This is a genomic window from Salegentibacter sp. Hel_I_6, from assembly GCF_000745315.1.
GTDB lineage: Bacteria > Bacteroidota > Bacteroidia > Flavobacteriales > Flavobacteriaceae > Salegentibacter.
Map to the genome: position 1 here is coordinate 634384 of NZ_JQNQ01000001.1, position 57671 is coordinate 692054.

The following is a 57671-nucleotide window of genomic DNA, read 5'->3' on the forward strand; positions in this document are numbered from 1 at the left end:
GAATGAATCCAGAAACTACTTTAGAAACACTTGTTCCGGATTTCCAGGGAAATGAGCGCAATATAGATCGTATTGTAGAAGTAATGCCAGAAGTTGTTTCTCATAATATGGAAACAGTTAGAAGGTTAACCCGCGAGGTTAGAATTCAGGCGAAATACGATCGTAGTCTTGAAGTGCTTCGCTACCTGAAGCAACAAGGCGTAAATAGAACTAAATCTGGAATTATGCTTGGCCTTGGCGAACAAGAAGATGAAGTGATCCAAACCCTGCACGATCTTAGAAGCGTAGATGTGGATGTGGTGACAATTGGTCAATACTTACAGCCTAGTAAAAAACACCTGCCGGTAAAGCAATTTATTACACCAGATCAGTTTAAGAAATATGAAGCTATTGGCCTGGATCTTGGATTTCGCCACGTAGAAAGTAGCGCACTGGTTCGTTCTTCATATAAAGCTCACAAACATATCGACTAAGTTTTTTCCTGAATTAAATGAGTAAAAGCATCAATATTGCCATAAACGGTTTTGGCCGTATTGGGCGTAGCCTTTTCAGGCTTTTAATCGAAAATAAAAGCATCAACGTAGTCGCTATTAACGACCTCGCCGATGCCAAAACTCTTGCGCATTTACTAAAATACGATAGTATTCACGGTGTTTCCCCTGCTGAAATTTCTTCAGAGGGAAATAATATTATAGTTAACGGAAATTCAATCCCGTTATTAAACGCTTCGCATCCCCGCGAAATTAACTGGAATGAGTATGATGTTGATACCGTAGTAGAATCTACCGGGAAATTTAAGACCTCAAAAGATCTTCAACACCATATTACCAATGGCGCAAAAAAAGTGATTTTATCTGTTCCGCCAGAAGATGAAGAAATAAAAATGGTAGTTTTAGGGGTGAATGGGCACATTCTGGATGGTAATGAAAAAATAATTTCAAACGCCAGCTGTACCACCAATAATGCAGCTCCAATGTTGAAGTTAATTCATGAAAATTTTACTGTAGAACAAGCATATATTACTACAATACATTCTTATACTTCAGACCAAAGTTTGCATGATAAACCTCATCGCGACCTGAGAAGAAGCCGAGCGGCCGCTCAATCCATAATTCCCACCACAACAGGAGCGGCAAAAGCCTTAACGGGAATTTTCCCAGATATTAGCGATGTTATTGGTGGCTGTGGAATTAGAGTTCCCGTTCCTAATGGCTCACTTACCGATATGACTTTGAACGTAAAAAAAGAAACGAGCATAGAAGAAATTAACGCCCTTTTTAAACAGGCTTCAGAAAATTCTTTAAAAGGCATTCTTAGCTATACCGAAGATCCTATTGTTTCTATAGACATAAATAACAACCCACATTCCTGCATTTTTGATTCGCAAATGACTTCTGTAATTAGTGGTAAATTAGTTAAAATTATTGGGTGGTATGATAATGAAATCGGTTATTCAAGTCGTCTTATCGATTTAATTTCAATGGTTAATGATAAATAACTATATTTATCTTTACTAAGCGTTTAGCTGAATTTCCCGAATGAAGAACTTTACCTTAATAATTATTTTCGCATTTTACTGCAATCTATCCTATGCAATTCAGGAAGATAGATCGGAAAAAATGGAAGTAACCGATGAGAAAATTCAGCAGTTACTTAATGACGCTGAAGTTTCGGTAAATATGCTTGATTTTGACAATGCAATTGAGCAATTAAATTCATCCTTACAACTTTCAAAATCAATTAACGATAAGCATTTTATAGCCTTATCAAGCAGCATCCTGGCAAAGCTTTATTATTTAAAACACGATTACGATAAAGCGATTACCGAATTAAACAGGGCCATCTCGGTACAACGAGAAATTAATGATGAAAAAGGTTTAGCCTATAGTTATGTAAATTTCGCCAAGATATTCATCGCGAAAAAAGATAGAAGAAGGGCCGACCGTTATCTTAATCTTGCAGAAGAACTATATTCTAAACTGGATAACGAGGAATACCTTGGTATCGTTGCTCTAAACCGTGCTATTATAATTATAAACACTCAAGATGAAGTTAGCCCAGCTTTGCGTCAATTAGAAAAAGCAAAGGTTCAACTAGCCGACTCTGAGAATCTTTACGAGGTTTCCCGGCTCTACTTTTACTCGGCCAGAGCTTATATGAAGATAGAAAATTATGAGTTAGCAGAAGAAAACTCAAAAAAAGTTCTTGAGATAGCTCGTGCCCAAAATTTTGGAGGTATGATTATGAGTGCCGATAAAATGCTTAGTAGAATATATGAGGCAACCGGCGACTATAAAACTTCTTTAGCATACCTTCAAAGAAGCTATGCACGTAGTGATTCTATAATCGCGATGAACAAAGAAATGCTAGCTGAACAAGCTAGTGCAAAATATGGTGTAGATGCTTTACAGAGTAGCTTAAACGAATTAAGTTTGCAAAATGCAGAACAGGAGCGAAATCTTAAAGTAAACAAACTCACCACAATCCTTAGTGTGGCACTAATTACCATTTTATCTCTTCTAACGCTTTCTCTTTACAAAAACAATAATTTAAGGGCTCGTGCTAATGAATTACTACAGAAGAAAAACACTGAATTAACCAAGGCTAAAGAGAATGCTGAAAAGGCTTCTCTAGCCAAAGCGCAATTCCTCTCTACAATTACTCACGAGTTAAGAACTCCTTTATATGCGGTAACAGGTCTCACACATTTATTATTGGAAGAAAGCCCAACCGAAAATCAAAAAGAACATCTTAATTCACTTAAATTTTCAGGAGAATATTTACTTTCTCTCATTAATAACATCCTGGATTTAAATAAACTTGAAGCCAATAAAGTAGAGATCATGGAAGCCTCTTTTGATCTCAGAAAACGAATTTCAGATGTACTCGTTGCTCTAAAAAATTCAGCTGACGAAAAAAATATTAAAATTCACTTTAATTTTGACGATTCTATTCCCAAAGAATTAAAAGGCGATCCTCTTAAAATCTCCCAGATTCTTATCAACTTAATTGGAAATTCCATAAAATTCACTGAAGACGGGGACATCTGGATAAATGTTTCTAAAAATAGCAGAGAAGGTAACTCCGTTTTATTAGATTTTGAAATCAAAGACAATGGTGAAGGTATTACCAAAGAAAAACAAAAAGCCATTTTTGAAAACTTCACTCAGGGTTCCACACAAATAAACCGCAAGTTTGGAGGTACAGGGCTGGGCCTTTCCATCGTCAAAAACTTACTTAGTTTGTTGGGCAGTGAAATTATTCTAGAAAGTGAATTGGGTAAAGGATCTACATTCGCTTTTCAGTTAAGATTTGAAGCAAAAGAGACGGAAAATAAACTTAACAACAGTCCACAAAAAGAACCCCTACCGGTTGAAGATAAATTAGAAGGAAAAAACATTCTTATAGTTGAGGATAATAAGATAAACCAAATGATTACCAGAAAGATCCTTGAAAAAAATGGAGCATTGTGTGAAGTTGCCGATAATGGCACAATCGCTATAGAAAAAACAAAGGAAAAGGAGTATGACTTAATTCTAATGGATATTCACATGCCCGGAATAAGCGGTATTGAAGCCACAAAAGAAATTAGAACATTTAATGAGGAGATTCCAATTATTGCCCTTACCGCAGTTACCTTAGATGAAAACCTGGATGAATTTTTCCTTAATGGTTTTAGTGAAATTATTCCCAAGCCATATAAAACGGAAGAATTTTTCCTAAAAATTAACAGGCAATTAGCACTTAAAGAAAGCACTGTTTAGGGATTTGGCATACGCTTTGTAAATCCTAAGCTAATTGAATTATATATAGAAAAAACATATATAGTTTGAATTAGCCAAAATAAAAATGAGGTGAAAATCACCTCATTTTTTATGCACGTATTTTAAGATCTCCTGCTTGAAATCAGCTTCATTTTTTAAAAACGCAGTGGTAACAGGAAGATAATATAATTGGTCATCCTTAAAGTTTTTCTCAAGTCTTACGTAATCTTTTTCGGTGGTTAAAAGCAGTGGCTCCTTTTTTAAATCGGCTATTTCAGATTCAGTAAAATTATGATGATCTTTAAAGCTAAGATGCTTAAAACCAAAGGTCTTTTCTTCCAAATAGCTTACTAGTGGTTTGGGGTTGGCGATGCCAGTAACCAGGGTAAATTTTTTATTCTTTAAACTACTTAATTTAACTTTCTTTCCTTCAGAAATTATTTCTTCAGCATAATCAATAAAACTAAAATAAAGCTTTTGATAATTATGTAACCTAAGTTTACGTCTAATTACTTCCATTTCAGGCTTTGTTAGTTTTGGCGGACATTTAGTGACAACTATTATTTGAGCCCTGTCGGCTCCAGATGTTGGCTCACGTAAATTTCCCGTGGGAAGCATAAAATCGTTGATATATAGATCTCCATAAGCTGTCAGTAAAATATTGAGCCCCGCCCTAACTTTTCTATGCTGAAAAGCATCATCAAGCAAAATAATTTCGGGTTTTTCCTGCTTGAGCATTTCAATTCCGTGTTGTCTATTAACATCTACGGCAATTATCGCCTGTTTAAACTTTCGCTTAAATTGTAGTGGTTCATCTCCAACCTCCTTTGCAGTTTCATTTCCGCTTAGACGAATATACCCCGTACTACTACGCTTATACCCCCTACTTAATGTAGCTACTTTAAAATCTGCCAATAAAAACTTTAATAGAAATTCAATCATTGGCGATTTCCCCGTGCCCCCGGCATTGAGGTTTCCCACGCATATTATTGGAATATTATAAGCTTTAGATTTCAATACCCTGGCGTTATAAAGTAAATTCCTGCTCCAGGTAACTAAACCATACAATAAAGCAAAAGGAACAAGCATTTTTCTTAAAATCTTCATACAGGGCGACCTATAATAATTATATTTGAAGTTGGGCTTAATTAAAATTACCACGAAATTAATAAAAAGCAACCTGCTAAGATTATAAAAACCGAAAAACAAAATGCTTGTAAACGAAGTTATTGATATTATTGAAGAATTCGCTCCCCCGGCTTACGCTGAAGATTTTGATAATATAGGTCTTCTAGTTGGTGACAGGAATTCAACTGTTACGGGAGCACTTATTACTTTAGATACCCTGGAAACTGTGGTAGATGAAGCTATTGAGAAAAAATGTAACCTTATTATTAGTTTCCATCCTATTATCTTTTCAGGTTTAAAAAAACTAACCGGAAAAGACTACGTAGAAAAAACAGTAATAAAAGCTATTAAAAACGATATTGCTATTTATGCAATTCACACCGCCTTAGACAATCAATATAAAGGAGTAAATGATATGATTTGCGAAAAGATAGGTCTTAAAAACAGGCAAATCTTAATTCCGCGAAAAGACAGCATAAAAAAACTCACTACATTCGTACCTAATTTACAGGCCGATAGTGTGAGAAAAGCCCTCTTTGCTGCGGGTGCCGGTAGCATTGGAAATTATGATAACTGTAGTTTTAACCTAAAGGGAGAAGGTAGTTTTAAGCCCAATTCAGAAGCAAATCCTGTAGTTGGGAAACTAGGAGAAGTTCACCTGGAAAAGGAAACTCAAATAGGACTTACTTACCCTTCCCATTTAGAGAAAAAAGTGCTTCAGGCACTTTTTAATTCCCATCCATACGAAGAAGTAGCTTACGAAGTGAGACCTTTAGAAAACAAAAACCAGCATTTAGGAATGGGTATGGTTGGAGAATTAAGTGACGTAGAAGATGAAAAAAGCTTTTTAAAACGTATAAAAACGATCTTTAAATGTGGGTGTATTAGGCATTCTGAATTTCGTGGGAAACCCATAAAAAAAGTAGCAGTATTGGGCGGTAGCGGAAGTTTTGCCATTGGTAATGCGAAAGCCGCCGGAGCCGATATCTACCTCACTGCAGACCTAAAATACCACGACTTTTATAAAGCCAATAATAACTTTGTCTTAGCTGATATTGGACATTATGAAAGTGAGCAGTACACAAAAGAATTATTACATTCTTATCTTACAAAAAAAATTAGTAATTTTGCACTTATTTTAACAGAGACAAATACCAATCCTATCAAGTATATATAACTATGGCAAAAAAGACCGATGTAACTGTAGAAGACAAGTTAAGAGCGTTGTACGACCTTCAACTGGTTGATTCCAGAATTGACGAAATAAGGAACGTACGGGGTGAGCTTCCCCTGGAAGTAGAAGATTTGGAGGATGAAGTAGCCGGCTTAAGCAAACGTTTGGATAAAATGGATGCCGATATTGAAGTAATTGAAAACGATATTAAGAGCAAGAAAAATCTTATTGATGAGTCTAAAACGACCATGAAGAAGTATGCTGAACAGCAAAAAAATGTTCGAAACAATCGTGAATTTAATGCACTTACCAAAGAGGTAGAATTCCAGGAATTGGAGATAGAACTTGCCGAAAAGCATATTAAAGAGTATCGCGCTCAAATTGAGCAGAAAAAAGAAGTTATAGAGCAAACAAAAGAACGTCTTGAAGAAAGGAAAAAACACCTGGAACACAAAAAAGGCGAACTTAATGAAATCCTTGCTGAAACCGAGAAAGAAGAACAGGCTCTTATCAAGAAATCTTCAGAATATGAGAAAAATATCGAAGAACGTCTTGTTATTGCGTATAGAAGAATTAGAAGTAACGTTAAAAACGGACTTGCAATTGTACCCGTAGAACGTGGCGCTTCAGGAGGTTCTTACTTTACTATTCCACCACAGGTAATTATGGAAATTGCTGGTAGAAAAAAGATCATTACCGATGAGCACAGCGGTAGAATCCTTGTTGACGAAGAACTGGCTAAAGAAGAGCAGGAAAAAATGCAAAATCTTTTCGCTAAGGTATAATTAGTGAATTCTTGAATACATCAAAAACCGTCTAAAAATGATTTTTAGACGGTTTTTTATTTTAAGCTATTTCAAAGAAAAGCCATTTTATTTAGGTAATTTTCTTTCTCCAATAACTAAATCTCAAGAAAATTAGTCGTGACATTCCAAAGCACAAGCTTCAATTTGAGTAAACCAGCCTTTCCCGTTAGTTAAAGCTACGGTAGGTACTCCATTTGTATTTGAACAAACCTGGGATGCAGCTCTGCATTGTCTTACGCTCTCTTGCTGAGAAAGTTCTATCATAGCTCCAATTACGTTAGAAGGTTCTTCTAACATAGGATCTCCATGCCATTTGTTTGAAGATGTATTAGCTTTGCCAGGCTTATATAATACTGAAGAAAGCGTCTGGCCTGTACTAAATTCGAGGTCAAATTTAAAAAAGCCACTTTTTAATTCTTCAAAATTTGAAAATACTAAATACTCTTCTGTTTCGGGGTTAGTAATGGTTAGACCTTCAATAGCATGCTTATCGGTTTCAGAAAACTGATAGGATAATTCGTTTAAAAACTTAAAATGGAAATCCCTATCATTTTCTAAGAATTTCGCAGTTTCACCGGTTTTCTTAAAAACATAGGTAGCCGATTCAACTTTAAGAACACCATCATTCTCTAACGCAAGCTCCTGCTCAAGTTCTGATGCGTTTACTAAAGCTTCCTCTGATTCTGAACTGCAAGATTGAAGCATAAGGCCTAAAAAAAGCGCACTTGTAAGTAATTTTATTTTATTTTTCATTTCGATTTGGTTGATTTACGTACCTATTTTTCGATTTCAGGTAAACTAATTTGTTTTCGGTTACTATCTTGTTTAATGTCGTTTTTCACTTCCACATATCCGACTTAGGAGGGTGAGTCCTTCTATCACCTCGTTATTATTAAGCATTAAAGTATAAATATAATTTTTTGTTAATTTAAATAATAATCTCAAATAAAAGATGATGATATTCAAAAAATTGCTTTTCACTTAAAATTCAAATTTTATAAATCTTTTTAATTAAAAAATTTTAGAAAATATTCATTAACAAGCTTTTCACATTATTAATTTAATTTAGGCCTACCTTTATTCCTCCTAATCAATCCTTATAAATATGAAATTTTATGCAAGTCTACTTTGCCTGATTTTAGTTTTGGCTTCCTGTAAAAACGAAGACAAAAAGCAGGATGAGAAAACCAACAATGAAACTGAACAGAACGAAAATCAGAAGACTTCAAGAGTTAATACAAAGAAAAATAATTCTGAAATTGATTATAACGAAAATGAAGAGAGTTCAATAGATTCACCAGATAAAAAATCAAATAATAGTTCAGGATCGTCAAAAGCAGCTGTTTCAGGAGAAACCTATGTGAAAATTGATGAAAAAGATGCTAATTGTAATTGCTATTGCCTGGAACTTAATATGAATAATAATACAGAGTTATGTCTTTCTGAAGATGAAATATACATCACTGCCAGGTATTCTAAATCTGGGAATAATATCAATATGTATTATGCAAACCCATCATCCAAAAATACAAATGAAGAGCTTCCCTGGGAAGATTTTGATACCAATACACCAATAGCTGTATTAAGCCCGACCGATAACGGAAATTTGGAATTAGATTGGAAAGGCTTCTCCATAAATGGAGAGCTTGCTGTAGATTACGCCATTTATGGCAAAAAAACGCTTGAAGGAACCTATAAAAAACAATAATTGCATGAAACGATTTTTTTTACCAACTTTTATATTCTTACTTATTTCCTGCGGAAATAACGCCCAGCAAAAAACCGTGACTAAACCTGAAATCGCTAATGCCGATCCCGTTGAAGTACCGGCAGAAAACGGTTTTGAAAAAGCCTATTTTGCCAGTGGATGCTTTTGGTGCGTAGAAGCCATTTACGAAAGTGTAAAAGGTGTACAGGAATCTATTTCTGGCTATGCAGGAGGGCATACAAAAAACCCCACTTATGAATCCAGTAACACCGGAAAAACAGGCCACGCTGAAGCCGTAGAAATAATCTACGATCCAGAAATAGTTAGTTTTGAAACCCTTGTAGAAGTTTATTATGGCTCACAAAATGCCACCCAGGTTAATGGCCAGGGCCCAGATATTGGTTCGCAATATCGTTCTATAATATTTTACCAAAACGAAAAGCAAAAAGAAGTAATTAACAAGGTGAAAAGCGAAGTAGCCAAAAATTATGAAAAACCGCTCGCTGCGGAAATTCTGCCTTTTCAAAAATTTTGGGTAGCCGAAGGTTATCATCAAAATTATGAAAGAAATAACCCAAACAACCCTTATATCCAAAACGTTTCTATTCCCAGACTAAATCGCTTTAAAGAAAAGTTCCCGGAACTTCTTAAAGAAGAGTCCCACTAATTTTCACAAATTCAATCTGAATAAGTATTCTATAATTGACATATTCGGCTTTATTTAATAAGGCCGAATATGTATTTTTACAGCGGAATTTATTCTTATAAAGGTGGAAATGATTGAAGGAAAGTCAACCATTCTCCTCTTATTTGAAAGCGGATATAAAATCCCTAATATAATAAACTACCTCGGAGCAAGCTCAGAAGGCATTCGTAGAAATAATATTTTTAATTTCGAGGCAAGCCTCATGGCATTAAATCTCGATTATCGAGTAAAACAATAAATACAATGAGCATAACTATAGAAAATATTCTCTTAATTGGCTCTCTTTTGTTGTTTATAAGTATTCTTGCCGGAAAAACTTCATACCGTTTTGGAGTACCTACTTTGGTACTTTTTCTTACTGTAGGTATTCTTTCAGGCTCTGAAGGAATTGGCGGTATTTATTTTAACGATCCTCAACTCGCTCAATTTATAGGAATTGTCGCGCTTAATTTTATTTTATTTTCCGGGGGCCTGGACACCAGCTGGAAAACCATAAAACCGGTGATGTGGCAGGGAATTTCCCTTTCCATTCTTGGCGTCCTGTTCACAGCAGTAAGCGTGGGGGTTTTTGTATGGTATATTACAGATTTCACAATTTATGAAGGCTTATTACTTGGCGCTATTGTGTCTTCTACAGATGCAGCGGCGGTTTTTTCTATTTTGCGATCTAAAAACCTTGCATTAAAATCAAATTTAAGGCCCACCCTCGAGCTGGAAAGTGGTAGTAACGACCCTATGGCCTACTTTCTTACTATTGCCTTTTTAGGCCTGGTAGTAAATCAGGATAAAAGTATTTACAGCATAATCCCCTTATTTTTTCAGCAAATTCTAATTGGTGCTGCGCTTGGATTTATCTTCGGAAAATTAAGCCGACTTGTAATTAATAGAATAAAATTAGATTTTGAAGGATTATATCCCGTACTGGCAATCGCACTAATGTTTATTGTTTTTTCTGCAACAGATGCTATGGGAGGAAATGGATTTTTAGCTGTTTACCTTAGTGGAGTTTATCTTGGTAACCACGATATTATTCACAAGAAAACTATCATGCGCATGTTTGATGGGCTAGCCTGGTTAATGCAAATTGTATTATTCCTTACCCTGGGCTTGCTTGTCTATCCGTCGCATATAGTTCCGGTAATTGGAGTTGGTATATTTATTTCTGTATTTCTTATTTTTATCGCAAGACCCTTAGGCGTTTTTTTAAGTTTAAGTTTCTTTAAAATGAAAATGCGTCGGCGTTGGTACGTTTCCTGGGTTGGACTTCGTGGTGCCGTTCCTATTGTTTTTGCTACCTATCCCCTACTCGCCGGTATTGAAAAGGCAGATATGATTTTCAATATCGTATTTTTTGTTTCTCTAACATCGGTGCTTATTCAGGGTACCACATTATCTGTAGTAGCAAAATGGCTACACGTAGCTTTGCCGATGAAAGCAAAACAGAAATCACCGGTGGATGCTTTTATGGCCGATGGAGCTAAATCTTTCTTAAGGGAAATCAATATTCCAGAGCATAATCATTCTGTAGGAAAAAGAATTGTTGAACTTCATTTTCCCAAAAAAGCTATTATTGCTATGATTTCACGAGACGATCAATTCATTACTCCTAATGGCAATACTGTAATTGAAGCCAATGATATGCTGGTCGTTTTAACCGAAGATCACAATACGATGGAGGGTGTATACGAATCTCTTAATATAGCGCCGGAATTAGAAGAAATATCAGACTGAAAAAATAGGTTTTTTATCCAATAATTTTAAGATCATATTTTCAACTTCGGCAGAATCCCATTTTTTCTCAATTTCCTGAATTTCCATTACCTCATCCATAATTTTTCGCTGATAATCTCCAATTGCCAAAGCTTCAGCATAAGGCTTATCTGAAAACGTAACCCTCGAGTAAAGAGGCACCCAGGTTTCAGGATGTTTATTAGAGAACCAATTCTCTATTTTCTTCCTTAGTAAAAAATCAGGATCGGCAGTTTTACTGCTCATTTCTACAAAATTGCGGTAACTAAGTTCGGCGATAGCATCAGCATTTGGTTTCCGGGCTTTTTGATATTCCTCAAAAATTCGTTCCCAATCGTCTCCGTGCTTTTTCATTTTCTGACTTAAAACCAAAATATCTTCAAAACCGGCATTCATTCCCTGACCATAAAATGGCACAATAGCATGCGCTGAATCCCCAACCAAAGTAACTTTTTCCCAATAAGACCAGGGAAAACATTTAATGGTTACCATGCTACTGGTTGGGTTTCTAAAGAAATCCCGCTTTAGGTTTTCAATCTCGTGGTTTATATCGGGAAAATGCTTTTCAAAAAATGCGGTTGCCTGAGTCTCTGTCTTTATACTTTCAAAAGAATTTTCCCCTTCAAAAGGCATAAATAAGGTGCAGGTAAAACTGCCGTCTAAATTTGGCATTGCAATAAGCATAAATTCTCCTCGCGGCCAAATATGAAAAGAGGCGTTATCCAGCTTATGGCTGCCATCTTCATTAGGAGCAATACTCAATTCTTTATAACCCACATCAATAAAATCTTGTGAGTAATTAAATCGGCTTTGTCTTTGCATTTTATGCCGAACACGGGAAAAAGCACCATCTGCTCCAAAAATAAGGTCAAATTGATATTCTTTCCACTCCCCTTTTTCACTTTCGCCGGTATATAATTTGGCTTCAGCCATATCAATATCCCAAACTTTTTCTTCAAATCTAAACTTAGCGCCGGCATCTTCTGCCAGGGTGATCATTTTTCGATTTAAAACTCCGCGGGAAATAGAATAAATTGCTTCCTCTTCCTTTCCGTATTTTTGGAAATAAAGCGGTTTATCATTTACGTGCATCGCCCTTTTATCTAAAGGTAGTGCCAGTTTTTTTATCTCTTTCTCAATGCCTACCGCCCTTAAAGATTTCCAGCCACGATTAGACATGGCCAGGTTTATGGAACGGCCAGAAAATTCAACTTTTCTTACATCTTTTCTCCGATCAAAAACCTCAACCTCATGTCCTGCTTTTCGAAGATATATAGCGAGTAAAGATCCAACCAATCCTGAGCCTACAATGGCGATTTTCTTTGGTGTTTGCATAAAGGGATTACCGTTCATTCTCTAAAAAAGATAAAGTTAACTTTTAGAAAATGTATTTTAAGTTACGAAAATACTTATTTCTACTGACTTTAGCCATTCTTACCGGGCTTAAGGAAAACCTATTTACCATTTAATTAACAGCCTTTGCGAATTGCTTACTTTAAATTTATTATTAAAACAACTTAAATTATGGATGAGAATCAAGAGCTCTTAAAATCGGTAACTATTGGTGATTTGGAGTTAAAAAACCGGGTGATTATGGCACCGATGACGCGTAATCGCGCTGATAATAAAGAAAATACTCCAACTGAATTACATGCTGAATATTATGCGCAACGTTCCAGTGCCGGACTTATAATTTCTGAAGGTTCACAAATTTCTGAAGCTGCGGTAGGTTATATTAATACCCCAGGAATCCATACCGAAAATCAGGTTCAAGGCTGGCAAAAAGTTACCACTGCAGTTCACGAAAATGACGGTAAAATTTTTTTACAATTATGGCATTGTGGTCGCATCTCTCATCCTAAATTTCACTCAGGGGAGAAACCTCTGGCTCCAAGTGCTGTAAACCCCAATACCCAGGCTTACACACCAGATGGTTTTGAGGATACAGTAGAACCACAGGCTATGAGTCTTGCTGATATTAAGCAAACAGTGCTCGATTTTAAACACGCTGCCGAAAATGCTAAGAATGCAGGTTTTGACGGGGTTGAGATACATTCATCTAATGGCTATCTTATTCATCAATTTTTCAATAAAAAAGCCAATGTTAGAACCGATGATTATGGTGGAAGTATCCCAAACCGAGCACGTTTCTTTTTTGATGTATTGGAAGCAGTAAGTGAGGTATGGCCCGAAAACAGGATTGGCATAAGATTAAATCCTTCTCTAAATGATGCCTTTGGAATAAAGGCCACAGAAGAAACCATTCCTACTTTTGATTATGTAGTAGAAAAATTAAATGCTTATGATCTTTCTTATTTACACCTATCGGAGCCATTTACAGATATAAGTAAAATTGATTATCTACAACCAAACATCGCAAAACACTACCGCCCTATTTATAAAGGGAAGCTAATAATAAATGCAGGATTTGATCAGGAGTCTGGGAATAAAGTTATTGCGGAAGGCAATGCAGATATGGTTTCCTTTGCGAAATTATTTATTTCTAATCCAGATCTTCCCGAACGTTTTGCATTGAATGCACCTATTGCCGAATGGGATGAGGACACGTTCTACACCCCGGGTGCTAAAGGATATACCGATTATTCAAAATATGAACCAGCGAAGTCGGAATCCTGAAATTCATAATTTTAGATTAAAAGTCCTTAAAACAGGGTTAATTGAAATAGCGCTTTTGTAGGAATAAAGTAAATTTATTCATAAACAAAAAAACAGAAAAAATGGACGAGTCGAAAATTGAACAAATGAGGTCTACATTAAATAAACTGGAAGACATTAAAAATAGCCAGGAAAGCATTATTGATAAAATAAATCACGTGATTACCGATCTATTTGAGCATCCAGACAAAGAACTGGAAAAAGCTATGAATGATGCGCACCAAAAATCTTCTGATAATGTTGATGCGGTACGTGAAGCTATGGAAGAATATGAAATGAGAATCAATAAACTGGAAAATCAGGGCTAATCAATTTATAAAGAAAAGCTAAGGCTTAAGGTCTTAAGGTGACTAAAACATAAATTTGTCAAAGAAGGAATTTATCTTCAGCCAGACAATTTTAGTTTTAGTCACCTTTTTTTATTTAATTCTATGGAACATATTACTTCAGCAGCAATCTCAGAAATGGAAAAAATTTTCCGTTTAAATCTTATTAATAGTGTTACTGGTTATAAATCGGCTAACTTAATCGCCACAAAATCGGCAGAAAAAGGTGCCAACGTTGCGGTTTTTAGCTCGGTTACCCATTTAGGGAGTAATCCTGCCCTTCTTGGTTTTATAACCCGGCCTACCAAAGATGTTCCCAGAAACACCTATAAGAATATTAAAGAGAATAATTATTTTACGGTGAATCATATTCAAAAGGATATGATTGAAAGCGCGCATCAAACCGCAGCAAAATATGGCGAGGAGATTTCCGAATTTCAAAAAACAGGCTTGGAAGAAGAATATCTTGATAACTTTTTTGCGCCTTATGTAAAACAATCTACTGTAAAACTGGGTTGTAAATTTGTAAATGAATATTACATCAAAGAAAACGATACGGTGATGGTAATTGGGGCTATTGAACATATTTATTTTGATGAAAGTATACAAACTCCAGATGGATGGTTGCGATTGGATGATGCAGAAACTGTCGCTATAAACGGATTAGATGGTTATTCACTTCCCACATTACTGGACAGGTTTCATTACGCCAGACCTGGACAGGAAATAAAATCGTTTTTTAAAAAAGAAGATTAATTGATGAAAACGGTAAAGAAATCTAATTTGCCGGAAAAAATATGTCCTGTTTGCCAAAAGCCCTTTAAGTGGCGCAAGAAATGGGAAAAGAATTGGCCAACAGTAATTTATTGTAGTGAAAAATGCAGAAGAAATAAATAATGAATACAGGGTTAGTTTGGTTTCAAAACAATTTACGCAGTAAAGATAATTTACCATTATCTCAAGCCTTCAAAGAACATGAACAGGTAATTGCCATTTATTTTTTTGATCCCCGGCAATTTAAAGTTACCGAATTTGGCTTTAGAAAGACCGGTAAATTTCGTGCTAAATTCTTACTTGAAACCATTGCTGAACTAAAAGAAAATCTCGCTGAATTAAATATTCCGCTATTCATTTACCACGATACACCGGAAAGAAAACTTCCAAAATTTCTTCAGGAAAATAACATTTCAAGCATTTATCTTCAGAAAGAATGGACCAGTGAGGAACAAAATTTACTGGAGAATGTAAAAAAGGAAATTCCAGAAAATATTCAGTTTAATTCTTACTACGATCAGTTTTTATTTCATCCAGAAGATATTCCATATCCGAGTTACCACGAAGTTCCAAAAGTTTTTACAGAATTTAGAAAAAAGTGCGAAGCCAAAGTTGTAATTAGAAACTGCACGCCAGCTCCGGAAGCTTTAAAACAAAAAAACTTCGATTTAAAAAACGAAACTAAAATTCCTGGACTAAAAGAACTGGGATTTGAAGATTTTACGCAAGATGAAAGAACCGCTTTTCCTTTTAAAGGTGGAGAAGATCAGGCGCAAAAAAGAATTCAGCAATATTTTTGGGAAACTAAAAAGCTTGCTGAATACAAAAAAACTCGCAACGGATTAATTGGTAAAAGTTATAGTTCAAAGCTTTCAGCCTGGCTGGCTAATGGGAGTATTTCAGCAAAACAAGTTTATTGGGAAGTCAAAAATTTTGAAAAAGAGATCACTAAAAATGAAGACACCTATTGGCTAATTTTTGAATTAATCTGGCGGGATTATTTTAAATTCATTTCTTTAAAACACGGTGATAAAATATTTAAAATTGGTGGGATTTTAGAAAAAAACCTTGAATGGAATATTAGTAAAAAAGCGCTGGAGCAGTGGATTTCTGGTGAAACTAAAGAGCCCTTTGTTAATGCTAATATGAAAGAAATTGCCGCTACCGGGTTTATGAGTAATCGGGGACGCCAAAATGTGGGAAGTTACTGGGCCAAAGAATTAAAACAGGATTGGCGGGTTGGAGCCGCATATTTTGAAAGTTTGCTAATAGATTACGATGTGCATAGTAACTGGGGAAACTGGATGTATAACAGCGGTGTTGGGAACGACCCGCGAGATAGAAAATTCAATATAAAACGCCAGGCTGAACGCTACGATCCAGACCAAAAATTCCAGGAATTATGGCTGAAAGATTAAGAACCTTGAGATTGATCCTGGGAGACCAGCTTAATCACCATCACAAGTGGTTTAAGGAAGAACAGGATAATATAAGCTACGTATTTATGGAAATGCGTCAGGAAACCGACTATGTAATGCATCACATTCAAAAAGTAGTTGGTTTTTTTAGCGCGATGCGCAATTTTGCCAAACATTTAATAGAGCGTGAACACGAAGTGATTTATCTTAAGATAAACGATAAAAAAAACGAACAAACCTTACCCGAAAATCTGAAACAGTTAATTTCAGAGTATAAAATTGAAAAGTTTGAATATCAACTTCCCGATGAATTTCGCCTTGATCTTCAACTAAAAGATTTTTGCAAAGAATTATCTATAGAAACTGAGGCTTACGATACAGAGCATTTTCTTACTTCCAGAGAAGACCTTAGCAATTTTTATAAAGGAAAAAAGCAAATGACCATGGAATATTTTTACCGCGATATGCGTAAAAAATATGATGTCCTAATGGTGAATACAAAAGATCCAGAAGGTGGAAAATGGAATTTTGATAAATCTAATCGTAAAAAATGGACCGGTAAACCGGAAATTCCCCACGAACGGGGATTTAGAAAAGACGTTTCAAAATTACTCGAGGAAATAGATGAAGCTGGTATTAAAACTTTTGGAAATATTGAGGCCGAAAAATTCAACTGGTCAACCAGCCGGGAGGATTCGCTTTCGGTTTTAAATTATTTCTGTAAGAATCTACTTGTTCATTTTGGTGATTTTCAGGATGCTCTACATACAGAAGAGGCCTACTTATTTCATTCCAGATTGTCTTTTGCGCTCAACACAAAGATGTTGCATCCAAAAGAGGTAATAGATTCCGTAATTAGTCATTGGAGGGAAAACAAAGATGAAATAGACATTTCCCAGGTAGAAGGTTTTGTTCGCCAAATATTAGGTTGGCGAGAATATATGCGCGGAATTTACTGGAAAGAAATGCCCGGTTATAAACAAAGCAACAAACTGGATAATCAAAACCAATTACCCGATTTCTACTGGACCGCTAATACAAAAATGAACTGCCTGAAGCATAGTATTCAGCAAAGCCTGGATAATGCTTATGCGCATCACATTCAGCGTTTAATGATTACGGGAAATTATGCGCTGCTCACCCAAACTCACCCAGATGAAGTTGATGCCTGGTATCTTGGTATCTATATAGACGCTATTGAATGGGTAGAAATCACCAATACCCGTGGAATGAGTCAATTTGCCGATGGTGGTATTGTCGCTACCAAACCTTATGTTTCTAGTGGTTCGTACATTAATAGAATGAGCAACTATTGTAAAGGTTGTCATTATGATGTAAAGAAAAAGACTGGTGAGAATGCCTGTCCGTTTAATAGTTTATACTGGAATTTTTTAGATGACAAACGGGAGTTTTTTCAAAATAACCGAAGAATGTCTATGATGCTCAATATGCTAGAAAAGAGGCCTCAGGATGAATTAGTCAAGATTAAAGAACGTGCTAATACCATAATTCAGAATCCTCAAAATTTTTAACATTCGAGTTAAACACTAGTTAAAACCTATTATTCCAAATCACTTATTCTATAAATTCGTCTAGTAAAAAGGGAAATTCTCCCTGATAAAGTTTAGAAGACTGTAAAACAATTTGTTAGTTCTTTAGACTTTAGTAAAACAGGAATTTATTTATTAACTTGTATAAACAATTAACCAAAGTAGCTTTGCTACTAAAAACCAACCAGTATGAGAGATTTAGTATGGCTTATTGTAGTATTATTAGTAATAGGATGGCTTATTGGCTATTTTGCATTCCCAGATTTAGGAAGCATTATCCACATTTTAATTGTAGTAGCTGTAATCCTAATTTTGTATAAATTATTAACCGGACGTCGTCTGTAATTAATAATTTAAGCGAATCTTCTAAACCCTTTGAATTTCTCAAAGGGTTTTTTATTTTCATAAAGTTTTACCTTCGAATTAAAAATATACACTATGTGGAATCTCAATAACAAATTTGCATTAATAACCGGTGGCACTAAAGGAATTGGAAAAGCTACTGCTCTTGAATTTTTAGAACTGGGAGCAGAAGTTCTTTTCACTTCAAGAACCCAGGAGGATATAGAATCGTTGCTAAATGAACTAGAAAAGTCTGGAAAAAAAGTTCACGGTCTCGTTGCCGATACAGCGGTTGCTAAAGACCGACAAAAAATCCATGATTTTATTAAAAATCAATGGGGAAAACTGGACGTTCTGGTAAATAATGCCGGGATAAATATCAGAAAAAAAGCGAATGATTATTCTGAAGAAGAGTTTAGAAAAGTCCTGGAAATTAATCTTACTTCACCTTTTGAGCTAAGCCGAAAACTACACTCCCTTCTTTCAAAAAGTAAAAATTCAAAAATTATAAATATAGCTTCTTCGGCTGCGATGCAGGATGTTGGTACCGGCACCCCCTATGCGATGTCTAAAGCAGGTTTACTTCAGCAAACTAGAAGTCTTGCTGTAGAATGGGCAAAAGATGGAATCCGCGTTAATTCGGTTTCTCCCTGGTTTACAGTTACACCACTTACCAAAGGGCTTTTAAGTGAAAGCGATAGAATGGATCCCATTATTAAAAGAACACCTTTAAAACGCGTTGCTGAAGCTAGTGAAATGGCTTCTATAATTGCTTTCCTGGCGATGGATAAATCTTCCTATATTACCGGGCAGAATATTGTGGCCGATGGTGGAATGAGCATTACTGCGATATAGAGAGAGTTTTTGTATCTTTAAAGAAAACCAAAAGAATGAAAAAACTACTACTTTTTACTTTTCTATTTTCAGTATTAATTAGCTGCAAAAATAACGAAACCAAAATCGGAGAAAAAGTTGAGACTGAAGACGCTAAAAGCATAGAGCAACAAATTGCGGAAGCACACGGCTTAAATAACTTTGATGAAGTTGAAGAAATCCAGTTTACCTTTAATGTAAAGGTTCAAGATTCAGTAAGAACCAGCCGCTCGTGGACCTGGAAACCACAAACCGATGAAATTAGACTTACCGAAGGCGATATTAGTCGAAACTACACAAAAACAGATAGTATTGCTGAAAGTGATAAAGATATAGACCAGAAATTTATCAATGATTCCTACTGGTTGCTATTTCCTTACCAAATGGTTTGGAGCGATGCTAAAATTTCAGAAGAAAAAACCGGCACTGCCCCAATTAGTAAGGAAGAAATGAATTATCTGGAGGTTTCTTATAAAGATGAAGGCGGATACACTCCAGGGGATACTTATGTGGTTTATTATGATGACGATCTTTTACTTAAAGAATGGATCTATAAATCGGCAGATGGCAATCGTGAAATGCCAACCACCTGGGAAGATTTTGAAGATTTTCAAGGACTAAAAATTGCCAGATCCCATAAATCTCCCGACGGAAGTTTTGAATTGTTCTTTAGTGATATTGAGGTAAAATAATTTTAAAATCAGTCGTTAGGCTTTAGTCCTTAGACCTTAGAACCATAGAACCATAGAAAACTACTGTCTAGAAACTGAGGCCTATCGCCTATTTTAAAACCCATTGATAATTTTACTGGCTCCTTCTGCAGGCTCCCAATCAGAATTTGGCTCAAAATAACTCCATAATAAAGCTGAAATTTTTCGCTGCAATTCCCAGGCTTCATTATTATCATCCCACGAATCGTCTTCAATATTTTTGGTCGCGATGTAGCACACATAATCCCCGGAAGCTGCGTTAACCATAAAAAGTTCAGATCGGGATTTATTGACCATTCCCTGTTTTGCAGCAGCCTGCACATAAGGTGGTATTTGAGACAGCGCATATTCCTGGTAAAAAGAGTTTCCTAACAATCTATACATTTCATCACTGGCTGCGGCACTTATTAATTCACGTTTTCTTATTTTCTCTAAAATAATTGCCATTTCTCGCGGTGTGGTTTGTCCCCAACCGTATTTCTCCCAGTCCTTTTCACGGCCCTCGGTTCGGGAATTTACCCGGGTGTGTTCCAGATCAAGTTCAGCTAATAGTTCATTGATTGCTTCTCCTCCACCGGCCAATTCCTGGTTCCAGAGCGAGGTAACATTATCGCTATAACTTATCATCAAAGCCACCAGCGTTCTAACATCGGTTTTGGCGCTGTCTTTATAGAATTGCATCAAGCCTGAACCACCATAAATACGATCTTCAGAATAAACCAGCGTATCATTATATTTTAACTCTCCTTTGTCAATTTTATCAAAAATCTTCAGCAAAATGGGTACTTTAACGATACTCGCCGTTGGGAAAATAGTATCAGCATTTATGGCCGCCTCTTTCCCGGTTTTGAGATTTTTTACATAAACCCCAACATCACCATTAAAAGTTTGAGTTAGCTGCTCCAATTTCTGTTGAAGCTCGATATCGGTTTCCACATCTTGCGCAAGATTTATAGAAATGCAAAAGAGCCCGATAAAAATACTAAGTCCAATTTTTTTCATTTTATTTAGTTTATAATGACAATTTTCAAACTTTTACAATCTATAATCTCTTCTCTTTTTTCTCTCTTCTTAATTCTCTATTCAAGAATACCTTTCTTAAGAATCTGTCCAAATTGATACATATCTTCAAAGGAACAGTAAAACGGTGCTGGAGCAAGTCGAATTACATTAGGCTCACGCCAGTCGGTAATCACACCGTTCTTCATTAAATAATTAAATAATTCCCGGCCTTCTCCGTGTAAAAATACTGAAAGCTGTGTCCCGCGCTCTTCCTGATTCTGCGGAGTAATAATTTCAAAAGTGCTATCAACCTCCTTATCAATTTCGTGTAAAACAAACTCCAGGTAAGCAACAATCTTATTCCGTTTCTCTATCAATGCCGGCATTCCAACCTCCTCAAACATTTCCAGCGAAGCTAAATAAGGCGCAAGGGCTAAAATTGGGGCGTTAGAGATTTGCCATGCATCAGCTCCACTCTCGGGTTGAAATTCGGGCTCCATTAAAAATCGTCGTTCTTTATTGTGTCCCCACCAGCCTTCAAAACGAGGAATATCTTTTTGATTGTGATATTTCTCATTAATAAAACATCCGGAAGCATTCCCGGGGCCGCTGTTCATATATTTATAACTGCACCAGGCAGCAAAATCCACCTTCCATTCGCTAAGTTTAAGCTCAATATTTCCAGCGGCGTGGGCTAGATCCCAACCTACAAAAGCGCCAACTTCGTGACCTGCTTTCGTGATTTTTTCCATTTCTAAAACCTGTCCGGTATAATAATTAACACCCCCAATTAGTACCAAAGCAACCTCATCACCTACTTCTTTAATCTTTGCAACAACATCTTCGGTTATAAAATTATTTTCACCTTCCCGCCTTTTAATTTGAACTATGGCGTCATCTGGATCGTATCCATGAAACCGAACCTGGCTCGAAATCATATACTGGTCGCTGGGAAAAGCTTTTTCTTCACAAATAATTTTATAGCGCTTTCCTTCTGGTCTATAAAAAGAAACCATAAGTAAATGAAGGTTTACGGTTAGTGTATTCATTACCGTAACCTCAGCGGGTTTAGCGCCAACAACTTTAGCCAGTTTTTCTGAAAAACGCTCGTGATAATCCCACCAGGGTTTTTCAGCCTGAAAATGACCCTCTACGGCAAGATTCGCCCAATCGGTCATTATTTCGTCTACATATTTTTTAGCTGATTTTGGTTGAAGGCCTAGTGAATTTCCGGTGAAATAAATTACATTTTTTCCTTCGTGCTGCGGAAAAATAAATTGATCTCTGTAAGTTGATAATTTATCTTCGGCATCGAGTTTTCTGGCAAATTCCAGGGTATTTTTAAACTGCATGTGTGGCTGTATTTTAAATCCTGAAGATTCTAAATACTAACTTTTGAGTAAACCTCCTTGTAGTATTTAAATCTCCATTATTGAGTAAAAATACAATTTAAAAAATAGTTATAAGCTATTCTAAAAGCTTGGTTTTGCTGGAAAAGAGGAATATTAATTCAAGCTTCGGAAAGAATAATTTCTCTAAATTTGAATAAAAATAAAAGCCAATGCATTTTCTACCTGAAGCGATAGATGACTATATTTTAGAACATTCAGCTAAAGAACCAGAATTTTTAGCAAAACTTAACCGGGAAACCAATCATAAAGTATTGCAACCTCGAATGTTGAGCGGAAATTACCAGGGAAGAATCCTGAGTATTATTTCTAAGTTAATCGCTCCAAAAAGTATTTTGGAAATTGGCACTTACACTGGCTACTCGGCTTTATGCCTGGCGGAAGGTTTACCAAAAGATGGTATGCTGCATACCATAGATATCAATGAAGAATTACACGATTTTCAGCAAAAATATTTTCAGGCTTCAGAATTCAAAAATAAGATTAGGCAATATATTGGAGACGCGAGAGAGATAATTCCAAAGATAGATTCAAAACTCGATCTGGTATTTATTGATGCCGACAAACCTAATTATCCTGCTTATTTTGAATTGATCATTGATAAAATGAATAGTGGCGGACTTATATTATCTGATAATGTATTATGGAGCGGAAAAGTTGTTGAGACGTTAAAGGCAGAAGATGAGTCTACAAGGGCACTATTAGAATACAACAAAATGCTGGCAGAAGACGAGCGTCTGGAAACTGTTATTTTGCCTATTCGAGACGGATTAACTTTAAGCAGGGTTATATAAAGCGTTTTCCTGAACGTTGATAAAACAGAAAGAAGATAATGGCAAAAATAATTCCAACTGCCGCGCCAACCAATACATCACCGGGATAGTGAACACCCACATAAATTCTACTTAACATAAATAACAGCGGCCAGATAAGCACCACCCAAATCCAGGGGTATTTATCTTTCATTGAAAGTATAAAAAATAAGGCCGCAGCGGCAGAAACGGCAGAGTGCCCAGAGAAAAAACTATAGTTATCCGGGGTTTGTAGAATCCTAATAATATCGGCAATTTCAGGTTGGTTATTCGGCCTTAGTCTTAAAAAAAAGTTTTTAGTAAGATTGGTGAAACCATAGGTAGAAAGAGCCGTGGCAAGAATAAATAGACTAGTAAATAGTGCTTTTTTCCAATGGAAAGCTATAAAATAAAGAATGAAGAAAGTAATATAAAGTGGGATCCAGTTTTGTATAGTAGTTACCGTGATCCAGAAATTGTCGTAAGATTCAATTCCCAGTCCGTTAAGGTAAACAAACAGCTCACGGTCCCATTGTTTTAGCTGCTCTAACATAAAAAGTAATTAAAATCTACGTTTTACTGAGCCGGTAATTTCATCAATATCCTCCTTCACTTTATCAATTTCACCTTTAACATCCTTAGATATATCGGTGTTTATGCCTTGTTTGTCGGCACTTTTCTGAATTTCGGTCTTGATATCATTAGAGGCATTGCGAAGCATTTTCATGCCTTTTCCCATTCCACGGGCGATATCTGGAATCTTATCGGCACCAAAGACCATTACCAGAATAAATAAGATAAAGGCAATTTCGGCACCACTAATAAAAAGGGGTATGATGTTCATAGCAAAACAAATATAGCCACAAATTTAAGCATAAAAAAAACCGACTCGTTAAAGTCGGCTTAATTTATTTTAGTTTCCGAGACTTTCTTTAAATTCTTCGAACTTACTGGTAGTTTCTTCTTTTGGCCAGGTATTATTGCTTACATCTATATCTGCTGTTTCCAGGTTTGGATCTACAACCATTTTGGTGATCTCCTTATTGGTAGCAATGGTTTTACTAGCCACCTCATCATTCATTCTCCAAAGCTGAACAGGATACCTTTTCATTTCGGTAGAACCATCTGCATAAGTGAATTCTACGATTAAAGGCATTGGAATACCTCCCGGCTTTTCAAAAGTGACCTGATAGAAATATTTTGGATCTTTTAGTTTTGCTCTTTCCTCTTCTGAGAAATTATCCATAACATATTCTTTTAGAGTAGGCGAATTCTCTAAAGCAGATTTTCCTTTTAAGTTTTCATCAAATTCTTCGCTTTCTTCTTCCACAACGTAAACTGCCTCTACCTCTTCAGGATCTGCGCCATAACGTTCCAAAAATTCTTTTCCTTCTTTGGTCGCGTTATCGGTAATGTAGAGTTTTTTAACTTCTTTAATTCCCATATCTACATTCTCTGTAGTATAGAACCAACCCCTCCAAAACCAATCTAGATCTACCGCTGATGCATCTTCCATTGTTCTAAAGAAATCTTCTGGTGTTGGGTGTTTAAACATCCAACGCTGTGCAAAAGTTTTGTAGGCGTGATCAAAAAGTTCTTTTCCCATTACCGTTTCACGCAAGATATTAAGCGCAGTTGCGGGCTTTCCGTAAGCATTATTTCCTAACTGGTAAACGTTTTCAGGATTAGACATGATTGGCGCAATATATTTTTGATTTCCTCTCATATAAGGAACAATCTTCGCCGGAATTCCCCTTCTTGAAGGATAGACCTCCTCGGGAGCAATAGCTTCCGGATATTCTTTGCCAAACTCCTGCTCTGCCAAAAATTGACTAAAGGTGTTTAAACCTTCGTCCATCCATCCCCATTGGCGCTCATCTGTATTTACGATCATTGGGAAGAAATTGTGCCCAATTTCGTGAATAATCACACTTATCATCCCAAATTTCACTCGATCTGAATACGTTCCATCTTCATCGGGACGGCCATAATTCCAGCAAATCATAGGGTATTCCATACCCTGGTTCCTGGCGTGAACAGATACTGCTTTTGGATAAGGATATTGAAATGTTTGTTTAGAATAAGATTTTAAAGTACTGGCCACGGCTTTTGTAGACCATTCTTCCCAAAGCGGATTCCCTTCCTTAGGATATAGCGAAATTGCCATTACATCTTTCCCCTGGACATCGGTAGCCATCATATCAAGAATAAATTTTCTTGAAGTAGAGAATCCAAAATCCCTAACCATTTCGGCTTTATATTTCCAGGTTTTAGTTTTGTTGGAAAAAGATTTTTCAGCTTCTTCTGCTTCTGCCTGGGTTCTAACTATTACGGGTTTATCATAGGATTTTTTCGCCTGTTCGTAGCGGCTCATCATTTCTTTAGTGTAAACTTCTTTGCGGTTTTGAAGTTCCCCGGTAGCTTCCATTATATGATCTGCAGGTACAGTGATATTCACTTCATAGTCCCCAAAAGGAAGGGCAAACTCACCACTACCCCAAAATTGCATATTTTGCCATCCTTCAACATCATTATAAACTGCCATTCTAGGAAAGAATTGCGCTATTACGTAAGTGTTATTTCCATCTTTAGGAAAATACTCATAACCGCTACGTGCTCTATCTGTTATATGGTTATTTATATTATACCACCACTTCATATCAAACTCAAAAGATTCTCCGGGAGCCAAAGGTTCTTCCAAATCTATTCTCAACATCGTTTGATTGATAGTATAATTTAATTTCTTTCCATTATGTTTTAGATCAACAATATTAAAACCGCCATCAAAATTTTCTTTCATGTGCTGTTCTACAAAACGTTCTGGTGTGGCTACAGGGCTCATGCCACTTGGATTTCGCTCTAAAGCAGGTGCATCCTTCTTTCTTACATTCTGGTCTAATTGCACCCACAAATATTCTAATTCATCTGGAGAATTATTATAATAAGTAACTTCAGCTTCCCCATCTAAACGGGTATTTTTATCGTCTAATACGATGTCCATTTTATAATCGGCCTGATTTTGATAATAGGCTTCACCGGGTGCGCCGGCACCCGTACGATATTGATTTGGAGTGGCGAAGTATTGATAAAGTTGTCTAAACTTATTATTATTTTCGTGACCCTCTTGCTTTGGCTGCTGTTCTTGGGTTTCTGAATCCTGTGCCTGAGCACCACCTATAAAAAGCATCACTAAAAAGAAACTTATGTATTGTAAATTTTTCATCAATTGAGGTTTGATTTAAAGATTGCTAAAAATAGCTAATTTTTGTAGGTTTTATTTAAAATTTAAGGAAAAGAAAGGTTTTCAGTTTCTTGCTGGCGCATTAGCAATAGACTCTTGGTCTTACCATTCACTTTCACATGCACCACGTTTTTCTGATCGTCAAAAAGATCGGTTAAAATACCATTGGTGACTTCTATATTGTTAAATGAACTTACATTTTCTACTTCAATGTAAAGTATGAGCTGGTCGGCGTCATATTCTTTTCCTAAATAATTTAGTTGAAGTTCTATTCCATTTGTATTCAACCTTAATTTTTGCGCCAGGTATTTCGTAATATTCTCTAGAACCGGTCCTTCTTCATCTCCTTCTGAAAGTTGAAGATCCTCACTATAACGTTCATTTAAAACATTCTGAAAATCGTCTATAAAAACGCGGGTAATAATTTGCAAACTTTGTTTCTCATTATTGTATTCAATCTCGGTAACACTCAAATAAAATTCGTGATCCCCAGATTTAAATGCAGAAAGCAAAAAGAAGCTTGCAAGGATTAGGCTAATTTTTTTCATCGATTTTTTTCTATGCAGGAGCAAATATTAATCCAAAGCGCTAGAGGCTTTAAATTCTAATGCTTTGGATTTAAAAAACTCGTATAATTCCAGCGGATCATCTAGCAAAATTTCCAAATCATAATTTTCAGCACAATAATAAGCAAAATTCATTATTTCGTTTTGGGGTATTTTAAAGTCTTCGGTGAAAGTTTCTTCAGAAATTAAATAAACTGCTTTTTCAACGTTTACTTTGAATTCATATTTTTCCCTCCTTTTCTTTAGCAGTGCCGTCCTGCCGCTAATCCCGTTTATAATTGGGTCTAAAGGCATAGTACCGGTTAATATACCCAAAACGCTAAGCCTACTTCCACCAGGACCTGTCGTAGCTGTATATAATTGTCTTTCTACCTGTGATGGTGGAGGTTTTCTGCGCATTGGTGCATTTAAATCGAATTTATTAAAGATTTTGATCCCTGAAATATCATTTGCTAAATTTCCAGATAATTTATGAAGTTTCACTTCGTCTAATTCTGTAAGATCTTCTGAGAGTTTAATCTTAAAATTGATTTCTTCAAGTACTTTTTCATCTACAATCAAAGTTTTGTTTTTATATTGAACCGAGGAAAACAAAAGAGAATCTCCTGGGTTTACTTCTACTGAAAAATAACCAGAAAGTTCACTCACACTTCCTTTTTTGCTGGTAACATTGATAATATGAATAGAGGACTTAAGTGGCTCTTCAGTAAGAATTTGACCGGTTAAGATCTTCTTTTCTTGAGAAAAAATCGAACCGCTTATTAGAAAAATTGCTAATAGTAAAAATTTAATTTTTAAAAAATTCATTATATTCCACTATCGTTTTCTTGAGAAAATTTAATAAAATCAAGGGATCGTTCTGATTAACCAATTCTTCAAAATTCGATTTTAGGCTACAATAGTAGAGAAAATCAAAAATTTTATTTTCTTTTAGAAAAAGAGTTTCTGTAAAAAATTCAACAGGTATTTGGTCCTTTGCTTTATTAACTAATTTCTTAAGTTTATTATTCTCTATCGCCTTTTTCAGCAGTTTATTTTCACCTGAAATAGCCCCGTAAATCATTCCTACAGGATTACTATTTAAAGCTGAAAATTTTCGCTCTTCAATACTTAGCGGTTTTCTATCTGAGAAAGTATATCCTAAAGCAGAAGGATCATAAGTTTTAATCTCATTAATATCCTTAGATAAATTACCGGATAAATTATGCAAACGCACTTCCTCAAGTTCATTTATATCTGGCAGCAAAATTACTTCTACTATACCTTCCTCATAAATATTATTGCTAATCTGTATTTCTTTTTTCTCAAATTGTATCGAAGAAAATAGCAGAAGGTCACCGGGCTGCACTTCTACTGAAAAATAACCAGAAAGTTCACTAAGTGTGCCTTTTTCCCGGGTAATATTTATAATATGTATTGGAGAAATAAGCGATTCTTCAGTAGTAATTTGACCAGTCAAAATCTTTTTCTCTTGCGAAAATATAGAACCGGTGATTAGAAAAACCGCAAATAGAAGTATAATTTTAACCTTCGATAAACTCATTATATTCCATTATCGTTTCTTTCAGGAGCTCAATTAGAATTAATGGATCGTTTTGATTAATTAATTCTTTAAAATTTGGCTTTTTGGAGCAGTAATAAAGAAAATCCATTATTTTATTTTCTTCTAAGTGAAGTTCTTCTGTATAAAATTCATTTGCAACAAGGTTCTTGGCTTTATAAACCAACGTGGTTAACTTATTATTTTCAATAGCTTTTTCGTACATTTTTTTTTGCCCAGAAATGATTCCGTAAAGTGCTCCTACGGGATCATCAGGCCTTGTAAGTGCAAACAGTTTTCGCTCTTCAACAGTTAAAGGTTCTTTATCGGAAAGGGCGAAACCTATTATTCGAGCATCCCAGGTTTTTATACCATCAATATCTTTCGCCAGATCGCCACTTAATTGATGTAGTTTTACCTCATCTAACTCAGTAAGATCCTTGTTCATTTCAATTTCTAAATATCCCTCTGCTATAATTTCTGAAGTAACTTTTATTTCTTTTTTCTGAAATTGTACCGAAGAGAATAATAGCAAATCACCTTCACTAACTTCTACAGCAAATTCCCCAGATTTTTCTGTCACTGTGCCTTTTTCGGCTGAAATATTTATGATATGAATGGGAGCCTCAATAGAATCGGCCTTAATTTTTCCTTTTAAGATGTTGCTTTCCTGAGCAAATAAATTGGTTGAAATTAGGAAAAGAAAAATAAGGAAAAAGCTATTTCTCATCTAATCTTCAATAAGTTTTAGATATGCTTTACTCTTTCTTTCTAAATAAACAACTAAATCTAAAGAGCGATTATCCTGGAGTAGTTGTTCCTGAAAACCATCATCAAAAATATAGGTCAGGAAATTCATGATGTGCTTAGAATCGATTTTAAGATGATTGTTGAAGAAATAATCGTCAAATTTACTTCGAACTCTTCGAACAAATTCAAGCTGGTTAGCTTTCGGATTTTCAATCTTTTTTCCGCCTATATTTCCAAAATTCCTATTCCCTGTAATTAAACTTCCTATAGATTTGAAATTTAGACCGTTTTTCATTGTTCTTCCTGCCTGGGTATTATCAAAAGCGGCGTTTGGTGTACCTCGCGGTGGAATATAATTAATTGGTGGGGGAGCAATATTCAAAACCGGCGTATCAAAAACTTTAATACCAGCGATGTCTTCTTCCAAATCCCCGCTAAAATTATGAACCCTAACCTGCTCCAGTTCTGTTAACGCGGGCAGTAACTTGATGCTTAGGGTTTTTTCACCAAGCATTTGGCGTGTTATCTTGATTTCTCTACGCTGAAATTGTACCGAAGAAATTAATAAAATATCATTTTCTGCCACTGCTAATTTAAAATTCCCGTTTTTATCACTTACGCTACCTTTTTCCTGGGTTAAGTTGATGATATGTATGGGAGCTTGAATACTATCAGCTTCAATTTTACCTGAGATTTCTCGATTCTGGGCGCTTGCAATTAAGCCAAATAAAAATAATAGGACAGATAAGTAGTACTTCATCAATTATTTTCGGTTAAGTCAAATTTATTCGATAATCGAGATTTAAATGCTTTCAGGTTTTACTCAAAATTATTTTTTAATTACCCTCGTAAATTTGTATTAAGATAGTTTACTCCTGGAAACTCTTGTATTCTTCACTTTTCTCAATTAAAAACTCAATTAGATTTAATTCGCTGCCTTCTGCAAGCAAATCATCATCTAAACCATGATCGGTAACGTAATAAATGAAGTCATTTATTCTATCCCTTTCAATATCTAGATAAGCCCTAAAAAAATCATCATCGTATAAATCCCGTAATTTCTCATCTAATTCTTGTTTTGTAAACGGATTATTTTTAACCTCGGCGCCAACCAGTAATTTGAAAATATTTACAAAGTTCAGTCCGTTCACTAACCTGGTTTCACTTGCAGCTAAGGCATCATTCCTGCCTGCTCCCATTAGAGCATCGGGTTGTCTTCGCACTTCCATGTCTTTTAAATCGGCTGCAGAATATCTGGGCACATCGGGATCTTTAACAGTAATCCTGGCTACATCTACTCTTATATCTCCAGAAAGCTCGTTATCTGACAGAAGCACTTCAGGCAATTCAGTCACCGTTTCCGTCAAAAATACATTCATCTCTCCAGTATTTATCACTCCTTCTTCTACCACCACCCGGAACTCCTCAAACTGTATGGCAGAAAATACAATAGTATCATTAAGTCTTACCTGCAATTTAAATTCTCCATTAGGATTTGCAATAGTTCCTCGAGCAGTATTCTGATTAAAAATTGTTAACCCTTCAGGAGAATCTTCTTCAGGAACAATAATTTTACCATTTACCAACATTCTTTCTGTTTCCTGGGCAAATAAAATTCCGCTGAATAGAATAAAAGCAATGAATAGTTTCTTCTTTAACATATTAGTAGTTTTCTTTTAATTAAAGTAACAATTCTTAGGGCTTTTATTTAGTAAAGCAGCTTGTAAACTTTTGTTAAAACCCCTAATTGCAGTAATTTTAATGCAATTAATATTATACTCGTATTAGAAAAATAGAAATAGAGATGAGCAAAGCATTATTGGCAAGTACTTCAACTTTACACGGAGAAGAGTATTTAGAATATCTAATACCGCACTTAAAAACTTTTTTTAAGGAAGCTGAGGAAATCATATTTATCCCTTTCGCCCGTCCTGGCGGAATTTCGCATGATAATTACACTAAAAAGGCTGCTGATGCCTTCCAAAAAGCCGACTTAAAGCTGCGTGGAATTCACGAATTTGATAATATGGAAGAAGCCATAACTTCAGCTAAGGGAATTTTTACCGGCGGCGGTAATACTTTTTTACTGGTTTCAGAATTATATAGAAATAAACTGATGCAAGCCCTAAGGGAAAGTATTCAAAATGGCGCGGCATATATGGGAACAAGCGCAGGAACCAATATTGCCGGGCTAACTATGCAAACCACGAACGATATGCCAATTGTGTATCCGCCGAGTTTTAAAACCCTTGGGATTGTTCCCTTTAATATTAATCCTCATTATTTAGATCCCGACACTAATTCTACCCACAAAGGTGAAACCCGGGAAACGCGTATTAAAGAATTTCATACCATTAATACCCAACCGGTAGTAGGCTTAAGGGAAGGCAGCTGGTTGTTGGTTTTAGATAATAAAATTGAGTTAAAAGGTAAGTTAAGCGCTCGCATTTTCAAGACAGAAAAATTACCTTTCGAGATAGAAACTAATAGTGATCTAAGCGAACTAAATTAACATATGGACTACCAAAAGATATTAAATACAATTAATGACGAATTGAGTTACCGGGATGTAACAGGAAAAGTAGCTTCTTATATTCCTGAACTTGCTAAAGTAGATCCAAGAAAATTTGGAATGCATGTTTATTGCGGCGATCGTCAACATTTTAATTTTGGAGATAGTGAAGAACTTTTTTCTATTCAAAGTATCTCTAAAGTTTTTAGCCTTTCTATGGCAATGAGAATTATGGGAGAAGATCTTTGGGATCGCGTAGACGTGGAGCCCTCTGGTGATCCCTTTAATTCATTAAGTCAGTTAGAATATGAAAGTGGAATTCCACGGAATCCTTTTATAAATGCCGGCGCCCTGGTTATTTCAGATATCCTGGTAGACCAGCTAGAAGATCCTAAACAGGAATTACTGAATTTTGTAAGACAAATTACAGAGGATAATAGTATAAATTTTGATCCAAAAATCGCGGCTTCAGAACGTTCTACCGGTTATAGAAATGTTGCTTTGGTAAATTATATGAAAGCTCTGGGAAACATTAAATGCGAAGTAGAACCTATTGTAGATTTCTATTTTCATCTATGCTCCCTTGCCATGAGCTGCAAACAATTATCGCAAGCGTTTATGATTTTCGCGAACAAAGGAAAAATATTAAGTACTGACGAAGAAATCTTGACTCCTACTACTGTAAAAAGGATAAATTCTCTAATGCAAACCTGTGGCTTTTATGATGAAGCCGGGGAATTTAGCTTTGAAGTAGGACTACCAGGAAAAAGTGGAGTTGGTGGTGGTATTGTAGCCATTCATCCAGATCAATATTCTGTGGCAGTTTGGAGTCCTATTTTAAATGAAAAAGGAAATTCTGAATTAGGAATGAAAGCTTTAGAAAGGCTTACAACGTTAACCGGTCTTTCTGTTTTTTAAATAACGAAACTCCAGGAAACATTTATAAATAGTCTGAAGAAAAATGCTAAAAAAGTAAAGCTCAGAAAGAATAGCTAACAGAACTTCTTTTTAAACCCACGAAATGAAAAATAAAAAAAATGCTTCCTGCCAACGCAGAAAGCATTTTTTTATAATTGAACACTGTAATAATTCTTAAAGCGCAGCTACGTGCTTTACAAGTTGCGATTTTAAGTTCGCAGCTTTATTGTCGTGTATAATGTTTTTCTTCGCCAATTTATCTACCATAGAGATAACAGAAGGCAATAGAGCTTCAGCTTCTTTCTTCTCAGACTCCTTCAACTTCTTAATTGCGTTTCTGGTAGTTTTATGCTGGTAGCGGTTTCTAAGACGTTTGGTCTCATTGCTACGAATCCTCTTCAATGCTGACTTGTGATTTGCCATTACAAAATTGCTTTAATTATTTTTTAAAAGTAGTCCGTAGGGGAATCGAACCCCTGTTACCAGGATGAAAACCTGGCGTCCTAACCCCTAGACGAACGGACCATTAATTATTATTTCAAATGCCTTTTCAGGACTTTAAAAACACAACATTAAACTCTGTGTTTTGTTGTAGTCCGTAGGGGAATCGAACCCCTGTTACCAGGATGAAAACCTGGCGTCCTAACCCCTAGACGAACGGACCATTTTTTGTTTCAATGCGGATGCAAAAATACAACTATTTTTGAATGCCGCAAGAGTTCCACAAAAAAATTTAAAAAATTAATATGCCTTTGCAAAAAGTACTCTTTGCACAGAAGGTTTACCAGTAAGCACACAGCTTCCCGCCTCTTTATCGGAATTAAATGGTATACAGCGAATTGTGGCTTTGGTAAGCCCTTTAATCTTGTTTTCTGTCTCCGTAGTTCCATCCCAATGTGCCGAAATAAATCCGCCTTTATTTTTTAAAACTTTTTTAAATTCATCAAAAGAATCTACTTCTGTAATATGCTCGTTTCTAAAATTATTAGCTTTTTCAAACAAAGCTTCCTGAATTTCTACCATTAGATGCTTCACCTTCTCCACTACTTCAGTTTGGTTTACAAACTCTTTAGTGAGTGTATCTCTTCTGGCTAGCTCTACGCTTCCTTTTTCTAAATCTTTTGGGCCAATAGCTAATCTAATTGGTACACCTTGCAATTCATACTGCGCAAACTTCCATCCAGGCTTTTGCGTATCTCTATCATCATACTTAACCGAGATACCGGCTTCTTTAAGATCATCAGCAAGATTGTTTGCTACTTTAGAGATTTCTTCTAATTGTTCTTCTCCTTTATATATAGGAACAATCACAACTTGTGTAGGCGCTAAGTTTGGAGGAAGCACAAGGCCGTTATCATCGCTATGCGTCATTATTAGGGCTCCCATTAAACGGGTAGAAACACCCCAGGAAGTCGCCCAAACGTTTTCTAATTTCCCTTCCTTAGAAGTGAATTTTACATCAAAAGCTTTTGCGAAATTTTGACCTAAAAAGTGAGAAGTCCCTGCCTGTAAAGCTTTCCCGTCCTGCATCATCGCTTCAATACAATAAGTTTCTACAGCACCTGCAAAGCGTTCAGCTTCTGTTTTACTCCCTTTTATAACCGGCATTGCCATAAATTTTTCGGCAAATTCAGCATAAATATTATTCATTAATTCGGTTTCTTCGAGTGCTTCCTGTTTGGTAGCGTGTGCAGTATGGCCTTCCTGCCAAAGGAACTCTGATGTTCTTAAAAACAAACGGGTTCGCATTTCCCAACGCACCACATTAGCCCATTGATTTATTTTAATAGGAAGATCTCTATACGATTGGATCCAGTTCTTGTAGGTATTCCAAATTATTGCTTCAGAAGTTGGCCTAACCACCAGTTCTTCCTCTAATTTAGCATCAGGATCTACGATTAGTTTAGATTTATCGTTGGGATCTGTCTTTAACCTGTAATGAGTAACTACCGCACATTCTTTGGCAAAACCTTCAGCATTTTTCTCTTCGGCTTCAAAAAGATGTTTGGGTACAAAAAGTGGGAAATAAGCGTTTTGATGTCCCGTTTCCTTGAACATCTTATCTAACTGGGCCTGCATTTTTTCCCAGATGGCAAATCCGTAAGGTTTAATCACCATACAGCCCCTCACTGCAGAATTTTCAGCTAAATCGGCTTTTACCACCAATTCGTTATACCATTTTGAATAATCTTCGCTTCTCTTGGTTAAGTTTTTACTCATTTTCTTTATTTGGCATAAATCTTGTGAATTTGTTAAACACAATGTAAATGCAAGTTTAGTTAGCGCAAAACTAACTATTTTTGTAATGTTCAACAATAAAATACCAAGCTAATGATACGCAATTACCACTTTACAAAAAAAGCAATTCTTTTAGTGGCACCTATGTTTTTGCTGTTGTTAGCATCTTGTGGTTCTTACCAGTATTCTGGTTATGAAGATGGAATCTATGGTGATTCGGATAGAAGACAATCAACTTCTGATGAACCAACCCAATATGCTAATAATCAGGATCAGGGTAACTCTTACTATAAGAACCTTTTTTCAGAAAAATCACAATTTTACGGTCAAATGGCCGACGAGATCGTTTTTACCGATGTAGAATCTTATTCTTCTGCTAATGGAAGTGAAGACGAAATATATTATGAAGATCAGCAAACTTATAATAGTGGTCGCGCTCCCTGGGGCGAAGATCCAGATCAATACACCGTAAATATCTATAATACCGGTTTTCATGGTGGTTTCGGTAATCCATGGATGTGGAACCGCTTTGGCTATGGATTTGGTTATGGCGGCCTTTGGGGTAATCCCTTTTTCGATCCATTTTACGGTCCCGGTTTTTGGGGTGGCGGATTTGGCCCGTGGGGCGGTGGATTTGGCCCTTGGGGCGGAGGATTTGCTGGTGCCTGGGGCGGTGGATTCGGCCCATGGGGTGGCGGTTTTGGCTTTGGCCCTGGATGGGGTTGGGGTAACCGTTTTGGCTTCGGATTTGGTTACGGAGGATTCCGCAATCCATACTGGGGCGGAGGATTTGTGAATAATCCATTTTATGGTGCAGGTAACAATTATAGAGATGTAGCATATAATAGTGGAAGAAGAGCCAGTTATTCAGATTATGGCACCAGTAGAAGAGACAATGTTTCCAGTTTAAGAGATAACGAATCTTCTTACTCAAGAAGCATTAGAGCCATTAGGAGTAATCAAAACTCAAATAGATCTAGAAGTTATACCAGGAGTAACGATAATAATTCTAATGTATATTCTCGCTCCAATAGAAGAAGTGAGCCTGCAAGGATCAATACATCATCTACCAGGAGAAATTCAACTATAAATAGATCCAATAGAAGCTCAAGGTCTAATTCTACTTATAATAGATCTTCAAATAGTTCTTCAAGAAGTAGCGGATCTGTTCGAAGTAGCTCTGGAAGTTCAAGAAGTTCAGGAACCAGAAGTTCAGGTGGAGGTCGCTCATCATCTTCCAGAGGTGGTGGAAGAGGATAATAACTGTCTATTTTAAGATTTGAAAAAGAAGATTAAAAATTAACCTTACAGTTTTAAGCTGTAAGGTTTTTTCTGAAACCATTGATTATATTTTGATTCAGGATTCAAAAAACAAACCCCTCATCAAGGGATCAAAAAAAAAAGCTTATGAAGAATATTTTTTTAATTCTGGGCACCTTTTTAATAGTAGGAAGCGTCCAATCCCAAAACATTACCGACGCATATCGTTATAGTTCTGAAGAATTAAATGGAACCGCCAGATTTAGAGCTATGAGTGGTGCATTTGGTGCATTAGGTGGAGATTTATCTGCTATTACCATAAACCCTGCTAGTTCTGCGGTTTTTCTAAATTCTTTTGGAACCATGACCTTAGACCATAGCGATAGCAACAAACAGGTTAACTATTTTGGAACAACAACTTCTAACGAAAACTCCGATTTAAATTTTAATCAGGCAGGCGGCGTACTTGTTTTTGACACCCGAAGTAATAGCCCCTGGAAAAAATTCAGTTTAGGTTTAAATTATCAAAAAACCAATAATTTTGATGATGCTTTCGTAGCTTCAGGTACCAGTCAAACTTCAATAGATCAATATTTTTTAAATTATGCAAACGGCGTTCCGCTAGACCTACTTCAAACCAGGGAAGATGATCCCCTAACCCCAGAAAATGAAGCCGAAACTATTTCTGATCTTTATTCCTATTTAGGCGAAAACCAAGGTTTTGGCGCGCAGCAAGCATTTTTAGGGTATCAAGGATTTATTATAGATCAGGCAGATGATTCTCCAGAGAATACTTCATATAATTCTTTTATAGGTTCCGGTAATTTTAATCAGGAATACCGTTCTGTTTCTACGGGTTTAAATGGAAAATTCTCTTTTAATGTTGGTACTCAATATAAAGACTTTCTTTATCTGGGTGCTAACCTAAATACTCATTTCCTAAGTTATGACCGCACCACCAGGTTTAGAGAAAATAACAACAACGCAGGAAGTGCAACTAATGAAGTGGTATTTAATAACAACCTTAGTACTGTAGGTGATGGATTTTCCTTTCAACTTGGAGCAATAGCAAAGGTTAGTGATAGGTTTAGGGTTGGAGCTTCTTACCACTCTCCTACCTGGTTCAACATCACCGAGGAAGCTACGCAATATCTTGAAACTAATAATAATGCCAATGAGCGTGTAGTCGTGAATCCGAATGTATTAAATGTATATCCAGATTATAATTTAAAAACACCCGGAAAACTTACCGGAAGTCTTGCTGTACTTTTTGGAACCAAAGGACTTATTAGCTTTGATTACTCTTATAAAGATTTTTCGGCTACTGAGTTTAGACCTAATAATGATCCTGAATTCGAATTTCAGAACGAACTCATTTCAAACGAACTCCAGGCAGTCTCTACTTTTAGATTGGGCGGGGAATACAGAATTAATAATTGGAGTTTAAGAGGTGGCTATCGCTATGAACAAAGTCCCTATGCCAATGAGTCTACAGTTGGCGATCTAACTGGATATTCTGGAGGTATTGGTTATGATTTTGGAAGCATGAAACTAGACCTTGCCTATACCAATGCCAGTTTCCAGGAAAATCCAAGACTTTATGAAACCGGCTTAACAAACACAGCAAATATTGATAGAGATCTTTCCAACATAATTCTATCCCTAAGTTTCGGTTTATAAAAAACAAGAGGATCATTTTTATTTCTAACGCCCTTAAAAGGGCGTTTTTTATTATCTCAAATTATAAAAAAGCAAAGCTAAATATACTTATTTCACTATTTTTCAGTAACTTAACACAACCTATTTATTTTAGCCTCATCTATCATAGCTGCATTATTAACACTTAATTCAAAAGCTTATGAAATCTATTTTCTACTGGATGATGCTAATTCCTTTATTAGTATTCTCCCAAGACCAACAAAGTGACAATGAGGAATATCTCATTGTAGGAACTACAATTTTTTCTGCCAAAAGCGATAATGCGAAAGAATTTTCCGAAGGAATGAAAAACCTCAATGAGGAATTTCACGCTGAAGGTGCTATGGGTGTACGAATTTTCACAATTATGAATGGTCAAAACGCCTATGATTACATGGCCGTTATGGGTCCTATGCCCTGGAGTGCCTTAGATACTCCCAATCCAAATCAGGATGCACACGATCAAGACTGGGCAAATAATGTAGTACCCTATTTAGCCAGCGAAAAAGAAATAACTTTCTGGAGATTTCACAATAATTTCTCTCACTTCCCAACAGATTTCGAAATGAGCAAACTAAGAGTTACCGTTTGGGATATTGCGAGGGGAAAATATGATGAAATGATTTCTAAATTAGAAAAAGTAACCAATGTCCTAAAGCAAAAATCGCCAGAAACTCCTTTTGGAATATATACCAATGAATTCTCTTCTACCCAATCAGGCCAGGATCTTTCTGTTGTATATTTTTTCGACGACTTTGCCTGGCTAGGGAAAGACCAAAAACTTAAAGAGAAGTTTGATGAAGTTCACGGCTCAGGTTCGTTTGATTCCTTTGCAAAAGAATGGATGGATATCACCAATGGTGCCACTCAAGAATTATGGATCTACAATCAAAATCTTAGTGGCATTGGTCCACAGGTTACTACTTCTACAAATTAAATTAATTACAGAATTGATAATTGTAAATAGCCCGCTAAGCTTCAAAAGCTATGCGGACTTTAAAATTTAACCAAATTAATACCTCTAAAATTTTATAATTTCCCTTATCTCAAATCTGAAATTCTAATTAAATTCCTTAAAATTTCAGAATTTCTTATCTTGTGAAAAATTAACTAACTATCATGTTTGAGTTTGACCAGGAAACCTGGATTTACATCGCCCTCATCGCGGTTTTTCTTATTTATTTTATCTGGAATTCCCGCAGGGCTAAAAAAAACCGAAAAGCACGTAAAAATCGGAACTTCAGAAAGCGGTATATGGAACGCCGAAAAGACGAAAGATCTGAAACCGGAATTTGATTTCTCGCCGCATAAAAATATTGGTTTAAAGCTTCGTTTTGTACCTTTGAAAAGCAAAAAAAATTGAAATGAAGATTTATACCAAAACCGGTGACAAGGGTACCACTGCTCTTTTTGGGGGCACCAGAGTTCCCAAACATCATATTCGTATTGAAAGTTACGGCACTGTAGATGAACTCAACTCCCATATTGGCCTTATTCGCGATCAGGATACAGGAGAACACACCAAAAAAATATTAAGCAGAATTCAGGATAGGCTTTTCACTATTGGCTCAACCCTGGCTACAGATCCTGAAAAGCAAAAATTGAAGAGTGGTAAAGACCGACTAACTATTCCGAAAATTTCAGCTGAAGATATTGAACTTCTGGAAAAGGAGATGGATACAATGAATGAAGAACTTCCTGAAATGACCCATTTTGTGCTTCCCGGAGGCCACCAAAGCGTGTCATTCTGTCACATAGCCCGTTGTGTTTGCCGCCGTGCAGAGCGACTTGCCACCGCGTTGTACGAAATCGAAGCTTTTGACGAAGCCGTTTTGAAATACCTTAATAGACTTTCTGACTACCTATTTGTACTGGCACGGATGTTGTCTAGAAGATTAAAGGCCGAAGAGGTAAAGTGGATTCCTGAAAAATCTTAAATTTTCCAATAAGGCTTAGCAAGAATTATTAGTAAACTATCTCAAGGGCAACTCACCATTTAATAGTGAGAATTAATATTTTAATTCCACGACAAGTCCTGAAGCGTTTCAATCTCCGATTTTCGGTTAAAATCTATAATTTTTGCGTATGTTCTTAACGGTATTGATTAAATAATAGATTTTTTTCTTGGCTATTACCACAAAAAATTTATTTTTGCAAAAATAATAAACCTGATCAACCCATGTATTGGACTTTAGAATTAGCATCTTATTTAAGTGATGCACCCTGGCCAGCAACTAAAGACGAGTTAATTGACTATGCGATTAGAACAGGTGCTCCGCTAGAAGTAGTAGAGAACCTACAGGCAATTGAAGATGAAGGAGACTCGTATGATTCTATTGAGGAGATTTGGCCCGATTATCCCACTGATGATGATTATCTTTGGAATGAAGATGAATATTAAATAACAACGCGCAAAAAATAGAAAAAAGTCTCCAAAGTGAGGCTTTTTTTTTGCGTACATTTGAACCCGTATTAAACAAAAACTATTATGAGTTTTTTAAATTCTGTATTAAAAGTATTTGTTGGCGATAAATCAAAAAAAGACGTCAAGGAAATACAACCCATAGTTGAAAAGATCAAGGCGCTGGAAGCTGAGTTTGAAGCCCTTTCTATAGACGAACTAAGGGCGAAAACCGCTAGCTTTAAAGCGAAGATTAAGGAAGCTTTAAAAGATATAAATAAACAAATTGAAGATTTGGAAGCTGAGGCCGATGCCAGCGATGATATTACCAGAAAAGAAGATATCTATGCTGAAATTGATGCCCTTAAAGCGAAATCCTACGAAATTTCTGAAGGGGTTTTAAACGATATTCTGCCGGAAGCTTTTGCGACAGTAAAAGAAACCGCTAAACGCTTCTTCCATAACGAACAATTAAAGGTTACTGCAACAGAATTTGATCGCGAGATTTCCGCAGAAAAAGACTATGTTAATCTTGATGGAGATCACGCTATTTGGAACAACTCCTGGGATGCTGCCGGAAAACCGGTTACCTGGGATATGATTCATTATGAAGTTCAGTTAATTGGTGGGGTGGCAATGCACCAGGGTAAAATTGCAGAGATGCAAACTGGTGAAGGTAAAACACTTGTTGCAACCCTACCCATGTATCTTAATGCATTAACTGGCAACGGCGTGCACCTGGTAACGGTAAACGATTACCTGGCGAAAAGGGATAGCGCCTGGATGGCACCTCTTTTTGAATTCCACGGCTTGAGTGTAGATTGTATAGATTACCACAGGCCAAATTCAGCCTCTCGAAGAAAAGCCTACAATGCCGATATCACCTACGGAACTAACAACGAATTCGGTTTCGATTATTTGCGTGATAATATGTCTCACGCGCCTAACGATCTGGTACAACGTCCACATAACTTCGCCATTGTAGATGAGGTAGATTCAGTTCTAATTGATGATGCCCGTACACCGCTTATTATTTCAGGTCCAATTCCAAAAGGAGATGTGCACGAATTTAATGAGTTAAAACCTGCAATTTCTAATATTGTAGAATTACAACGTAAACACCTTACCAAGGTTCTTGCTGAAGCTAAAAAACTTATCAAGGAAGGAAACACCAAAGACGGTGCTTTCTTATTGCTTAGGGTTTATAGAGGGTTACCTAAAAACAAAGCACTTATTAAATTTTTAAGTGAAGATGGAATAAAACAATTACTGCAAAAGACCGAAAATCATTATATGCAGGATAATAACCGCGAAATGCCAAAAGTAGACGCGGACCTTTATTTCACAATTGAAGAAAAAAGCAATCAAATAGATCTTACCGATAAAGGTATTGAACTCCTTTCAGCCGACGGGGATTCAGATTTCTTTGTAATGCCTGAAATGGGTATGGAAATCGCCAAAATTGAAAAAGAAGGACTTCCCAAGGAAGAAGAAGCCGAGAAAAAAGAAGAACTTTTTAGAGATTACAGCGTAAAAAGTGAACGTATTCATACTTTACGCCAATTACTTAAGGCCTACACCCTATTCGAAAAAGACGACGAATATGTGGTAATAGATAATAAAGTTAAGATCGTAGACGAGCAAACCGGCCGTATTATGGATGGTCGTCGTTATAGTGATGGTTTACATCAAGCGATTGAAGCCAAGGAAAATGTAAAAATTGAGGATGCCACGCAAACCTTCGCTACCGTAACTCTTCAGAATTACTTTAGAATGTATGGCAAGTTATCTGGTATGACGGGTACAGCGGTTACTGAAGCAGGTGAATTATGGGAGATCTATAAATTAGATGTAGTGGAAATTCCTACTAACCGCCCTATCGCCAGAGACGATAAAGACGATTTGGTTTACAAAACCAAACGTGAAAAATATAACGCGGTTATAGAACACGTTACCGATCTTTCTAATGCTGGAAGGCCTGTGCTTATTGGTACAACTTCCGTAGAAATTTCAGAATTACTTTCCAGAATGCTGAAATTAAGGAATGTGCCGCATAACGTACTTAACGCGAAACTACACAAACGGGAGGCCGATATTGTTGCTGAAGCCGGTAAATCGGGTATTGTAACTATCGCCACGAACATGGCAGGCCGTGGTACCGATATTAAACTGAGTAAAGAAGTAAAAGAAGCCGGTGGTTTGGCCATTGTTGGTACAGAACGTCATGATTCACGTCGTGTTGACCGCCAGCTAAGAGGTCGTGCCGGCCGACAGGGAGATCCGGGAAGTTCACAGTTCTATGTTTCCCTTGAAGACAACCTAATGCGTTTATTCGGATCTGAAAGGATCGCGAAATTAATGGATAAAATGGGGCTGGAAGAAGGTGAAGTAATTCAGCATTCTATGATCTCGAAATCTATTGAACGTGCACAGAAAAAAGTAGAGGAAAATAACTTCGGAATTAGAAAGCGTTTGCTGGAATATGATGATGTGATGAACGCCCAAAGGGAAGTGATTTACAAACGCCGTTATCACGCATTGTTTGGCGATAGGCTTAAGGTTGATATCGCTAATATGATTTTTGATACTTCTGAAGCGATTACCGAAAACAATAAGCTTGCCCAGGATTACAAGAACTTTGAATTTGAACTGATTAGGTATTTCTCTATGAGTGCCCCGGTTTCAGAAGAAGATTTCGAGAAAATGGGCGTACAGAAAATCGCCGGAATTGTTTATAAAGAAGCCTACCAACATTACCAGGATAAAATGAAGCATAGTGCTTCCAGAGCATTCCCGGTAATCAAGCAGGTTTATGAAGATGAAAGCAACAATTTTGAAAGAATTTCGGTTCCATTTTCAGATGGCCAAAAAACCCTTCAGGTAGTTACTAATCTTGAAAAAGCTTACGAAACCGAAGGGGTTCAATTGGTTAAAGATTTCGAGAAAAATATAAGTCTCGCTATTATAGATGATGCCTGGAAAACTCACCTTCGCAAGATGGATGAGCTAAAACAGAGCGTTCAGTTGGCCGTTCACGAGCAGAAAGATCCTTTATTGATCTATAAATTTGAAGCTTTTGAATTGTTTAAAGCAATGTTAGATCAGGTAAATCGAGATGTAATTTCATTCCTTTTCAAAGGAGAAATTCCGGAAGGAAACATGTCTAACATTCACGAAGCAAGACAGCGTAAAAAAGAAAAAGTAGAAACCCAGAAGGAAGAAATTCCTAATATAGACGAAAGAGCTGCACAAAGCAGAGCTGCCGGAAATACCCAGCAGCAACGCCGTCCACAGGTTACCGAAACCATTACACGGGACCAACCAAAGATTGGCCGTAATGATAAGGTTACGCTTAAAAATGTAATGAGCGGTGAAAATAAAACTATGAAGTATAAACAAGCTATCCCACTTATAGAAAAAGGAGATTGGGTTGTTGTAAATCAATAGTTTAATTTTCAATTCCTTTAAAAAGGGCTATCTAAAATTCCAAATTCGGAAGCTTTGAGATAGCCCTTTCTTTTTTCATTTATTTTTTTAAGTAAATTAGCTCTCAACTAACCAATCAAAAAATGAAAAATTACGAGATAGAAATAAAATGGGGCGTTATTTTCTTCGCTGCATCTTTACTTTGGATGTATTTTGAAAAATTAATGGGCTGGCACGATGTGCTAATTGCCAAACATCCTATCTACTCAAACTTTTTCGGCTTAATTGCAATCGCGATTTACTTATTTGCTATTCACGATAAAAGAAAAATTTTTTTCCGCGGAAAAATGAGCTGGAAACAGGGTTTTATTTCCGGAGTTATTTTAAGCATTGTGATTGCGCTGCTTTCCCCTATTGGCACACTAATCACTCATTACCTGATTACCCCCGAATTTTTTGAAAATGCCATAGAAAATACCGTAGCCAGAAATGCTATGAGCCGCCAGGATGCTGAAGCTTACTATAGCTTAAATTCATACATAGTGCAATCTATTGCAGGAGCTTTAATGATGGGCGTGGTCACCTCAGCAATTGTTGCGCTTATTTTAAAAAGGAAATAATTAGGAATTTCTAAGTTTCAATAAATAATTGGGATTCGGGCAATTTTGCAAGTAAAAATCCAGGTCCCTTCTTGAAGTTACTCCGGGAAAATCACCAATTTTCTCCTTAAGTTCTTCAATGATTTGAAAATGCAAATGCGGGGCATAATCACCGTTTTCTTCAGGTGTTCCCAGTTGGGCTATTTTTTCTCCTTTTTTCACAGTAGTTCCGGGAGTAAGCTTTTTTAATGAAGCTCTGCTTAAATGACCGTATAGCGAGTAGAACTTCTTTTCTTCAAACTCATGCTCTAAAATTATGGTTGGTCCATAATCACCAAAATTGGTGTTATCATTAAAACTATGAATTTTCCCATCTAAAACCGCTAAAACATCGGTATAGGCATCAGCCCAAAAATCTAGACCTAAATGAATATTTCTATTGCTATCCTCATCTTCTGAAGTTGTAAAAAGATCGCTTCTTTTATATAGTTTCCGAACTTCAGAATACCCACCAAAAGCAACTTTTTTCCCGAAGGCATTTAAATATTCAGCTATATAATTAGAAAAAGCCCGGGAAGAAGACACATCTACTTTCCCAAGCGCTACATTATCTTCAGATAAATCTATAACAATATAATCTTCTTCTCTTAAGTTTACGTCTAAAACCTGGGTAAATCCAGAAGTTAATTGCGAAAGAAATTCAGAAAAATTGGTGGTTTCCATAAGCGATCTTTTAAACCCTTGGGCGTTCAAGAATCGCTAAAATTACAGTTTGAAATCTAATTTAACAAGACTTCACTAAAATTAGCTTTTATACTAATATTACCGCCTGCATCCTTTGATTTATGGTAGCCGCTTAGTTTCTTATTATCGTAAGATTCGCTACTTGTTAATTTTAAAGCATTCGGGTGTTTAATGTCGCTTTGCGTGCCACTATACATAAAATTAAAAGCCGAAGAAGGTAAACCTAATTTCAAATCACTATTCTCTAAATTTATATCCAGATTTTTAAAATTAGGACCCAGGCTTGCAATATTCAATTCCCCAAAATTCCCCGATAAAATTCCGGTATCTTCCAGTTCATTGATATTTACATTACTTGAATTCGAACTAAGCTTTATGCTTTTCACCTTATTAATTTTAAAGGTTTTTACATATTTAGCTTCCATAACTCCATAAGACCAGGAATTGATATTAACCGGGGTATAAGCTGCCTCAACTTTAGTATTCTTCCCATTTATCCTATCGGCAGTAAGTTTGCTGTGGGAAAGATCAGCCTGTAAATTATTGGTAGTTCCAGAAAGTTTTATTTCCCCATGGCGTACATCGAGCTTGAGTTTTCCGTTTTTTGGCATCTTTATTTTTAAGGTTTTTTTGGCCTTAGAATCACTTAATACCATCACTTTTCTTTTTACGTTTTCTTCATCTCCAAAACGAGCTTCCATTTGGGCACCAAAAGATTCGCCCCAAGCTTCCATATCTTTTCCAAAGCTATCCGCCCATTTTTCCATAGATTTTTCAAATTCTGCCTCATTTATATTCATTTTTAATTCAAAATTCTTTTCCCACTTTTCGGCATTTTTCTCAAATTGGCTGGCCCATTCTTCCATAGATTTTTCAAAATCTTCACCAAAATTTGCTTCTATCTCCTTTTCGAACTTAGCCATGTACTTATCTCCATCTTTTTGGTAAGCTTCATAATCAAATTTAATTTTCCCCATTTTCTCACTGAATTCCGGTGGAAGCGGCGCTCCCATACTTTCTCCCAAACTCTGCATAAGTGGTGTCACCAAATTGTTCATTAAAGGCTCTAGCATTTGCGGAAGACTGGCTAAAGGTTTTTCCAATCCGCTTAGATCTATATCACCATTCCATTGCATTCCACCTCCCGATGAAATACTAACTTCTGAAGCACTACCTGAGGTATTTAATTTCCAGGCGGCAAGTATTGCTTCCACCTCCTTCTTTCCGGCTTCATCGGTTTCTATAAAAGCTTCTATTTCAACTTCGTTTTTATCCCAGTAATCTACCACGATATTGGTATGGCTTGCATCTATTTTTACAGCAACATCACTTGAGGTTTTATAAGTTTTATCGAGCTTTTTTGTTTGTGCAAAAAGCATTACCGGAAGGCAAAGCAACATCACAACTATTAAATTATGCCTCGTAGTTTTCATATTCTGTATTTTTTGATTGTTTGATCTCCTTTAATTTATTCTTTAATTTATATAGCAAATCTACCCTTAACTGCAAGTTAGCGATCATCGCTTCCAGGGTTTCTTCATTGGGACCGGCATCCTCAATTTCTTTATTTAAGCGCTGATATTCTTTATCAAGTTCTGCCATTTGCTTCATAAAAGAATCAATTAGCGCTTTATTCTCTGGCGTAATATTGATCTTGGAAAGTTCAATGTTGAGACTTGCTAAATAATAATCTTCGATTTTCTTGAATTCCGGGGAAACTTCACTTAACTGAAAATTATTTTCTGAAGGTTTTAGTTGATCTTCTTTTTCTTCTGAAGCTTCTTCAGTTGGAGTATCTACTACTGAAGGTTCATTATTAAAATTATCTGCGCCTGAATTCAGAAAAAAGAATCCTACACCCAACGCTACAATAAGTACAGCTGCGATCTTTAGGAAAAAGAAAGAATTCTGTTCTTTTTCCTTCGGAAATTCTTTTTCCATACGATCTTCAAATCGTTTTTGGTGCCCTTTAGGTAGCGCATCTAGTTTGGGCTCCTTTTCATTTCTAAACATTTCTCTAATATCCTGTGCCATTTTTTATCGTCTTTAATTCTTCTTGCAATTTTTTCTTCCCTCTGTGTACCAGCGTCCGCGAGGCTACCGGACTTACATTCAAAATTTCTGATATTTCTTCGTGGTCATAACCCTCCATCAAAAATAACATTAGCGGGTATTTATATTTTTCTGGAAGTTTCTCTATACTTCTTTTTATTTCTTCCATTCCTATCCCGTCAACTACCTGCCAGTTATCGTCTTCTTCCGCAGGGCTTAAAATTTGTTCGTTAATCGCAACGAGTTCTAATTTTTTAGATTTCAGTTTATCAATACATTTATTGATCACAATTCTTTTAAGCCATGCTCCAAAAGTCACTTCACCTGTAAATTGCTGCAATTTCGCAAAGGCCTTTATAAAAGCCTCTTGCATTGCATCCTCGGCTTCAAAAGGATCTTTTAGAAAACGTAAAGCCACATAATGCATTCCCTGGCAATATTGATTATAGAGCTTCAGCTGGGCCCGCCGGTCATTATTTTTACAGGCTTCTATTAATTGATGCTGTATCATTTTTTTTGATTGGTTGTACTATAAAGACGAAGCTGTTCTACTAATGTTGCAAGCTTCTTTAAAATTCTAGTGGAAATTACATTTTTTTCTTTTTATTGCCTGCAATGAAGTTTGCACGCTTTTTGAATTATATTCAACAAATAGAAATGAAAAATGAAGAAACCGGCTAAAACGTTTTTAAAAATTGGTGGTATTATTATCGTAGTGGCTGCTGTTATTGTATTTATAACACGATACAGCACTAAAGCGCATAGCCCTGAAGATATTACTAGCTTCACACATGACGACTTAAAAATGGAAGTTTTTTATAACCGACCTTATAAAAAAGAAAGGGTTATTTTCGGAAACCTGGTGCCCTATAATGAAGTATGGAGAACAGGCGCTAATGAGGCCACTACTTTTGAAACTAATAAAGATATCATGGTAGATGGCTCACTTTTGAAAGCGGGAAAATATACCTTATGGACTGTTCCCATGGAAAATTCCTGGAAAGTGATTTTTAACGAGCAAATGTATCCCTGGGGGATTAATTTAGATGAGGAAGCTTATAGGGATCCACAATTTGATGCCCTGGTATTAGAAGTACCTACTAAAGATTTAGCCAAAACCATGGAACAATTCACCATCAATTTTCAAACTGAAAATGAATTTATTTATTTAAACCTAGCCTGGGATGAAACTCTCGTAAGCGTTCCTTTAAAACCGGAAAAGGCATAAAAGATAAAACCTCACAGGTTTCAAAATCCTGTGAGGCTTTTTTATTCTCGATCCTAAGCGTTACCTTAAAATAAAATTTTTATTAATCTTCGTCAACTAAAAGGTTTAGCGTTACGTCTATATTATCTCGTGTAGCTCTAGAGTAAGGACAAACTTCGTGAGCTTCATTTACTATTTTCTCTCCGGTTTCAACATCTACACCTGGTAAAAAGCAATCTAAAGTCACAGAAAGCTGTAGATTTTCCTCCTCGTTCAAACCTAATTTCACTACTGCACTAACACTCATATCTTCTCCTAACTCGATATCATGTTTTTTAGCTACTTGCTGTAAAGCGCCTCCAAAACAAGCAGAATAACCTGCTCCAAATAATTGCTCTGGGTTTGTGAAGTCTCCGCCTTCACCGCCCATAGATTTAGGCATACTTAATTTCACATCCAGTATTCCATCGTCACTTTTGGCGTGGCCTTTTCTTGCTCCTTTTGTTGTTACCGTTGTTTTATACAAATTTTTCATCGTTATTTAAGTTATATTAATTAGGCCTGAATATACCAAGCAAAAACAAGGCTCCCAAAGATCGAATTCATAAATTTGTCATAAATAAGCGCAGCTTGAACAAGAAGAAACATCAATCGGCATTAAGTGAATCTGGTAGTAAGCCAGCATCGGGGAATGTAAACCCTAATTCAGCTCAAAAAATAAGGGCTTCCAGAAAAAGTAAATTTTCAGAAGAGGATTTGCTTCAGCAATTATTAGATGGAAATAAAACCGCTTTAGGCCGTGCAATTACTTTGGTAGAAAGCAATCAATTTTCTCACAGGGAAAAAGCGCAGCAGCTTTTGGAAGGTGCCCTACCCTATTCTCAAAAATCTATCAGGATTGGAATTACAGGGGTACCCGGCGTGGGCAAAAGTACTTTTATTGAAAGTTTTGGCTCTTATTTAATAAAGCAAGGAAAAAAGGTAGCCGTTTTAGCAGTAGACCCCAGTAGTAGTGTTTCTCGTGGAAGTATCTTAGGGGACAAAACAAGGATGGAAAACCTGGTCACCGAAGAAAATGCTTTTATTAGACCATCGGCATCTGGATCGTCTCTGGGGGGCGTGGCGAAAAAAACCCGGGAAAGTATTTTACTGTGTGAAGCCGCAGGTTTTGATGTAGTACTTATTGAAACAGTGGGTGTTGGACAAAGTGAAACCACGGTGCATAGTATGACCGATTTCTTTTTATTGTTGAAATTGGCAGGAGCCGGAGACGAATTGCAAGGCATAAAACGCGGAATTATAGAAATGGCAGATGCCATTGTGATCAATAAAGCCGATGGGGATAATATTAAAGCAGCGCGAGAGGCTAAACTTGAATTTAACCGGGCGCTTCAGCTTTATCCTTCAAAAGAAAGCGGTTGGAAACCTAAAGTATTGCTTAGTAGCGCCTTAAAACAAACAGGAATAGATAGTGTTTGGGAACTTATTTCTGAATTTCAGCAAAATGTAAAAGAAAATGGATATTTCCTAAAAAATAGAAAAGACCAAAATAAATTCTGGCTTTTGCAAACTATAAACGAGCATCTCAAAAACCGATTTTATCAAAATCCTATAATGAAAAATGAACTTGAAATTAAGCTAAAAGCAATAGAGAACAATGAAATTACTGCGTTTGCTGCAGCAGATCTTCTTATTGAAAAGTTTGAAAATCTGGATTAAGTTTTCGGGAAAATTTTGTTTTGAGTCCATTCGTGAAGTTTGTAGAAAATAAAACCTAATAGGGCACCAATAAGCATTCCTACAATAATATCTCCGGGATAATGTACACCCAAATAAACACGGCTGTAGGCTACTAGCAGAGCCCATCCAACAAGCCATATAATCATTTTTGGAAATACTTTTCTAAATAATAAGCCAAGAAAAATAGCTACCCCCATAGAGTTTGAAGCGTGTGCTGAAAAGAATCCATAAGATCCACATCTTACCGCTACAAAGCGAATATATTCCATAATTCCTTCCTGCCGGCAAGGTCTTAAGCGCTCAAAAGCATCTTTGAAAACATTCCCAAGCTGATCTGTAGCAGTAATTAATAGTGTAATAAAGACCACCGTTACCAGGCTTGCTCTCCATCCAAATTTCTTAAAAATGAGGAATAGAAGTAAAGCATATAATGGGATCGCAGTCCACTTATCGGTGATTAACAGCCATAGCCAGTCCCAATTTTCGTTACCGAGATTATTGAGCCAAATAAATAATTTATGGTCTAATTCAATTAGTTGGTCCATCTAATCTTCCTCGTATCTCTCAACTTCTCTATCGTAGAATTCAGAAGCTTCTTTAATGAGATTTTCGGTTTCGTTTTCCAGTTCATCCTGATCGTGCTGATCAAATTCTTCTAACCATTCTACCTCATCATTTTCAAGATTAATTATAAAACGAGGAAACTCGGTATGAACTACGAAAATAGCAGTAGGATAATCGGTATTATCACCGAGAAGAAATTTAGGGAAATCCATAATTATATTTTTGATTGAACAAGGTTTGATTCTTGCAAAATAAGTTTTTTAGTCAAATAATTAAATCGAATGTACAACATTAATGCCGAAGCCGAGAGCCCTGCCAGGAGTCCCAGCCAAATTCCCATCGTCCCGAAATTTTCAGCTTTGCCAAAATACCAGGAAACCGGAAAACCGATAATCCAGTAAGAAATAAAACAAATTACCGTTGGGATTTTCACATCCTGAAGCCCTCTCAGTGCTCCCAGTATAACCACCTGCAAACCATCGCTTAACTGGAATAACGCTGCTACTACCAGTAATTGTGCCGCTAGTAGAATAACTTCAGCATTGTCTATATAGAATGTGGGAAGCCAGTCTTTCAATAAAATAAAGCCTAAAGCAAAAACGGCTTCAATTAAAAAAACCAGTAGAAAAGTGGACATCGCAATTCTTCGTAAATCTTTAAAATTAGCCAGTCCCTTTTGATTTCCTACCCTAATAGTTGCCGTAACTCCCAAACCAACGGCTATCATAAACGTCATGGAAGCGAGATTCAAGGCAATTTGATTTGCCGCCTGCGGATTTGTACCCAGCAATCCCGCCAGGAAAACAGTAGCTGTAAAAATACCTACTTCAAAAAGCATTTGTAAAGCAGTTGGGAAACCGAGGTTTAGTAACCTTTTAAATACATCAGAATTCAAAGATTCTTTTTTACCCCATTTAAAATATTCGGCGAATTTCTTTTTTCTCCTCAGAATTTCCCAAACAAACCACAGCATAAAGAAACGGGAAATTAATGTACCTATTGCCGCACCTTCCAGCTCCAACCTTGGAAAGATCCAGATTCCGTAAATAAGCAGATAATTAAAGATCACGTTCACAACATTAGCGATTAAGGTTGCGTACATCGCATATTTAGTTTGTGAAAGCCCATCGGCAAACTGCTTAAAAGCCTGGAAAATCATTAAAGGGATCATAGAAAATGCTACGATTTCCAGGTAAGGAATAGCAAGTTCTACAACTTCAGGTGGTTGATCTAAATAATACAAGACCGGTTTAGCGACTAATAAGGTAAGAAATAGTAAAACTCCATTTATAGCACATAAAATAACGCCGTGATGAAAATAGCTGCGCCCTTGATTAATATCCTGAGCGCCATCGGCTTCAGCAATTAGAGGCGTTATCGCGAAAGAAAATCCAATTCCAAGAGAAAGGGCTATAAAAACAAGACTATTACCTAAAGAAACCGCTGCAAGAGGTGCCGGGCCCAACTGCCCTATCATTAAATTATCTACAAGACCAACCAGTACATGCCCTAGTTGCCCAAGCATTACGGGGAAGGCTATGTTTAGATTCTTACTGAATTCCCTGGTATAAGCGCTTAGTTGCAAAACATAAATTTTGGCGGCAAAGATAGTAGGATTTTACCGGGCAAAAATTTAAATCGGGTTAAAGAATTAATTAAATTCTTTATCTAAAGTTTTTCGTCCTTTTCAAGGTCAATATGTTTCATACCATATTTATCTACTAAGTAAATTAGGGAAGTCATGGTGGCTGCTCCCAATTCTAACTCACGTTTGTTTACGTGCTCAAAAGTATCGGTCGCGGCGTGATGGTGGTCAAAATATCTTTGGGAGTCTGGTCTAAGCCCCGCAAGTACAATATCTCCTTTCTTCAAAGGCCCAATATCTGCCCCACTACCTCCTCTGCTAAAATAATGTATTAGGTATGGTTCAAAAAGTGGTTTCCAACTTTCTATTTGAGCAAATTGTGCATCATCGGCTTCAAACGAAAACCCGCGTGGGGTAAATCCGCCGGCATCACTTTCTAGTGCGAAAATGTGGTTTTCATTTTTATTTTCGGCTACTTCAGCATATTTATTTCCACCGCGTAAACCGTTTTCTTCGTTCATAAATAATACTACCCTTATAGTTCTTTTAGGTTGATAACCGGTTTCCTTGAACAATCTCAAAACTTCCATAGATTGTACAACACCGGCACCATCATCATGAGAACCATCACCAAGATCCCAGGAATCTAAATGCCCGCCAACAACCATAATTTCATCGGGAAATTCGCTTCCGGTTATTTCGCCAATTACATTATAAGATTGCACTTCACCGTGATTTTCTGAACTCAATTTATAGTAAAATTCAAGATCTTTTTTTAATTTCAAAATTCCGCTAAGGTATTCAGCATCTTTAGTGCTAATTGCCGCGGCGGGAATTCGTTTGCTATCAGGAAGATCTCCATAACTCATAGAACCCGTATGGGGGTTTTTATCAATTTTATGACTAACCGAACGAACTATTACCCCGGCAGCTCCATATTTTCCAGCTGCTTCAGCACCAGAATATCGCTGATCTACACAGCCACCATAAGCTTCAAAAGTTTGGATAAGTTCCGGTTGCATAGGCCGATTATAAAAAACGATTTTTCCTTTAATTTCATCTTTATAATTTTCCAGGTCTTCAATCCCCTGAACTTCTATAACTTTGGCTTTTAAACCACCGCCAGCAGTTGCTACAGAGCCGCCCAGGGCAGTTATATTAACTTCGGTAGTCATTCCCGGACCGGTTTGGATATAAGCGTGTTCTCGAGCTCCCCTTGTCCATTTTGGCACCATCACAGGCTGCAGCCAAACTTTATCGAGACCAAGTTCTTCTAACTGGGCTTTGGTATATTCCACCGCCTTTTCAGCATTTCTAGAACCTGATAATCTTCCACCAATATTATTAGAAAGATGATCCAACCAATCATAAGCCTGCCCTTTTACCAGGGCGGCATCATATAGCTTACGGATTTGAAGAGAATCCTTTGTTTTTTCTTCGGTTTGTGCTATTAGATTAGCACTAAAAATGAGGCAAAAAATGGCGAAAATGTATTTTTTCATCGGGTGAATTCGATTAATTTTTAAAACTTATAATTACGAAAATAAATATTCCTTCGGAAGCAATTCGCTTACTTTAGGTTTTTTATGAAACATTCATAGCAGAAATTTTTATTCTATGCATTATTAATTGATTTTCCTGAATGAAATTCATATTTGATAAAACAAAGAATGTGCCTTAATAATTAAGAAAATCAAATCTAACTGATCCACCATTTTAATCGGCTTCAAAAAAGATAAATTTTATATCTTCGCCGCTAAATTCTAGCAGTTTGAATAAAGAAGAGAAACAAGAGATCATCACGAAAGTAACCAGCCTTTTAAAGGAAATTCCTTCCTCTATGGATATTGTAAAAAAGGGAGGAAATCGCCACAAACGGTTTCAATACCTTGCTACACACATGGTAGAAAAGGCTATTGAAAAAGATGCATTGATTGTTTCTGAGAACCGAATGGGAATTGCTATTTTATTTAAAACCAGTAAAAAAGATGATAACTTTTTAAAAGATATCTGGACACAAATTGGTTTGGTTTTAAATGTCACTGGTGTTAGAAATGCTTATCGTATTGTAAAAAACCAGAATTATATCAAAAAGCAACGCCCGCAAGACGGTGAATATTTATACTGTTGGTTTTGGGGTATTTTAGCCGAATCCCGCGGTGCCGATACCCAGGTTGGTAAAGAAATGAAAGACGAGTTTTACCGGCAGGCAAATGAATATCAAATTCCACTCTATGCGGAAACCAGAATGCGTAAAAATGCCCTGGTTTACCAACGTTTTGGATTTGAGTTATTTCACGAATGGCAACACCCCAGCGGAGATACGATGTATTTTTTAAGATACAACCCGAGGCCCATAGAGAATGTATAAGTCTCTTTAGAATTTACTTCCAAAGAGTTTTACATCTTCTTCGGTTATTTTATCGCCCCCAAGAATTATAAGACGCTCTACTACGTTACGAAGTTCACGAATATTTCCGCGCCAGTCATATTCCTTTAGTGTTTTTAAAGCATCTTCGGTAAATTCTTTTTTAACTGAACCGTGTTCTGTAGATATCTTTTCACTAAAATAATCTATAAGCAATGGGATATCTTCACGACGGTCATTTAAAGAAGGTACTTCTATTAAAATAACGGCCAGCCTGTGGTAAAGGTCTTCTCTGAATTTCTTTTCATCAATTTCTTTCTTTAAATCTTTATTAGTTGCAGCAACTACCCGTACATCTACTTTAATATCCTTACCGCTACCTACCCGCGAAATCTTATTTTCCTGTAAAGCTCGTAGTACTTTAGCCTGTGCCGAAAGACTCATATCGCCAATTTCGTCAAGGAATATTGTTCCGCCATTGGCTACTTCAAATTTACCTGCGCGATCTTTATTGGCTGAAGTAAAAGCACCTTTAACGTGACCAAAAAGTTCGCTTTCTATTAATTCTGAAGGGATAGCCGCACAATTCACTTCTACCATTGGCCCTTTAGATCTATCGCTTTTTTGATGTATCCAATGCGCCACCAGTTCTTTTCCAGTACCATTTTGGCCTGTGATAAGCACGCGGGCATCTGTAGGAGCTACTTTTTCAATAAGTTCTTTAATTCGCTGAATCTCCTGGGATTCACCAATCATTTCAAAATTCTTACTTACTTTCTTTTTAAGACGGGTATTTTCTACAACAAGTTCTTTTCTATCCAGCGCATTTCTTACTGTATTCAATAAGCGGTTTAAATCTGGTGGTTTTGAGATATAGTCAAAAGCGCCCATTTTCATAGTGTTCACAGCAGTATCCAGATCACCGTGACCCGAGATCATTACTACAGGAATTTCTGGTTTTATTTTCATTATGGCTTCGAGCACTTCTACCCCATCCATTTTAGGCATTTTTATATCGCAAAGAACAAGGTCAAAATCCTGATCTTTTATTTTTTCAGTGCCATCAAGTCCATCAACGGCTTCTTCAACCTCATAATTCTCACTCTCTTCGGTTAAAATTTTCACTAAAACCCTTCTTATTGCTGCTTCGTCCTCAATTAATAAAATACGTGCCATATTATAAAATGCTAAATTTTAAACCCGCGCGGGCGTAGAATGTATTGTTTTCGTCAATTATATAAATATTCTCCCTGTCTTTATCTCTTAATCTAATGTCATTTAAAATGGTATAACCGGCGTAGGAATAAAATGAAATATGATCGGTAAAGTTGTACTGATACCCAAGACCACTTAGTACAATTGTCATAGACATACTTTCTGCAAGCCGGTTTGAACCAGGATTAGTTTGTGGATATGGATTAAAATTTTGTTGAACATTAGCGAAAAATCCGTCTAAAGTTACAAAACCCTGTATCTGGTGCCTATCGTTTAAATGATATTTTAGATTAGTTTTTGGAATTCCTAATCCGTAAGACCATTTTTCATCAAATCGTTTATAGTAATTTATAACAGGTAATGGAAATGGAAACCCTGTGGTGGTGGTATAACTTAATCCTAAAATTAGTCGCCAGGGTTCAACATAGCGTTCATCTTCTTTAATTTTTATAAAAAACACTGAGCCGGTATAGATAAAATCGTCTCTCACCAACTTCTCTGTAGCGAAGTTAGATGCCACTTTCACTCCTGTCTCTGCCCCAAAACGCCATAAATCATTCATTTTAAAGGTATAGCCTATTTTACCGGTAAAAGATTGAAACCTATCTAAATTATTGGTAGAAAAGGCTTCATTATTTCTATATCTAAAATTCACATTTCTATATTCCACACCCGGAATTAGATATGCGTCATTTTCATTAAGTTTAATAGGAAAATTTACAAAGGTTCGAAATCTTCTAAATGAATTATCGGAATCTGACTGCGGAAAATAGGTGTATTCTATTCGTGCTAAATCTGTAGATTGAGCCATTGCCGGAAAAGTTACAACTCCCAGCATCAGGAAAGCTATAAATTTAAAGGTCTTATTCATCTTTAGATAAATTTTGAGTTAGGTTGTTATTGGTAGGGTAAAAATGCACATCCCTTTGTGGGAAAGGAATGGTGATATTATTTTTCCTAAATTCTTCATCTATTTTAAATCTAAGCTGGCTTTTTATTTTTGGGTCTACAAAACTATCGGTTACATAAAAATGTAGCGAAAAAACCAGGGATGAATCTCCAAAATCCTCAAAAAGCACGAAGGGTTCAGGACTTTCCACGATATTACTATTTTCTTTTGCACATTTAATCAAAACTTCTTTTACTTTTTGAGTATCACTACCATAAGAAACACCAACTCGCACTCCTTCACGGGTGGTTGCATGGTTTTGAGTGTAGTTGTAGATAACATCGCTCATAAACTTATGATTAGGAATAATCATAACCTTATCATCCCTAGTCAAGGCCCGGGTAGTCCTTAACTTAATTTCAAAAACACGACCAACTCTACCTTCCATCTCTATCACGTCTCCCACTAAAAGGGATTTATCCAGAATGATAAAAACCCCTCCAATAATATCCTGAAAGAGCTCTTGTAAAGCTAAACCTATACCCACAAAAAGTGCAGCCGATGCTGTTAAAAGTATGGTAATATTTATCCCGGCAGAGCTTAATGTAATAAGTATTACCACCAAATAAACAAAGTACTTTATAAACTTAAATACGCTTATAAATTTATGCTTGTCTTGCTGCGCCAGTTTTCCAGTAATAAACGATCTAATTACTCTAAGCACAATACTGGTGAGAACAAAAGCGAAAACCACCAGTAAAATTAAACCTACCGTAATTTCTATTGGCGTACCACTAATTTCGTACTTAAAAAGAATAAGATTCCAGAAGTCTATCAGGCTACCCCAAATATCTTCTTCTACCACTTCCTTTATCGCTTCTGAAGCACCTGAAGTTTCCTGTTCCTGCATAGTTAATATTTAAGCCATTTGAACAATTCTTTATAACTGGCCTTTTTACCATACATAAGAATTCCCACTCTGTAAATCTTGGCTGCTATCCAAATAACGCCAAAATTTGTAACAATCAAAATTGTTATAGAAATAGCTAATTCCCACCACGGCACTCCAAAGGGAATTCGCATAAGCATCACTATGGGTGAGGTAAGCGGAATCATAGAAAATATGGTAGAAACACTACCGTGGGGATTTTCAATGACTGAGAAAAAGCCCACATAAATTCCAAGCATTAAAGGCAGAATTACCGGAAACATGAATTGTTGTGTATCAGTTTCACTGTCTACTGCTGCACCT

At 36.4% G+C, this 57671-nt stretch carries 60 protein-coding genes and 2 tRNA genes (2 of these 62 only partly in view); 31 read left to right on the plus strand and 31 right to left on the minus strand.

Annotated elements, in window-relative coordinates:
- The 3 genes in view from lipA to FG27_RS02840 are tightly spaced (at most 40 nt apart) and all read left to right on the plus strand, a layout consistent with a single transcriptional unit that may run on beyond the window.
- A protein-coding gene (lipA, locus tag FG27_RS02830; RefSeq protein WP_037315251.1) for a lipoyl synthase crosses the window boundary here: on the plus strand, positions 1-473 show its 3' portion. The gene continues 406 nt to the left of window position 1, outside the view; only the last 473 of its 879 coding nucleotides appear in the window; the start codon falls outside the window, past its left edge; its stop codon occupies positions 471-473.
- Positions 474-490: 17 nt separating this feature from the next.
- The gene (gene gap / locus FG27_RS02835) at positions 491-1498 is read left to right on the plus strand and encodes a type I glyceraldehyde-3-phosphate dehydrogenase (protein ID WP_037315253.1); all 1008 of its coding nucleotides are present in this window, start codon (positions 491-493) and stop codon (positions 1496-1498) included.
- 40 nt (positions 1499-1538) lie between these two features.
- Positions 1539-3764 (plus strand): ATP-binding protein, encoded by a 2226-nt coding sequence (locus tag FG27_RS02840; RefSeq protein ID WP_037315254.1) that lies wholly within the window; start codon positions 1539-1541, stop codon positions 3762-3764.
- 102 nt (positions 3765-3866) lie between these two features.
- Here FG27_RS02840 and lpxK read toward each other — a convergent pair whose 3' ends face one another.
- Positions 3867-4871, minus strand: a complete 1005-nt coding sequence (lpxK, locus tag FG27_RS02845) for a tetraacyldisaccharide 4'-kinase (RefSeq protein ID WP_037321914.1) — start codon at positions 4869-4871, stop codon at positions 3867-3869.
- 103 nt (positions 4872-4974) lie between these two features.
- On the opposite strand from lpxK, the gene FG27_RS02850 reads away from it, so the two are divergent.
- Together FG27_RS02850 and FG27_RS02855 are read left to right on the plus strand one after the other, a co-directional pair.
- Positions 4975-6069 (plus strand): Nif3-like dinuclear metal center hexameric protein, encoded by a 1095-nt coding sequence (locus tag FG27_RS02850; RefSeq protein WP_037315255.1) that lies wholly within the window; start codon positions 4975-4977, stop codon positions 6067-6069.
- Positions 6070-6071: 2 nt separating this feature from the next.
- Positions 6072-6851, plus strand: coding sequence for a zinc ribbon domain-containing protein (locus FG27_RS02855; RefSeq protein WP_037315257.1), 780 nt, complete (start codon positions 6072-6074; stop codon positions 6849-6851).
- A gap of 132 nt (positions 6852-6983) precedes the next feature.
- Here the strand turns inward: FG27_RS02855 and FG27_RS02860 are convergent, their stop codons facing one another.
- On the minus strand, positions 6984-7625 hold the full coding sequence (locus FG27_RS02860) for a hypothetical protein (RefSeq protein WP_037315260.1): 642 nt from the start codon (positions 7623-7625) through the stop codon (positions 6984-6986).
- A gap of 352 nt (positions 7626-7977) precedes the next feature.
- On the opposite strand from FG27_RS02860, the gene FG27_RS02865 reads away from it, so the two are divergent.
- From FG27_RS02865 to FG27_RS02875, 3 genes are all read left to right on the plus strand, one after another.
- Positions 7978-8580 carry a hypothetical protein gene (locus FG27_RS02865; RefSeq protein ID WP_037315263.1) on the plus strand — a complete coding sequence of 201 codons (603 nt, stop codon included), beginning with the start codon at positions 7978-7980 and terminating at the stop codon, positions 8578-8580.
- A 4-nt stretch (positions 8581-8584) separates the two neighbouring features.
- Entirely contained in the window at positions 8585-9247 is a 663-nt protein-coding gene (msrA, locus tag FG27_RS02870) for a peptide-methionine (S)-S-oxide reductase MsrA (protein ID WP_037315265.1), read from the plus strand.
- Between the two features lie 282 nt (positions 9248-9529).
- Positions 9530-11017 (plus strand): potassium/proton antiporter, encoded by a 1488-nt coding sequence (locus tag FG27_RS02875; protein WP_037315267.1) that lies wholly within the window; start codon positions 9530-9532, stop codon positions 11015-11017.
- Here FG27_RS02875 and FG27_RS02880 read toward each other — a convergent pair.
- Positions 11009-12370: an NAD(P)/FAD-dependent oxidoreductase gene (locus FG27_RS02880; RefSeq protein WP_037321915.1), complete on the minus strand. Its 1362-nt coding sequence runs from the start codon at positions 12368-12370 to the stop codon at positions 11009-11011. The two genes, FG27_RS02875 and FG27_RS02880, sit on opposite strands and share 9 nt — an antisense overlap.
- 189 nt (positions 12371-12559) lie before the next feature.
- Between FG27_RS02880 and FG27_RS02885 the strand changes: the two genes are divergently transcribed.
- The 9 genes from FG27_RS02885 to FG27_RS02915 all read left to right on the plus strand — a co-directional run bounded on the left by FG27_RS02885 (position 12560) and on the right by FG27_RS02915 (position 19686).
- On the plus strand, positions 12560-13672 hold the full coding sequence (locus FG27_RS02885; protein ID WP_037315269.1) for an alkene reductase: 1113 nt from the start codon (positions 12560-12562) through the stop codon (positions 13670-13672).
- 101 nt (positions 13673-13773) lie between these two features.
- A complete protein-coding gene (locus tag FG27_RS02890) occupies positions 13774-14019 on the plus strand; it encodes a hypothetical protein (RefSeq protein ID WP_037315271.1) in 246 nt (81 codons plus the stop codon).
- Positions 14020-14142: 123 nt separating this feature from the next.
- Positions 14143-14793: a flavin reductase family protein gene (locus tag FG27_RS02895; protein WP_037315274.1), complete on the plus strand. Its 651-nt coding sequence runs from the start codon at positions 14143-14145 to the stop codon at positions 14791-14793.
- 3 nt (positions 14794-14796) lie between these two features.
- Complete coding sequence (locus FG27_RS18875) at positions 14797-14934, plus strand: DUF2256 domain-containing protein (RefSeq protein ID WP_081912578.1); 138 nt, start codon at positions 14797-14799, stop codon at positions 14932-14934.
- The gene (locus FG27_RS02900) at positions 14934-16229 is read left to right on the plus strand and encodes a DASH family cryptochrome (protein WP_037315276.1); all 1296 of its coding nucleotides are present in this window, start codon (positions 14934-14936) and stop codon (positions 16227-16229) included. The genes FG27_RS18875 and FG27_RS02900 overlap by 1 nt, the downstream gene beginning before the upstream one ends.
- Positions 16214-17761, plus strand: a complete 1548-nt coding sequence (locus FG27_RS02905) for a cryptochrome/photolyase family protein (protein ID WP_037315278.1) — start codon at positions 16214-16216, stop codon at positions 17759-17761. Before FG27_RS02900 ends, FG27_RS02905 begins: the two co-directional genes overlap by 16 nt.
- A 207-nt stretch (positions 17762-17968) precedes the next feature.
- Complete coding sequence (locus FG27_RS19085) at positions 17969-18124, plus strand: lmo0937 family membrane protein (protein ID WP_156101182.1); 156 nt, start codon at positions 17969-17971, stop codon at positions 18122-18124.
- Between the two features lie 93 nt (positions 18125-18217).
- Positions 18218-18976, plus strand: a complete 759-nt coding sequence (locus FG27_RS02910; RefSeq protein ID WP_037315280.1) for an SDR family oxidoreductase — start codon at positions 18218-18220, stop codon at positions 18974-18976.
- Between the two features lie 35 nt (positions 18977-19011).
- The gene (locus FG27_RS02915) at positions 19012-19686 is read left to right on the plus strand and encodes a hypothetical protein (protein ID WP_037315282.1); all 675 of its coding nucleotides are present in this window, start codon (positions 19012-19014) and stop codon (positions 19684-19686) included.
- Between the two features lie 93 nt (positions 19687-19779).
- Here the strand turns inward: FG27_RS02915 and FG27_RS02920 are convergent, their stop codons facing one another.
- Together FG27_RS02920 and kynU are read right to left on the minus strand one after the other, a co-directional pair.
- A complete protein-coding gene (locus tag FG27_RS02920; protein ID WP_037315285.1) occupies positions 19780-20706 on the minus strand; it encodes a serine hydrolase in 927 nt (308 codons plus the stop codon).
- Between the two features lie 77 nt (positions 20707-20783).
- Positions 20784-22058, minus strand: a complete 1275-nt coding sequence (gene kynU / locus FG27_RS02925; protein WP_037315287.1) for a kynureninase — start codon at positions 22056-22058, stop codon at positions 20784-20786.
- A gap of 209 nt (positions 22059-22267) precedes the next feature.
- Between kynU and FG27_RS02930 the strand changes: the two genes are divergently transcribed.
- Positions 22268-22909: an O-methyltransferase gene (locus FG27_RS02930; RefSeq protein WP_037315290.1), complete on the plus strand. Its 642-nt coding sequence runs from the start codon at positions 22268-22270 to the stop codon at positions 22907-22909.
- Here the strand turns inward: FG27_RS02930 and FG27_RS02935 are convergent.
- The 9 genes from FG27_RS02935 to FG27_RS02975 form a co-directional block, all read right to left on the minus strand.
- Entirely contained in the window at positions 22902-23459 is a 558-nt protein-coding gene (locus FG27_RS02935; protein WP_037315292.1) for a phosphatase PAP2 family protein, read from the minus strand. The genes FG27_RS02930 and FG27_RS02935 overlap by 8 nt on opposite strands.
- 9 nt (positions 23460-23468) lie before the next feature.
- Positions 23469-23750, minus strand: coding sequence for a twin-arginine translocase TatA/TatE family subunit (locus FG27_RS02940; RefSeq protein ID WP_037315295.1), 282 nt, complete (start codon positions 23748-23750; stop codon positions 23469-23471).
- A 69-nt stretch (positions 23751-23819) separates the two neighbouring features.
- Complete coding sequence (locus FG27_RS02945) at positions 23820-26129, minus strand: M1 family metallopeptidase (protein ID WP_037315298.1); 2310 nt, start codon at positions 26127-26129, stop codon at positions 23820-23822.
- Between the two features lie 62 nt (positions 26130-26191).
- Positions 26192-26695, minus strand: a complete 504-nt coding sequence (locus tag FG27_RS02950; protein WP_037315301.1) for a DUF6702 family protein — start codon at positions 26693-26695, stop codon at positions 26192-26194.
- Between the two features lie 27 nt (positions 26696-26722).
- Entirely contained in the window at positions 26723-27520 is a 798-nt protein-coding gene (locus tag FG27_RS02955; protein WP_037315303.1) for a hypothetical protein, read from the minus strand.
- Complete coding sequence (locus tag FG27_RS02960) at positions 27501-28256, minus strand: hypothetical protein (RefSeq protein WP_037315305.1); 756 nt, start codon at positions 28254-28256, stop codon at positions 27501-27503. The genes FG27_RS02955 and FG27_RS02960 overlap by 20 nt, the downstream gene beginning before the upstream one ends.
- Positions 28237-28983: a carboxypeptidase-like regulatory domain-containing protein gene (locus FG27_RS02965; protein WP_037315307.1), complete on the minus strand. Its 747-nt coding sequence runs from the start codon at positions 28981-28983 to the stop codon at positions 28237-28239. The genes FG27_RS02960 and FG27_RS02965 overlap by 20 nt, the downstream gene beginning before the upstream one ends.
- Positions 28984-29763 carry a hypothetical protein gene (locus tag FG27_RS02970; RefSeq protein ID WP_037315311.1) on the minus strand — a complete coding sequence of 260 codons (780 nt, stop codon included), beginning with the start codon at positions 29761-29763 and terminating at the stop codon, positions 28984-28986.
- Positions 29764-29872: 109 nt separating this feature from the next.
- On the minus strand, positions 29873-30664 hold the full coding sequence (locus FG27_RS02975) for a hypothetical protein (protein ID WP_037315314.1): 792 nt from the start codon (positions 30662-30664) through the stop codon (positions 29873-29875).
- Positions 30665-30807: 143 nt separating this feature from the next.
- Here FG27_RS02975 and pepE point away from each other — a divergent pair, with 143 nt between their 5' ends.
- Both pepE and FG27_RS02985 read left to right on the plus strand, forming a co-directional pair.
- Positions 30808-31515 carry a dipeptidase PepE gene (gene pepE, locus FG27_RS02980; protein ID WP_037315317.1) on the plus strand — a complete coding sequence of 236 codons (708 nt, stop codon included), beginning with the start codon at positions 30808-30810 and terminating at the stop codon, positions 31513-31515.
- A gap of 3 nt (positions 31516-31518) precedes the next feature.
- Positions 31519-32433 (plus strand): glutaminase, encoded by a 915-nt coding sequence (locus tag FG27_RS02985; protein ID WP_037315321.1) that lies wholly within the window; start codon positions 31519-31521, stop codon positions 32431-32433.
- Between the two features lie 174 nt (positions 32434-32607).
- Here FG27_RS02985 and rpsT read toward each other — a convergent pair whose 3' ends face one another.
- The 4 genes from rpsT to proS all read right to left on the minus strand — a co-directional run bounded on the left by rpsT (position 32608) and on the right by proS (position 34653).
- Complete coding sequence (rpsT, locus tag FG27_RS02990; RefSeq protein ID WP_037315323.1) at positions 32608-32856, minus strand: 30S ribosomal protein S20; 249 nt, start codon at positions 32854-32856, stop codon at positions 32608-32610.
- Positions 32857-32886: 30 nt separating this feature from the next.
- A tRNA-Glu gene (locus FG27_RS02995) sits at positions 32887-32958 on the minus strand.
- Positions 32959-33025: 67 nt separating this feature from the next.
- A tRNA-Glu gene (locus FG27_RS03000) sits at positions 33026-33097 on the minus strand.
- A gap of 77 nt (positions 33098-33174) precedes the next feature.
- On the minus strand, positions 33175-34653 hold the full coding sequence (gene proS / locus FG27_RS03005; RefSeq protein ID WP_037315325.1) for a proline--tRNA ligase: 1479 nt from the start codon (positions 34651-34653) through the stop codon (positions 33175-33177).
- A 111-nt stretch (positions 34654-34764) separates the two neighbouring features.
- Here proS and FG27_RS03010 point away from each other — a divergent pair, with 111 nt between their 5' ends.
- The 8 genes from FG27_RS03010 (at position 34765) to FG27_RS03045 (ending at position 44076) form a co-directional block, all read left to right on the plus strand.
- Entirely contained in the window at positions 34765-35931 is a 1167-nt protein-coding gene (locus tag FG27_RS03010) for a hypothetical protein (protein ID WP_037315328.1), read from the plus strand.
- Positions 35932-36078: 147 nt separating this feature from the next.
- Positions 36079-37611: an OmpP1/FadL family transporter gene (locus FG27_RS03015; protein WP_037315333.1), complete on the plus strand. Its 1533-nt coding sequence runs from the start codon at positions 36079-36081 to the stop codon at positions 37609-37611.
- A gap of 178 nt (positions 37612-37789) precedes the next feature.
- Positions 37790-38566, plus strand: a complete 777-nt coding sequence (locus FG27_RS03020) for a hypothetical protein (protein ID WP_156101183.1) — start codon at positions 37790-37792, stop codon at positions 38564-38566.
- Positions 38567-38748: 182 nt separating this feature from the next.
- Positions 38749-38925 (plus strand): hypothetical protein, encoded by a 177-nt coding sequence (locus FG27_RS19200; RefSeq protein ID WP_197051656.1) that lies wholly within the window; start codon positions 38749-38751, stop codon positions 38923-38925.
- 68 nt (positions 38926-38993) lie between these two features.
- Positions 38994-39566 carry a cob(I)yrinic acid a,c-diamide adenosyltransferase gene (locus FG27_RS03030; RefSeq protein ID WP_037315339.1) on the plus strand — a complete coding sequence of 191 codons (573 nt, stop codon included), beginning with the start codon at positions 38994-38996 and terminating at the stop codon, positions 39564-39566.
- Between the two features lie 242 nt (positions 39567-39808).
- Positions 39809-40030 (plus strand): DUF2795 domain-containing protein, encoded by a 222-nt coding sequence (locus FG27_RS03035; RefSeq protein ID WP_013070580.1) that lies wholly within the window; start codon positions 39809-39811, stop codon positions 40028-40030.
- A gap of 87 nt (positions 40031-40117) precedes the next feature.
- Complete coding sequence (gene secA, locus FG27_RS03040; RefSeq protein ID WP_037315345.1) at positions 40118-43477, plus strand: preprotein translocase subunit SecA; 3360 nt, start codon at positions 40118-40120, stop codon at positions 43475-43477.
- Between the two features lie 122 nt (positions 43478-43599).
- Positions 43600-44076 carry a DUF4199 domain-containing protein gene (locus FG27_RS03045; RefSeq protein WP_037315348.1) on the plus strand — a complete coding sequence of 159 codons (477 nt, stop codon included), beginning with the start codon at positions 43600-43602 and terminating at the stop codon, positions 44074-44076.
- Here the strand turns inward: FG27_RS03045 and FG27_RS03050 are convergent, their stop codons facing one another.
- From FG27_RS03050 to FG27_RS03065, 4 genes are read right to left on the minus strand one after another with little or no spacing between them, the layout of a single operon-like run.
- Positions 44077-44778 carry a peptidoglycan DD-metalloendopeptidase family protein gene (locus tag FG27_RS03050; protein ID WP_037315351.1) on the minus strand — a complete coding sequence of 234 codons (702 nt, stop codon included), beginning with the start codon at positions 44776-44778 and terminating at the stop codon, positions 44077-44079.
- A gap of 56 nt (positions 44779-44834) precedes the next feature.
- Positions 44835-46232, minus strand: a complete 1398-nt coding sequence (locus tag FG27_RS03055; protein WP_037315354.1) for a hypothetical protein — start codon at positions 46230-46232, stop codon at positions 44835-44837.
- Positions 46213-46833, minus strand: coding sequence for a hypothetical protein (locus FG27_RS03060; RefSeq protein ID WP_037315357.1), 621 nt, complete (start codon positions 46831-46833; stop codon positions 46213-46215). Before FG27_RS03060 ends, FG27_RS03055 begins: the two co-directional genes overlap by 20 nt.
- Complete coding sequence (locus tag FG27_RS03065) at positions 46817-47362, minus strand: RNA polymerase sigma factor (RefSeq protein ID WP_037315360.1); 546 nt, start codon at positions 47360-47362, stop codon at positions 46817-46819. Before FG27_RS03065 ends, FG27_RS03060 begins: the two co-directional genes overlap by 17 nt.
- 153 nt (positions 47363-47515) lie before the next feature.
- On the opposite strand from FG27_RS03065, the gene FG27_RS03070 reads away from it, so the two are divergent.
- Entirely contained in the window at positions 47516-48079 is a 564-nt protein-coding gene (locus tag FG27_RS03070; protein ID WP_037315362.1) for a DUF2911 domain-containing protein, read from the plus strand.
- Positions 48080-48161: 82 nt separating this feature from the next.
- On the opposite strand, the gene FG27_RS03075 is transcribed toward FG27_RS03070, so the two are convergent.
- The gene (locus FG27_RS03075; protein ID WP_037315365.1) at positions 48162-48593 is read right to left on the minus strand and encodes an organic hydroperoxide resistance protein; all 432 of its coding nucleotides are present in this window, start codon (positions 48591-48593) and stop codon (positions 48162-48164) included.
- Positions 48594-48688: 95 nt separating this feature from the next.
- Between FG27_RS03075 and meaB the strand changes: the two genes are divergently transcribed.
- The gene (gene meaB, locus FG27_RS03080; protein ID WP_037315368.1) at positions 48689-49777 is read left to right on the plus strand and encodes a methylmalonyl Co-A mutase-associated GTPase MeaB; all 1089 of its coding nucleotides are present in this window, start codon (positions 48689-48691) and stop codon (positions 49775-49777) included.
- Here the strand turns inward: meaB and FG27_RS03085 are convergent.
- From FG27_RS03085 to FG27_RS03100, 4 genes are all read right to left on the minus strand, one after another.
- A complete protein-coding gene (locus FG27_RS03085; RefSeq protein WP_037315370.1) occupies positions 49774-50343 on the minus strand; it encodes a phosphatase PAP2 family protein in 570 nt (189 codons plus the stop codon). The genes meaB and FG27_RS03085 overlap by 4 nt on opposite strands.
- Positions 50344-50574 carry a hypothetical protein gene (locus tag FG27_RS03090; RefSeq protein WP_037315373.1) on the minus strand — a complete coding sequence of 77 codons (231 nt, stop codon included), beginning with the start codon at positions 50572-50574 and terminating at the stop codon, positions 50344-50346.
- A gap of 2 nt (positions 50575-50576) precedes the next feature.
- On the minus strand, positions 50577-51947 hold the full coding sequence (locus FG27_RS03095; protein WP_037315376.1) for an MATE family efflux transporter: 1371 nt from the start codon (positions 51945-51947) through the stop codon (positions 50577-50579).
- Positions 51948-52030: 83 nt separating this feature from the next.
- Entirely contained in the window at positions 52031-53449 is a 1419-nt protein-coding gene (locus FG27_RS03100; RefSeq protein ID WP_037315379.1) for a M20/M25/M40 family metallo-hydrolase, read from the minus strand.
- Positions 53450-53718: 269 nt separating this feature from the next.
- Here FG27_RS03100 and FG27_RS03105 point away from each other — a divergent pair, with 269 nt between their 5' ends.
- Positions 53719-54318, plus strand: coding sequence for a hypothetical protein (locus tag FG27_RS03105; protein ID WP_037315381.1), 600 nt, complete (start codon positions 53719-53721; stop codon positions 54316-54318).
- Between the two features lie 6 nt (positions 54319-54324).
- Here FG27_RS03105 and FG27_RS03110 read toward each other — a convergent pair whose 3' ends face one another.
- The 4 genes in view from FG27_RS03110 to FG27_RS03125 are tightly spaced (at most 2 nt apart) and all read right to left on the minus strand, a layout consistent with a single transcriptional unit that may run on beyond the window.
- Positions 54325-55491 (minus strand): sigma-54 dependent transcriptional regulator, encoded by a 1167-nt coding sequence (locus FG27_RS03110; RefSeq protein ID WP_037315384.1) that lies wholly within the window; start codon positions 55489-55491, stop codon positions 54325-54327.
- Between the two features lies 1 nt (position 55492).
- The gene (locus FG27_RS03115; RefSeq protein ID WP_037315386.1) at positions 55493-56401 is read right to left on the minus strand and encodes a DUF6268 family outer membrane beta-barrel protein; all 909 of its coding nucleotides are present in this window, start codon (positions 56399-56401) and stop codon (positions 55493-55495) included.
- Complete coding sequence (locus FG27_RS03120; RefSeq protein WP_037315389.1) at positions 56394-57329, minus strand: mechanosensitive ion channel family protein; 936 nt, start codon at positions 57327-57329, stop codon at positions 56394-56396. The genes FG27_RS03115 and FG27_RS03120 overlap by 8 nt, the downstream gene beginning before the upstream one ends.
- A 2-nt stretch (positions 57330-57331) precedes the next feature.
- Positions 57332-57671 carry the final stretch of an ABC transporter permease gene (locus FG27_RS03125; RefSeq protein WP_037315392.1) on the minus strand. The gene runs 953 nt beyond the window's last position, so the window shows 340 of its 1293 coding nt (coding positions 954-1293); its start codon lies beyond the right edge, outside the window; it ends in the stop codon at positions 57332-57334.

What these genes read in the sequence shown, in the direction of transcription:
- FG27_RS02930 (WP_037315290.1), top strand. Translation starts at nt 22,268, where the DNA reads ATGCATTTTCTACCTGAAGCGATAGATGACTATATTTTAGAACATTCA.
- lpxK (WP_037321914.1), bottom strand. Translation starts at nt 4,871, where the DNA reads ATGAAGATTTTAAGAAAAATGCTTGTTCCTTTTGCTTTATTGTATGGT.
- FG27_RS03030 (WP_037315339.1), top strand. Translation starts at nt 38,994, where the DNA reads ATGAAGATTTATACCAAAACCGGTGACAAGGGTACCACTGCTCTTTTT.
- FG27_RS03085 (WP_037315370.1), bottom strand. Translation starts at nt 50,343, where the DNA reads ATGGACCAACTAATTGAATTAGACCATAAATTATTTATTTGGCTCAAT.
- FG27_RS02880 (WP_037321915.1), bottom strand. Translation starts at nt 12,370, where the DNA reads ATGCAAACACCAAAGAAAATCGCCATTGTAGGCTCAGGATTGGTTGGA.
- FG27_RS02965 (WP_037315307.1), bottom strand. Translation starts at nt 28,983, where the DNA reads ATGAGAAATAGCTTTTTCCTTATTTTTCTTTTCCTAATTTCAACCAAT.
- FG27_RS02860 (WP_037315260.1), bottom strand. Translation starts at nt 7,625, where the DNA reads ATGAAAAATAAAATAAAATTACTTACAAGTGCGCTTTTTTTAGGCCTT.
- FG27_RS02950 (WP_037315301.1), bottom strand. Translation starts at nt 26,695, where the DNA reads ATGAAAAAAATTAGCCTAATCCTTGCAAGCTTCTTTTTGCTTTCTGCA.
- FG27_RS19085 (WP_156101182.1), top strand. Translation starts at nt 17,969, where the DNA reads ATGAGAGATTTAGTATGGCTTATTGTAGTATTATTAGTAATAGGATGG.
- proS (WP_037315325.1), bottom strand. Translation starts at nt 34,653, where the DNA reads ATGAGTAAAAACTTAACCAAGAGAAGCGAAGATTATTCAAAATGGTAT.
- FG27_RS03010 (WP_037315328.1), top strand. Translation starts at nt 34,765, where the DNA reads ATGATACGCAATTACCACTTTACAAAAAAAGCAATTCTTTTAGTGGCA.
- FG27_RS03015 (WP_037315333.1), top strand. Translation starts at nt 36,079, where the DNA reads ATGAAGAATATTTTTTTAATTCTGGGCACCTTTTTAATAGTAGGAAGC.
- FG27_RS03100 (WP_037315379.1), bottom strand. Translation starts at nt 53,449, where the DNA reads ATGAAAAAATACATTTTCGCCATTTTTTGCCTCATTTTTAGTGCTAAT.
- FG27_RS02985 (WP_037315321.1), top strand. Translation starts at nt 31,519, where the DNA reads ATGGACTACCAAAAGATATTAAATACAATTAATGACGAATTGAGTTAC.
- secA (WP_037315345.1), top strand. Translation starts at nt 40,118, where the DNA reads ATGAGTTTTTTAAATTCTGTATTAAAAGTATTTGTTGGCGATAAATCA.
- FG27_RS03075 (WP_037315365.1), bottom strand. Translation starts at nt 48,593, where the DNA reads ATGAAAAATTTGTATAAAACAACGGTAACAACAAAAGGAGCAAGAAAA.
- FG27_RS02840 (WP_037315254.1), top strand. Translation starts at nt 1,539, where the DNA reads ATGAAGAACTTTACCTTAATAATTATTTTCGCATTTTACTGCAATCTA.
- FG27_RS03055 (WP_037315354.1), bottom strand. Translation starts at nt 46,232, where the DNA reads ATGAAAACTACGAGGCATAATTTAATAGTTGTGATGTTGCTTTGCCTT.
- FG27_RS02875 (WP_037315267.1), top strand. Translation starts at nt 9,530, where the DNA reads ATGAGCATAACTATAGAAAATATTCTCTTAATTGGCTCTCTTTTGTTG.
- FG27_RS03065 (WP_037315360.1), bottom strand. Translation starts at nt 47,362, where the DNA reads ATGATACAGCATCAATTAATAGAAGCCTGTAAAAATAATGACCGGCGG.
- kynU (WP_037315287.1), bottom strand. Translation starts at nt 22,058, where the DNA reads ATGCAGTTTAAAAATACCCTGGAATTTGCCAGAAAACTCGATGCCGAA.
- FG27_RS02850 (WP_037315255.1), top strand. Translation starts at nt 4,975, where the DNA reads ATGCTTGTAAACGAAGTTATTGATATTATTGAAGAATTCGCTCCCCCG.
- FG27_RS03110 (WP_037315384.1), bottom strand. Translation starts at nt 55,491, where the DNA reads ATGGCACGTATTTTATTAATTGAGGACGAAGCAGCAATAAGAAGGGTT.
- msrA (WP_037315265.1), top strand. Translation starts at nt 8,585, where the DNA reads ATGAAACGATTTTTTTTACCAACTTTTATATTCTTACTTATTTCCTGC.
- FG27_RS02885 (WP_037315269.1), top strand. Translation starts at nt 12,560, where the DNA reads ATGGATGAGAATCAAGAGCTCTTAAAATCGGTAACTATTGGTGATTTG.
- FG27_RS02915 (WP_037315282.1), top strand. Translation starts at nt 19,012, where the DNA reads ATGAAAAAACTACTACTTTTTACTTTTCTATTTTCAGTATTAATTAGC.
- FG27_RS03070 (WP_037315362.1), top strand. Translation starts at nt 47,516, where the DNA reads ATGAAGAAACCGGCTAAAACGTTTTTAAAAATTGGTGGTATTATTATC.
- FG27_RS19200 (WP_197051656.1), top strand. Translation starts at nt 38,749, where the DNA reads ATGTTTGAGTTTGACCAGGAAACCTGGATTTACATCGCCCTCATCGCG.
- pepE (WP_037315317.1), top strand. Translation starts at nt 30,808, where the DNA reads ATGAGCAAAGCATTATTGGCAAGTACTTCAACTTTACACGGAGAAGAG.
- FG27_RS03045 (WP_037315348.1), top strand. Translation starts at nt 43,600, where the DNA reads ATGAAAAATTACGAGATAGAAATAAAATGGGGCGTTATTTTCTTCGCT.
- FG27_RS02895 (WP_037315274.1), top strand. Translation starts at nt 14,143, where the DNA reads ATGGAACATATTACTTCAGCAGCAATCTCAGAAATGGAAAAAATTTTC.
- FG27_RS03060 (WP_037315357.1), bottom strand. Translation starts at nt 46,833, where the DNA reads ATGGCACAGGATATTAGAGAAATGTTTAGAAATGAAAAGGAGCCCAAA.
- FG27_RS02910 (WP_037315280.1), top strand. Translation starts at nt 18,218, where the DNA reads ATGTGGAATCTCAATAACAAATTTGCATTAATAACCGGTGGCACTAAA.
- FG27_RS03090 (WP_037315373.1), bottom strand. Translation starts at nt 50,574, where the DNA reads ATGGATTTCCCTAAATTTCTTCTCGGTGATAATACCGATTATCCTACT.
- gap (WP_037315253.1), top strand. Translation starts at nt 491, where the DNA reads ATGAGTAAAAGCATCAATATTGCCATAAACGGTTTTGGCCGTATTGGG.
- FG27_RS02865 (WP_037315263.1), top strand. Translation starts at nt 7,978, where the DNA reads ATGAAATTTTATGCAAGTCTACTTTGCCTGATTTTAGTTTTGGCTTCC.
- FG27_RS02975 (WP_037315314.1), bottom strand. Translation starts at nt 30,664, where the DNA reads ATGTTAAAGAAGAAACTATTCATTGCTTTTATTCTATTCAGCGGAATT.
- FG27_RS02890 (WP_037315271.1), top strand. Translation starts at nt 13,774, where the DNA reads ATGGACGAGTCGAAAATTGAACAAATGAGGTCTACATTAAATAAACTG.
- FG27_RS03050 (WP_037315351.1), bottom strand. Translation starts at nt 44,778, where the DNA reads ATGGAAACCACCAATTTTTCTGAATTTCTTTCGCAATTAACTTCTGGA.
- FG27_RS03120 (WP_037315389.1), bottom strand. Translation starts at nt 57,329, where the DNA reads ATGCAGGAACAGGAAACTTCAGGTGCTTCAGAAGCGATAAAGGAAGTG.
- FG27_RS02855 (WP_037315257.1), top strand. Translation starts at nt 6,072, where the DNA reads ATGGCAAAAAAGACCGATGTAACTGTAGAAGACAAGTTAAGAGCGTTG.
- FG27_RS02905 (WP_037315278.1), top strand. Translation starts at nt 16,214, where the DNA reads ATGGCTGAAAGATTAAGAACCTTGAGATTGATCCTGGGAGACCAGCTT.
- FG27_RS02960 (WP_037315305.1), bottom strand. Translation starts at nt 28,256, where the DNA reads ATGAGTTTATCGAAGGTTAAAATTATACTTCTATTTGCGGTTTTTCTA.
- FG27_RS18875 (WP_081912578.1), top strand. Translation starts at nt 14,797, where the DNA reads ATGAAAACGGTAAAGAAATCTAATTTGCCGGAAAAAATATGTCCTGTT.
- FG27_RS03035 (WP_013070580.1), top strand. Translation starts at nt 39,809, where the DNA reads ATGTATTGGACTTTAGAATTAGCATCTTATTTAAGTGATGCACCCTGG.
- FG27_RS02940 (WP_037315295.1), bottom strand. Translation starts at nt 23,750, where the DNA reads ATGAACATCATACCCCTTTTTATTAGTGGTGCCGAAATTGCCTTTATC.
- FG27_RS02970 (WP_037315311.1), bottom strand. Translation starts at nt 29,763, where the DNA reads ATGAAGTACTACTTATCTGTCCTATTATTTTTATTTGGCTTAATTGCA.
- FG27_RS02900 (WP_037315276.1), top strand. Translation starts at nt 14,934, where the DNA reads ATGAATACAGGGTTAGTTTGGTTTCAAAACAATTTACGCAGTAAAGAT.
- FG27_RS02955 (WP_037315303.1), bottom strand. Translation starts at nt 27,520, where the DNA reads ATGAATTTTTTAAAAATTAAATTTTTACTATTAGCAATTTTTCTAATA.
- FG27_RS03020 (WP_156101183.1), top strand. Translation starts at nt 37,790, where the DNA reads ATGAAATCTATTTTCTACTGGATGATGCTAATTCCTTTATTAGTATTC.
- FG27_RS02935 (WP_037315292.1), bottom strand. Translation starts at nt 23,459, where the DNA reads ATGTTAGAGCAGCTAAAACAATGGGACCGTGAGCTGTTTGTTTACCTT.
- FG27_RS02945 (WP_037315298.1), bottom strand. Translation starts at nt 26,129, where the DNA reads ATGAAAAATTTACAATACATAAGTTTCTTTTTAGTGATGCTTTTTATA.
- rpsT (WP_037315323.1), bottom strand. Translation starts at nt 32,856, where the DNA reads ATGGCAAATCACAAGTCAGCATTGAAGAGGATTCGTAGCAATGAGACC.
- FG27_RS02920 (WP_037315285.1), bottom strand. Translation starts at nt 20,706, where the DNA reads ATGAAAAAAATTGGACTTAGTATTTTTATCGGGCTCTTTTGCATTTCT.
- FG27_RS03115 (WP_037315386.1), bottom strand. Translation starts at nt 56,401, where the DNA reads ATGAATAAGACCTTTAAATTTATAGCTTTCCTGATGCTGGGAGTTGTA.